The sequence below is a fragment of the Aquirufa sp. A-Brett2-W8 genome, from assembly GCF_054558755.1.
The window spans coordinates 117,844-175,514 of the sequence record NZ_JBPXKS010000005.1 but is presented as its reverse complement, the minus strand read 5'-3'; the positions used below and the strand labels follow the sequence as shown (position 1 = coordinate 175,514).

The window sequence follows — 57,671 nt, the reverse complement described above, 5'->3', positions numbered from 1 at the left end:
GTATCGTTTACGAGCACCGTTTGATCGATGACATGGTTGCTTCTGCGTTAAAGTGGAATGGTAACTTTGTTTGGGCTTGTAAAAACTATGACGGAGACGTTCAATCAGATACGGTTGCACAAGGTTTTGGCTCTCTAGGACTAATGACCTCTGTTTTAATTACACCAGACGGAAAAGTAATGGAAGCGGAAGCAGCTCACGGAACAGTGACTCGTCACTACCGCGATCACCAAGCTGGAAAGCCTACGTCCACTAACCCAATTGCCTCTATTTTTGCTTGGACTCGTGGTTTAGAGTTCCGTGGCAAATTAGATAATAATACGGCGTTGATTAATTTCTGCCAGACTTTGGAAAAAGTTTGTGTGGCTACGGTTGAGTCAGGTAAGATGACCAAAGACTTAGCAGTTTGTATCCACGGAAACAAAGTCACTCACGGAGAGCACTACTTATACACAGAAGAGTTCTTAGAGGCGCTGGATACGAATTTGAAGGCAGCGTTAGCGTAGTTTTCGCGCAGCGAAAACAGACGCTAGTCGCGACTACGTCGCTTAGTCGACTTCGTCTTAGTCAAAGAGTCCGGAGGGGGAATAAATTCCTCTTCGGATTTTTTTTGTGCTTATTTTTTTGACTAAATCGCACAGCGATGACCAAACGACGCAGTCGTGACTAAATCGCACAGCGATGACTAAACGACGCAGTCGTGACTAAATCGCACAGCGATGACCAAACGACGCAGTCGTGACTAAATCGCACAGCGATGACTAAACGACGCAGTCGTGACTAAATCGCACAGCGATGACCAAACGACGCAGTCGCGACTAAATCGCACAGCGATGACCAAACGACGCAGTCGCGACTAAATCGCACAGCGATGACCAAACGACGCAGTCGCGACTAAATCGCACAGCGATGACTAAGCCGAAGGCGACTAGATTTTTTTATTTTATGCCGGAGCATAAAATAAAAAAATCGCGCCGATTGCTCAGCGCGATTCCTTACTATTATTTTGCTTCAAAAATTATTCTGAAACCACAGAGAAAGCAATCTTGTGCTTAACTTCTTTGTGTAAGTCAAGCGTAGCAGCGTAATCGCCGGTAGTCTTCACTTCTGAATCGAATGAAATCTTCTTACGATCGATATCGAAACCTTTTTCTTTCAACATTTCTGAAACTTGAAGGCTAGTCACACGACCAAAGATTTTTCCACTATCCCCTGTCTTCGCAGGAATAGTCAATGTCATTTCACCGATAGCCGTAGCTAAATCGAAAGCATCTTGGCGAACTTTCTCCACTTTGTGAGCAGCTTGCTTAATGTTTTCCGCTACAACCTTGCGGTTAGATGGAGTCGCCATGATTGCGAATCCTTGTGGAATTAAGTAATTACGACCGTAACCAGCTTTCACTGCAACGATATCGTTCTTATAACCTAATCCAGCAATATCTGTTTTTAATATAATTTCCATCTTATGTATACAATCAAATGTTTATTGGATAAGGATCTATTTTAAACCGTCAGCCACGTAAGGCATTAACGCTAAGTGACGAGCTCTTTTAATAGCTTGAGCCACACGACGTTGGAATTTCAAAGAAGTTCCAGTGATACGACGAGGTAAAATTTTACCTTGCTCATTCACTAACTTCAATAAATAGTCTGGGTTTTTGAAATCAATGTATTGAATACCAGATTTCTTGAAACGGCAATACTTCTTACGGTTTCCGTTCTTATCTACAGGTTCGTTAACTAGTGTCATATTATTCTTCAATTTTTTCTGGTTTTCTACCTACTAATCCTTTTCTCTTTTTTTCATTGTACGCTAAAGCGTGCTTATCTACCGCTAGGGTTAAGAAACGAATCACGCGCTCATCACGCTTGAATTCTAATTCTAATTTAGCGACTAAAGTAGGAGCTGCTGCGAATTCGAAAATTTGGTAATATCCGGTGTGCTTGTTCTGAATCGGGTAAGCTAACTTACGTAAGCCCCAAGCGTCTTCATGAACGATTTGCGCGCCGTTTTCTACCAACAGATTCTTGAATTTCTCAACAGTGTCCTTTGTCTGTTGTTCAGACAAAACGGGAGTTAAAATGAACACCGTCTCATAGTTTTTTAATTCCATAAAAAATTTGTTGTTTAAAAACTGGTAAAAATTTGGAATGCAAAGGTAGGAATAATCCTTCACAATCAAAAGGTTAACAACAAAAAAATAGAATTAGCGGACTTCGAAGGTACCTAAGCCGATCAAATACCCTTCGGCATAAAGCTCAATTTCATGCTTTCCGGGCTTGAAACCATTTTGCCTAGAATGAATGAATTCCACCGATTGGTGATTGTTTTCGTAAAATATACGCTGGCGACTCGTAAAAGTTAGTTCGCGGCCTTTGAAGTCAAAAGTTCCTGAACCTAAATTATAATCTGAAATTGTAGTTCCAGTAGGCTCAATAATGCGAAGAAAGACTGTTTTTATCTCCTTATTAGCAAATGTATTCTCCTGCAAATGGAACATCACCCGAATTTTATCCACTTTTTTCGCCTTTTGATTATTCACGGAGGACTCTTTCCCGCGAGATGAAATCGCATAGACATTCACCCCCTCTGCGCGCAAGGCAGCCGCCGCAGTTACTTTTTCAGTCAATTCTTTATTCCTAATTTCAAGGACACGGGATTTTTCACTTAGCTCACGCTCTTTCAGACCAAAAGTCTTACTCGAGTCCTCTAGTGCTTTTTGAATATTTACTAAACCCACTTTTAGAATTTGGGCCTCTCTGCTTAGGGAATCATTACGAAGGATTAAAACGACGTTTTCTTTCTTCAACTTTTTAATCTCCGCATCTTTTTGACCTAATAAATGCAAATAATAGGATAGCTTTTTTTGGAATTCTGCTGGATCGATATCACTTAAATGTTTCTGATCTCCTAAAATTTGTGCTTTTGCAGTTTCTAACTCACTGACCTTCCCTCCTAATTTTTTGATTTGAACCAAACGTAAATTCAATTGTTCCGCAACGGAATCTAATTTAACCTGGGCATTTTCTACAAATTCATCTTGAGATGGTTGCATAAATCGATCGATAAGACCTAATTTATCTACGAGGATCCAACCTGCTAATAACAAAACCAACATAGTCAACCACGTCACGCGACGCTTTAAACTATTTTCGTTTCCCCTCGAATTATCTGATTCCATTTAATCTGCTTTATTTAATCTTTTACTCTTGAATCAAAAATAATAAATTAATTTTAATAATATTTTTAAGTCCAAACAAAATTTAGCCTTTCCGCCCTATGGCCATCTCAGAAGAAATTTCCTTGATTAACAAGCAATTAAACGATAGTGCTGCTCGACTTATTGTGGTTACGAAGACGAGAGGCATCGATGAGTTGCAAGAAACGTATGCGGCGGGGGCCATTGAGTTTGGTGAAAATCGGGTGCAAGAGATGGTGGAAAAGCAGGCTGTGTTACCTAAGGACATTCTTTGGCATCAAATAGGTCACTTACAAACGAATAAAGTAAAATATATCGCCCCTTTTATTCACCTGATTCATTCCGTTGATTCACTGAATTTATTGAAAGAAATCAATAAGCAGGCGGCTAAAAACGACCGAATTATCAACTGTTTGCTTCAAATTTATATCGCGACAGAGGAAAGTAAATTTGGTTTAGATTTTTCTGAGGCCGACGCTTTACTAGCAGATCCTGAATTTGCTGAGTTGAAAAATATCAGAATCGTAGGTTTAATGGGGATGGCGAGTTTTACGGCAGATGAAACGCAGATTAGGCAGGAGTTTCAAAGCTTAGCGGATTTTTTCCAAAAGCTCAAAAACAACAAAACCGGCTTGTCGACCGGTCTTGTGGAATGGATTGAATTATCCATGGGTATGTCTGGTGATTATTTGATCGCTGCGGAACTAGGTTCAACGCTAGTTCGTGTAGGATCGGCCATCTTTGGCCCGCGTCACTAACGCGTTAAGGACATAATCTCAAATTCTAATTTGCCTGCTGGAGCGGTAATCTCCGCTAGATCCCCTACTTTCTTACCTAATAATCCCTTACCGAAAGGAGATGAAACGGAAATTTTTCCCGCCCTCAAATCAGCTTCTTCTTCTGAAACAATAGTATAAGTAACTGTCATTCCACTCTTCGTATTTCTAATTTGAACGATAGAATAAATCGAAACTATGGTCAAATCAATCGTCGACTCATCTAATACGCGAGCTATTGAAACAATTTCCTCCATTTTAGAAATCTTTAATTCCAAAAGTCCTTGCGCATCTTTCGCCGCATCGTACTCTGCATTCTCACTTAAATCGCCTTTATCACGCGCTTCTGCTATTTGTTTGGCCATATCTAAACGACCTGTAATCTTCAAATAGTGTAATTCTGCTCTTAATTTATCTAATGCCTCTGCGGTATAATATTGAAATTTAGCCATAATCTTTTAGGGTTTAACCTCTGTGCTTAAAAACAAAATAGAACGGCCTCCGACCGTTCTACCTAAATTATTTGTAGTTTTGTTTCGGATTCGCAACTAAGGTTTTTGTTTTTCTAACAGCACGAAATTGTTGTTTTGTATAGGACAAAGGTAATAAAAAATCAGACGGATTCCACAAACAATCAAGATCAGGCATGCGGATTATATTTTTTGGAACACCAGAATTTGCTGTAGCTAGTTTACAAGCCTTAGTCGAGGCAAAAATGGATGTCGTCGCAGTAGTTACGGCGCCAGACAAACCCGCCGGCCGAGGACAACAAATTCAATCTTCTCCGGTAAAAGTCTACGCTGAATCTTGCGGCCTAGCCATTTTGCAGCCTCTAAAATTAAAAGACCCCGTATTTTTACAAGAATTAGCCTCCTTTCAAGCAGATTTACAAATTATTGTGGCGTTTCGGATGCTTCCAGAAGCTGTTTGGAATATGCCTCGCTTAGGCACCTTTAATTTACACGCTTCTTTGCTTCCTCAGTACCGAGGCGCGGCTCCTATTCACTGGGCAGTTATTAATGGGGAGACCGAAACAGGCATCACAACCTTCTTTTTGCAACAGGAAATCGATACCGGGGATTTATTATTTCAAGAGAAAGAGTCCATTTCTGAAAAGGATACCACTGGCGAATTATACGAGCGATTAATGAATATGGGAGGTCAATTAGTGGTAAAAACCGCTAAAGCCATCGAATCTGGTGATATCCATCCCACACCACAACAAGAAATAGCGGAACTTAAATCTGCACCTAAACTGCAACGTAGCACGGGCGAAGTTCATTGGACACGCAATGGCAGGGACATTGTCAACCTAGTGCGCGGCATGCACTCTTTTCCTGGAGCACATACGGTTTTCCAGGGCAAAAATTGCAAGCTGATTGCCGTCGAATTTAATCCAGAAATTATTCCTGATTTAGGGGTGGGGGTTTGGGATACGGACCAAAAAACTTACCTAAGAGTCGGTTGCTCCGATGGGTATATTAACATACTTGAATGGCAGATGGAGGGGAAAAAACGATTGAAAATCGATGAATTTTTGCGCGGATATAACTATACCTTTTAGTTTAATTTCCACCGTCCCGTAGTATAAAAATACCCAAAAGAGCCTTTCTGAATAAAGATATACTTCTCTTTCAAATTCGCTAAAACAGTTACCGTATAAGGCTTCAACTGAAGGTCTGCAGCAGAACTAGGAAACGGAATTGCTTGGGAGCAGGCGCAAGGTTTATTCTCGCGCAGCTTATTCATTTCAATTAATAAATCCCGCGAATCTTCGACTAATTCTTCTTTGCCCATGTCCAATTTTGAGAAGTAATTCCGCTCATAAGCGTTTTTAAATGGCTCATATTCTAAAGCTAATGCAGGATATTTCTGCAATAGTTTAGCACTATTATAAAAAGCTTGTATATGCCCTGGATCTGGGAAACCTACGAAATCTCCGCCCCAAAACAGGCCTATTTCCTTTGCTTTGGCCCCATACTGATCATAAATAGCCCCCCTACGCAAATGTCTCCCCTTTCGTGCAATTGCCCCATCTGCCGCTAAACCAAAATTGTGAAAGGAAATAAAGGCCTTCGAAAAGCCTCTTCTCTGCAAGGCCAATTGCTGTTTCTTATTACGGGTCGTGGAGGTATAGCGCAAACGATAAGGATAGTGAATTCGCTTAATCAAGCTGTCCCTTTTAAGTTCAAAAGAATCAATCTCTGATTGCAATAATTCGGTCCAAGGCTGATGTAATTGCTCTATTTCATGCGTTTCCCTGGTCCCATCCGGATTAATCCGAATAAATACATACGAGGCTACCGAGTCGGCAGAGTAAGTGGAATCTTGTTGCTTATAAAGCCACTTAAATTCCTCCCAATCCAATGAATTTAAAGACATAGGCTCACAAACGCGATGCTCAGCATCTTGCTCATATAAGCCAAAAAGGAACCAAAAAAGAGGCAAAAGCCCTATTATAATCATTTTTTCAAGGGGATGATGAGCACTTCTCCGCGAAGGGTGATGTCATCTTTCTTGTGATTCGCATCCATAATGGCTTGCTTCGACACGCCGTATTTTTCGGCCACTTTACGCATGATGTCCCCGGGACCTACGGTATGAATCGCCTGAATCTGTACATTTAACTTAGTCGATCCACTTTTTATTCCGTCTGGATTAACCCCTGGATTCAACGCTTTTAATTGATCTATTTTCAAGCCGAATTTTCTTGCTACTGCGGAAAAAGTCTCTCCTTTTTCTACTGTTACAGCATGAGATTTGCCTGAAGGTGTTGCGACTTCCGGCACAACTTCTGCCTCCGCTTCTTTCTTTTGTTCGGCTAATTCTTCCTCCTCAGATTTACCTATCAATGAATCCTTCGGCACAATTAGCGAATCCGCCGCATCTACAGTCGAATCAATGACCACTTGTACTGATTCCGCTAAAACGTCTTCCTCCGGCTCTACAAACTTCTCTGCCCTGATTAATTCATCTTTATCAGGACTAACAAAGTGCTCAAAACCGATGGCGATTAAGCCCACCAAGGTTAATAAAAGAATGCCCAACGTAATCAGGGGCAATTTGCTATTTTCTTCGTTTTCGCTCATTATTTTGGAAATTTACCTTTTGTTTCTTGACTCATTTCGGCCACCTTATCTTCTAATTCTGCTTTAAAAGCCGTGTATTTATCTGCCAAAGAAGCGTCTGAAATGGCTAACATTTGGATGGCTAATAATCCTGCATTTTTGGATGCATTTAAGGCCACAGTGGCTACCGGGACACCATTCGGCATTTGCAGGATAGATAAAACGGAATCCCAACCATCTATGGAATTAGATGATTTAACGGGAACACCGATGACAGGCAATATCGTGGCTGAAGCAATCATACCCGGTAAATGTGCCGCACCACCTGCTCCTGCGATAATCACTTGGATTCCGCGGGACTTAGCTTGCTGGGCATAGTTCATCATTTTCACCGGCGTGCGGTGTGCAGAAACGATGTCCACTTCATAAGCGACACCAAAATCCTTGCAAACTTGAATGGCATCTTGCATGACTCCTAAATCAGAACTGCTGCCCATTATAATTCCTACCATAGCTATCAATTTATGCGATTACGCGTATGCTTTTTCTAACCAATTCAGCTTTTTGTTCGATCTCTTCACGAGATTCCCCTACTAAAGTAATATGCCCCATCTTACGAAAAGGCTTCGTAATTTTCTTTCCATATAAAAACGGATGAACGCCAGAGATGCCTAAAATAGTATCTAGACCCTCATATTTTGCTGGTCCAGTAAAACCATCGGTTCCTAATAAGTTCAACATTCCGGAGAAGCTATGTGCTTTCGTATCCCCTAAAGGTAATCCTACAATCGCTCTAAGGTGCTGCTCGTATTGTGAGGTGTCGTTAGCTCGGATGGTTTGATGTCCTGAGTTGTGAGGTCGAGGAGCCACTTCATTGATGAGAATTTTACCGTCTTTGGTCAAAAACATCTCTACCGCTAAAACGCCAACTAATCCCATTTTATCAATTAAACTCACCGCGATATCCTCCGCTTCTTTTTCAATTTCTTTCGATATTGCCGCTGGTGAAATAAGGAATTCGACCAGGTTTTGGACTGGATGAAAAACCATCTCCACTGCTGGGAATGCTTTTATGTCTCCTTGTGGGTTACGTGCCACAATCACCGCTAATTCCTTTTCAAAATCAATGGCCTTCTCTAATAAACCGGGAGCGTCAAAGCCTTTAGAAACATCCGCTGCCGTTCCTATGTATTGAACGCCTTTTCCATCGTATCCTCCTTTGCCTAGCTTGTTAAAGGCAGGAAGGAAATCTTCGTTGGCGGCGATTTCCACCGAAGATTCAATTAATCTGAAATCAGCCGTAGGGAAGCCATGGGTTTGGAAAAAAGTCTTTTGGATCCGCTTGTCTTGAATCATCCGAAGCAAATGAGGCTGCGGATACACCTTGATTCCCTCGGCCTCTAATTGCTCTAAAGCTTCGATATTCACATGTTCAATCTCAATACTAATTAAATCGAATTGCTTCCCAAATGCATAAACTGTGTCAAAATCCTGGAAAGAGCCCTGTGTAAACTGGCTTGTCAAGGTATGGCAGGATGCTTCTGGATCTGGATCAAGGCAGGCAATCTGCAAATCTAAGTCGATAGCAGCCTGCAAAAGCATACGACCTAGCTGGCCGCCGCCTAACAATCCGATTTTAGGAAGTGATTTAGACATAAATTCGTATTCAATGGGTAAAATTACGGCTTTTGTTTTACCTTTGGAAATTATTTAGACATCGAGAAAAAATATTCTTGCTGAATACGTATCAAGACTCATGACAAAAAGAAATACCACGATTATCGCATTCATCCTACTTGCTATCGCGAGTCGTTTACTAATTTTAGCCGGTCCAGGCTGGGCAAACTTCTCTCCAATGGCTTCTATGGCCCTTTTTGTGGGAGCCTATCTGCAAAATCGCAAACAAGCGATGGCGTGGACGCTACTAGCGGTTTGGGGATCAAATTTGATTTTAAACAATACCTTATATGATGCTTTTTTTCCAGGATTCTCTCTAGGAATTGATGCAGTTCACATGGGATTATTTGCAATTATCTCTTTACTGGGCCGAAATACCACAGCAAGCGCCTCTCGTTTCATCGGAACGAATATCGCAGCAGCTATGGGCTTTTTCTTAGTTTCTAATTTCGCCGTTTGGGCAGGATCTGAAATTGCCTACACGAAGGATATAGCTGGATTATTGAATTGCTACGCAGCAGGTATTCCATTCTTAAAGAATACCATCGTTAGTCAATTCTTATTCTCTGGATTGTTCTTCGGAGCTTTTGAAGTATTGAAAAAACAAGTGCCGGCATTGCGCTAATCACTTAGGCAAATAAAAAAGGGTCGACTTGCAACTGCGAGCCGACCCTTTTTATTTATACGAATCTCTTAGTTCTTATAGACTTTCCCGTCTTTCATGACAAAGTTTACCTTCGTCATTAATTTCACATCAGCCACTGGGTCCCCTGGCACAGCAACGATGTCTGCCGCCTTTCCGACCTCGATGGATCCGATCAGATCACTTTGGCCTAATAAATCTGCTGCAGTAACTGTTGCCGAATGAATCGCTTCTAAAACAGGCATTCCCGCTTCATTCATCAGCACAAACTCTAACGCATTCTTTCCATGGCCAAATACACCAGCATCCGTACCAAACGCAATCTTCACCCCAGCTTTGTAGGCTTTAGCAAAGGTTCCTTGAATAACCGGTCCAATGGCAGCTGCTTTCTTAGCGATCATTTCCGGGTAGTAGTTAGGAATCTTAGATGAATCTGCTGTGGAACGTCCGGCAATAACCGTAGGCACATAATAGGTCCCCATCTTCTTCATTAATTCCATCACCTCTTCGTCCATGAACGTTCCGTGTTCGATCGAGGTAACACCACCTAAAATTGCGCGCTTCATACCTTCTTTTCCGTGGGCGTGAGCGGCTACTTTGAAACCGTAATCTTTAGCTGTTTGAACAATCGCACGTATTTCTTCGTCCGTAAATTGGGCCCCTGAACCGTCTTTAGCATAACTTAAAACGCCACCAGTGGCCGTAATTTTAATTAAATCAGAGCCTTCTTTGTAGCGCTGACGCACCGCTTTAGCCGCGTCCGCAACACCATTCACCACTCCATCCTCGGGACCTAAATCTTTCTTAAATGCTTCATTAATACCGTTCGTATCATCCGCGTGACCACCCGTTGTACCGATCGTAACTCCCGCCGTATAAATACGTGGGCCTTCTACCAAACCTTTATTAATCGCATTGCGAAGGCTAATCACCACGTGGGTGCCTCCTAAATCGCGCACGGTAGTGAAACCGGCCATCAGATTACGTTTCGCATAGACCAAAGCTTGGTAGGCCACATCCCCTGGATTCTTCGTGAAACGATCTAAATAGGCTCCTGGATTCGTTTCTGATTCAAGATGCACGTGCGAATCGATCAAGCCCGGCATCACCGTTCTATCTTTTAAATTGATAACCACATCGCCTTTTGCTGGACTTAAAAAGCCGTCCGAAACTGCGATAATTTTCTTTCCTTCCACTACAATAGTCCGGTTTTTCAAAACCGTCTGCGTTTTTACATCGATCAAAGATCCACAATGCAGAATCGTTTTTTGGGCAAAAGTAGCAAAGGCCAACAGGCTAAAACCAAGTGTTACTAATTTTTTCATAGGTTTGATTTTAAAATGAGAGATATATGTTTCCAAAAACTAGGGTAGCTTTTATTCACTACCATAGGATCTAATAAAGTAATTTCTTTTTGCATAGCGACCGGTGCGAATGCCATCGCCATTCGGTGATCGTCGTAGGTTTCGATAGGTTCGATGGTAGAAACAGCCGCAAAATCTCCCTTTACTTCGTACAAGTGATTCGCTTCTTTTTCTGTTAAAGTAGCTCCTAATTTCTTCAATTCATTTTGCAGGGCTACTACTCGATCCGTTTCCTTCACCTTCAAGGATTCTAAACCTGTTAGAGTTAAGGAAATGTTTTTTACCGCGGCAATCACACAAATGGTTTGAGCTAAATCCGGGCAATCGGTAAAGTCCCAGGCGAGGGATGTCTGCGCTGGGATTTTGGTCAATAAATAACCGCGACCCGTGTAGGTGCTTTTCACTCCCAAAGGTTCCATCATCGCCTTGATCGCCGAATCCCCTTGCAAGGAATCTTCCTTCAAGCCTAGTAATTCCAAGGAACTATCCTCAAAGGGTGACAAAGCCACCATTGAATACCAATAACTGGCTCCAGACCAATCTGATTCGACAGCGAAAGGCTGTAAGGTATAAGTTTGGGATGGAATATCGATGGTTCCATTCGCCCAATCCGCTTGAGCCTGAATACCAAAATGCTTCATCTGAGCCAAGGTCATTTCGATATAAGGTTTCGATCCTAAAGCCCCGGTAATTTGCAATTTCAGACCCTCTGGTAACAAAGGTGCCACCATCAAAATCGCCGAAATAAACTGCGAGCTCACATCCCCGCGGATGGAAATTTCGCGCTTTCCCTGAAAGGAAAATTCGTTCAATTGCATCGGAGGATAACCGTCCTGGTTCAAATAGCTAATATCAGCACCTAATGAACGCAATGCATCCACTAGAATTCCGATGGGGCGTTCGCACATGCGCGGTGTCCCAGTCATCTTTTTAGAAGCTCCTGTTACCGCGTAATAGGCCGTCAAAAATCGCATCGTTGTTCCTGCATCCAATACATCCGCTTCTGACCCATTTTCCGATAGGAGCCGAATCATCGTTTGCGTGTCACGCGCCTCCGCCAAATTGGATAAATTCTCAATCGCTCCCTTCGCTAAGGCATTCATGACTAAGGCGCGGTTACTCTCCGACTTAGAGGCAGGCAAAGGAATAATTTCAGAAAAGGACGACGAACGTGGAACTAAAGTAATTTGACTCAAAACAGCTTTGCGATTAACGCAATTTTAAAGTGACTAATGATAAGACCGCTAAGATGATTCCCACGATCAAGAAACGAAAGACGATCTTGGATTCGTGGTAGTTCTTCTTTTGGAAATGGTGGTGCAAAGGCGACATCAAAAAGACACGCCGGCCCTCCCCATATTTGCGTTTGGTATATTTAAAATAAGCCACCTGAATAATGACGGACATGTTTTCTATTAGGAAGATCCCACATAAGACTGGAATCAACATTTCTTTTCGTATCACAATGGCTAAGGTCGCAATTACTCCGCCTAACATTAAACTTCCCGTATCACCCATGAAAACTTGAGCCGGGTAGGCATTATACCAAAGAAATCCGATACATGCCCCCACGAAGGCCGCACAAAAAACGGCGAGCTCCCCTGAGTTAGGAATAAACATAACATTCAAATATTGCGATATCACCTTGTTACCAGATACGTAGGCTAAAATCGCCAAAGCTATACCAATGATGACAGATGTTCCAGCAGCCAATCCATCAATTCCGTCCGTAATATTCGCCCCATTAGATACAGCAGTAATGATGAAAATAACCACCAAAACATAGACGATCCAGACGTATTCATCCGGAATAAAACTAGGCAATAACATGTTATAATCGAACTGATTATCCTTCATAAAAGGAACCGTCGTTAAAAGCGACTTGTGGTCGATAAAAGAGCCATCCGCAGCATACTCTCGCACCTTAATATGCTCGTTAAAATACATCGTTAAACCCACAATGATACCTAATCCTATTTGGCCTATAATCTTAAATTTACCCGATAAACCGTCCTTATTCTTCTTGAAAACCTTGATATAATCATCCACAAAACCCACTGCGCCTAACCAAATAGCAGATGTCACTAATAAGATGATATATACATTAGTAATCTTCGAAAAAAGTAAGGTAGGAATAAGCAAAGACAACAAAATAATGAAGCCTCCCATCGTAGGGGTGCCTTTTTTGGCCATTTGGCCTTCTAAACCTAAGTCGCGAATTTCCTCTCCGATTTGCAAGCGCTGCAAACGATAGATAACCGTTTTTCCCCAAATGGCAGCAATACCTAAAGACGTAATAATCGCAGCAAATGCCCGAAAGGTGATGTATTGAAATACACCCGCGCCAGGAATATTCAAGGTCTTATCTAAGTATTCAAAGAGGTAATAAAGCATGCAAAAGGGATTTAATTTATAAAATTGCAAAAAAACAAGGGGAATTCAAACTTAGTTGAATGCCTCTGCTAAGACTAACTTATCATCAAAGTGGTATTTTACACCTTGAATTTCTTGGTAGTTTTCATGGCCTTTACCCGCCACCAAAATAATATCTCCTGTGCTTGCTAACTCTCTTACTGCATAAAAAATACCTTCTTTTCGATCAGATAAGCGATGTACCTTGGACTTTAGATTTTCTGGAATGCCTGCCTCCATTTGATCCAAAATCGTCTCCGGATCTTCCTTACGTGGATTGTCTGAAGTCAGAACAACAGCATCGCTGTATTTTGCCGCTAATTCTGCCATAATTGGCCGTTTCCCAGCATCTCTATTTCCTCCACATCCCACCACTGTGATGACACGTTGCGATATATCTTTAATCGTTTGAATCGTCTTCAATACATTTTCTAACGCATCCGGGGTATGTGCATAATCCACAATCCCCATTTTCCGATTAGACCCTGCCATTTGTTCAAATCGTCCAGGAGCTGTTTTCAAAGCTGAAATCTGAATTAATACTTCATGTGATTCCTCCCCTAACAAAAGTGCCGCCGCATAAATTCCTAGTAAATTATAGGCATTAAACGTTCCAATTAACTGCGCGTGCACTTGCTGGTGATCTATTTCTAATTGAAGTCCTCCCACGCCATTGCTAATTATTTTTGCTTTAAAATCCGCCGCGTTTAATAAACCATAGCCGTATTTTTTAGCGGCCGTATTCTGCAACATCACCATTCCGCGCTTGTCGTCTACATTAGTTAAGGCAAAAGAAGATGCGGGAAGGGCATCGAAGAAACCTTTTTTGGCCTTAATGTATTCGTCGAAAGTCTCGTGGAAATCTAAATGATCGCGGGTAATATTCGAAAAAATAGCCCCCTTGAATTGAATGGCATGAATGCGTTTTTGAACTACCGCATGAGAACTCACTTCCATAAAGGCATGGCTGCATCCTGCGGCCACCATATCCGCCAATAAAGCATTCAAACTCAAGGCATCTGGCGTCGTGTGAGTAGACGGAATAACTTTATCCTCTATCTTGTTCACTACCGTGGATATCAAACCGCAGCGATGCCCGAGTCGTTTGAACAATTCAAAAAGAAGCGTAACTGTAGTCGTCTTTCCATTCGTCCCTGTTATTCCTACTAGTTGTAATTTCTTAGAGGGATGTTCGTAAAATTCTGCTGCTGCCTCCGCTAATGCCGCATTCGAATCGGGAACTTGAATACATAACACATCTGATGGAACCTCTGTGGGGGTCTTTTCAACTACCCATAATCGGCAGCCCTGTTCGTAAACCTGAGGTAAAAAAGAATGTCCGTCTACTTGGGTGCCTGGAATGGCAAAAAATACAGAACCGGCCACCGCTTTTCGCGAATCAAAACACAAATTTTCGATTTCAGCACCTGGAAATAGGGAAATTTGCGTCATTTTAATGCAGTTGAATAAAGACTAAACTATTTTTCGCCGCGGCAGAACCAGCCACAAGCGATTGATTTGTTACCGTCCCAAAACCATTCGCGCGCACTTTCAAGCCTTTGTTTTCCAATGCGAACAAAGCGTCACGCAAATTCATCCCCACTACATTAGGTACCGTTTTAGGTGTCATGGTGATGGCCTGATTCCTTATCGTTTTTTTCTCCAAATTAAAATTCAACCATTGTCCATTCTCTTCTACTTTAGGGAGCCCTAAGTGAGAGAATAAGATGTTTTGGTCTGCCGGATGAAGGGTATTGGATAGCTTATTTTTGTTCAATGAATCCGGCAAATAACCACGAAGCGTTTGCTGCAATTTCATATCACGTAAATAGATTCGGTCTGATATTTCCTTGAACACTGGAGCCGTAACTTGTCTCGCATAAGTACCTTCAGCACTACCCTTAGGCTCATCGACTGCAATAATCATCGTATATTTTGGATTCTTCACTGGGAAATAACCGGCAAAAGTGGTGTAATAATTTCCCTTTTTATACCCCTTAACACCCGTAATTGTTCGTTGCGCCGTACCCGTTTTCCCAGCGATACCATAAACAGACCCTTTAATATTATTAGCAGTCCCCTTCGTGACTACTCCCTCTAACATAATTTTTAATTTTTGTAAGGTCTCGGGCGAACATAAAGGTTTAGAATCCCGTACTTGAGATAAGGTATAATCCTGCACCACTTCGTCTCCACGGGTGGCTTTGCTCACAATCAATGGCTGAATCCAGTATCCATTATTCGCAATCGCATTATAAAATGCCAAAATTTGCAATGGAGTGTACTGCGTAGAATACCCTACCGAAGACCAAAGCAATTGCAATCCATCCCATTTTGCAGGTACGGGGAAAACAGGCTTAGGGCTTGGTTTTAATTGAAAATCCAAGGACTCAATCAAGTGGTATATCTTCAAGTAATTGTAAAACTTTTCGTTATTAGAAGTCCCGAAAGCCTCCTGAACCAATGTCATCGTCCCTACGTTAGAAGAACTTGTAATCACTTGTTCTAAAGAGATGGTTCCCAACGGATGAGAATCAGACATCACCCCATTATAAAGTCGAAATTTACCATCCCCCGTATTTACCATTTTAGTCAAAGGATATCCTTTTTCCTCTAAAACGGCCATGATAGACGGTAATTTAAAAACGGAACCTGGATCACGCGCTTCTAACAAAGCATAATTATAGGTTTCGGAATATCCAGTAGATGAGAGGGGATTCTCCGCTAAATTAGATAAGGCCTTTATCTTACCTGTGGATGTCTCCATTACGATCGCCACCGCATATCTTCCTTTGAATGTTCTCATCCCATTTAAGAGGGCTGACTCCACAATTTCCTGGATATTAATATCTAAAGTTGAGTGCAAATCCACTCCCGCCACAGGCAAAATAGGATCATCCCCCGGTTCTGGTCTCCAGGTATTTTGATCCATTTTTTCATACATCCCTTCTCCAAATACGCCCCGTAATTCTGTATCAAAACTACTCTCAATACCCACGCGACCCTTATCACGAAGATCTTTTAAATAGCCCACTGTTCGATAAGCCATTTGACCAAAAGGCGCATAGCGTACATTGATCTTATCGAAAACAACCCCTGATTTATTCGAATTTTTAGCCTCTTTAAACAAAGGAAAACTCAATATTTTCTTCTTTTCTTGAAAGTCTAATAAACGGTTATTCAATAATAGGTAGGTTCTACCGCTGTTTTTGGCTGCTGAAATTTTTTCTTTGTATTCATCCGCTGTGCGGTCCTTAAAAAAATTAGATAAGGCCGCAGCTAAACCATCAATATGTTGCTTGTAAAATTCATCTGCTTTCGCATTGCCTGTTAAAACCGAGGGATCCATACCCAAACGGTATTTAGGTAAGGTAGTGGATAATACACTGCCATCATCCGAATAGATATTACCACGCGTCGCCTCAATCTTGCGTTTCTTCACGTAGGTAGCCATCGCCTCCGAGCGATATTTAGGCCCTTTTAGTACCACAACCTTGTACAAGCTAAAGAGCAAATACGCGAATACCGCTAAAATGACGATAAAGAACGTATAAAAACGTCTAGCAATTAAACCCCGAATGTTAGGTCTTTTCTCTTTAGCCATTATTGGTCTTTTTTAACTTGTATGATAATTTTAGTGGGAGGCAGCGTACTAACACCTATTTGGTAACGCTTAAGTGTTTCTTCTAAATTGGTTTGTTTACTCACCTTCATATACTCTGCCTTTTGGGTGGTATAATCAGCACGATCTTCTTCTAAAGCACTCTTTTCTTTCTGAATTTGGTGCAATTTACCATCCGCTAACATCGAGTAATAGATATTGATAAGGGTCAATAAGGCTACAAAAGCGATTCGCTTTACCCACATGACGGGCAATTCCCCGCCTGTGAAATAGTCGATATTGAAAATGGAATCAAATATCCCCTCCTTTTTAGGGGTAGAAATTCGTTTAGGTCCTCCTTCCGTAGGTTCGATCGGTGTTGCCATATTATAATTTAGACGCTATTCTTAGTTTCGCACTTCTCGAGCGCGGATTTAACTTTAATTCTTCTTCTGAGGCTGTTACCGGCTTTCTTGTTACAGACTCTAAAGGCCGATGAACTACCCCAAATAAATCTTTATCTTCTTTTCCTTGCACATTTCCTGCTTTGATGAAATTCTTCACTAAGCGATCCTCTAAGGAATGAAAAGACATAATCACCAGTCTGCCCTCTTGCTTTAAAACCGTAGGCGCTTGAGCTAAAAATTCCTCAATCACCGCTAGCTCTTGATTCACCTCAATGCGAATCGCCTGAAAGACCTGGGCGAAGTACTTAAACTCCCGGTGTTTAGGAGCTAATTTATTCAAAATTTCTTTAAATTCTTGCGTTGTCACTAAGGGTTTTGTCGTACGGGCCTGAATGATAGCCTGGGCCAAAGTTTTAGCATTCTTCACCTCCCCATACATCCCTAAAATTCGCTGCAATTCCGAGGCAGAATATCCATTCAATAATTCCGCCGCAGTCATCGAAGCCGAGGGGCCCATGCGCATATCCAATGGACCATCGAAGCGAATCGAAAAACCACGCTCTGGCGCATCTAATTGAAAGGAGGATACCCCAAAATCCGCCAAAATTCCATCTACTTCTTTCACTCGATGCAAACGCAAATACTTCTCTAAATAGCGGAAATTAGCCGTTATTAAGGTCAAACGTTCGTCGTCGATCTTCTCAGCCTGCTCCCAGGCATCCGGATCTTGATCAAAAGAAAACAATTTTCCTTCCGGCCCTAATTTAGCTAAAATCGCCTTCGAATGTCCTCCACCACCAAAGGTCACATCCACGTAGGTTCCCGCTGGATTAATGCGTAAACCATCGATGCATTCGTGCAACATGACAGAGGTATGGTAGGTGTTTTCAGACATAATTTTGGTTGAAAACAAAAATACAAATTATACATCGCCTATGCCATGAAATTAGGAATTTGTCACGCTTTTTTTTGTGACAAGTTTCGAACGTGTATCTTTGCTCAAACGCCAACTGGATTACCCTATGAAAAAGACCTTATTTGCATTCTTATTTGCTCCTTTTTTGAGCCTTGCTCAAGTGCCTGTCACAGGACTTTGGCGGGCTGAAATTTCGACGCACGGAGGTGCTTTACCGATTCATTTCGAAGTAAATCAAGCGGTAAAAGCAGGGGAATTAGATATTAAAATTATCAACGGTGCTGAAAAATTCTCGTTAGGCAATTCCTTTTTTAGAGCAGATTCACTCATATTACCCTTAGATCTATATGATTCAGAATTAGTATTTTCTGTGACAAAAACGACAGAAATGAGCGGTTATTTCGTCAAAAAAAGAAATGGAAAAACGGCTTATCGCCTAGCAGTTACAGCACTTGCAGGACCAGCAGATCGTTTTCTAAACTTAAAACCGGCTACTATAAATGTAAACGGAAAATGGATGGCCGATTTTTTTAGCGATGCCACTAATCACAGCCCAGGCGTGGGAGTGTTCGAACAAAAAGGATCTGCAGTGACTGGTACATTCCTACGCACCTCGGGAGACTACCGATTTTTACAAGGAAATGTAAGTGGTGACAGCTTATTACTTAGTTATTTTGACGGTAGCGGTGTCAATATGTTAAAAGCGAAAATAAAAGGGTCTCAATTAACTGGGAAATATACCTCTGGATTAAGTGGCGTAAGAACAGTGGAAGCAAAGTTTGATCCTGCTGCTGCATTACCTGATTTGAAGAAATTAAGCTTTTTGAAGCCAGGTTTTGATCGCATCGATTTCAAATTACCCACTACTTCAGGGGAACAAATTAGCCTACAAGACCAGCGCTTTAAAAACAAGGTTGTTGTTATTGAATTAATGGGGTCTTGGTGTCCTAATTGTTTGGATGAATCAAGGTATTTAGCTCCCTTTTACAAGAAATACAAAGATAAAGGGGTGGAGGTTTTAGGCTTAGCCTTTGAGTATTCACTAGATATGAAAATTTCTGGACCTAAGATGGATAATTTCCAAAAGAAAATTGGCATCACCTATCCCCTACTTTTTGCCGGAACTCCAGATGATACTACCATTGCTCAAGTACTTCCTATGTTAAACCAAATGAATGGCTACCCCACCACTTTTATCATCGATAAGAAGGGAATCGTTCGAGAAATTCATACGGGTTTCTCTGGACCAGGAACGGGGAAATATTATGCGGATTGGATCTCCGATTTTGAACAAACTATCCAAAGCCTTTTAGCAGAAAAATAATGAGAATCATCGCCCTCCTTTGTTTGATTTCCTTTGCTGTTCAGGCCGAGAAACCTTCTTTTAAGAAATGGAAAACTCCGCTCGCTTTGGGTATTGCCAGTGGATTAACCTACAATCCTTTTGCCAAACAAATACAGACAAATATTGTTGCTCAGGGGCATGTTACTCCTTTAGACGATTATATTCAATATGGGCCTGCTGCTATTTATGTTGGCTTGAATATGGCTGAATTCAAGAATAAGGAAGAGGCCTTCGATCAGGCGGGAGTCTTTCTTTTAGGTACCGGAATTTATGTGGCCACTACGCAGGGTTTAAAAGCCTTGGTAATAGAAGCAAGACCAGATGGCGAGGAAAATACCTTTCCTTCAGGACATACGGCAACTGCATTTTTTGGAGCTACCGTTTTAGCTCATGAATTCCGGGATACACACCCTGAGTTCGTCATCGCAGGTTATACACTAGCTACTGCTACTGGAGCATTGCGCATCGCTAACAATAAACATTGGGTAACGGATGTTTTAATGGGATCAGCGATTGGTATCGCCTCGGCAGAACTTGCCTATATTCTTTATCCGAAAGTGCGTCATCAATGGCAAAAATTAAATCGTTTTACCTTGACTCCTCAAGTCGCTCCAGCGTATTATGGCGCGAGCGTAGTGATCGGATTTTAATGCAATAAAAGATATAGGCCAGCTCCGGCGAAATAACCTAAGAGGGCAAGAAAGCCTATTTTCTTCAAATACCAGCCAAACTCGATCTTCTCCATTCCCATCACAGCGACTCCGGCTGCGGATCCTATAATAAGGATACTTCCTCCTGTACCGGCACAAAAGGCCAGGTATTCCCACATTTCGTGATCCATCGGAAAGTCCACTAAAGAATACATGCCAATCGTGGCAGCGACTAAAGGCACATTATCCACCACAGCTGAGGCTAAGCCGATGATCGTGATAATCAGATTCTGATTACCCAAATAATGGGCTAATTGATCTGAAAGCGCATGCAAATAACCAAAGGATTCTAGACCACCTATGGCTAATAAGATTCCTAAGAAAAAGAGGATGCTAGATGTATCGATTTTGGTCAACGCATAACCTACACTTAAGTGCTTCTTCGCCTCCTCGTCTTTTTCTGAATGCAGGATTTCAGATAGTATCCAAACAAGCCCCAAGGCTAGCAAAATGCCCATGTAGGGTGGCAAATGAGTCAAAGTCTTGAATAGGGGAACGCCTAATAGAGAGCCTGAACCCGCAAAAAGCATGATTTTACCATCGCGCTCATCTGTCGCACTTAAGGCTTCAAGCGCAGCTGGCTTTCCTATTGATTCCTTTTTCAACACAAAGGAAGCAACTGCTAAAGGAACAACGAGTGACAGTAAAGAAGGTAAAAACAAACCTTGAATAATGCCCGAGGCTGATATTTGGCCACCTATCCACAACATAGTCGTTGTTACATCTCCGATGGGCGACCAGGCGCCACCCGCATTCGCAGCGATCACGACTATTCCGACGAAGTATTTGCGGGTTTCTTTATTGCTTATCAACTTACGCAATAGGGTAACCATCACAATCGCAGTGGTCAAATTATCTAATACGGCAGACATAAAAAAGGTAATCAAACCTACTATCCATAGCAGTTTAATCACCTTTTCTGTTTTGATTAATCGAGAAACGAAATAGAATCCTTGGTGGGCATCTACTAATTCGACTAGCGTCATTGCACCTAGTAAGAAGAATAAAATCTCTGAGGTAGAGGCTAGGTGATGTCCTAATTCGGAGGCATCTCCTTTCGAAATCGCATAGAGTGTCCAAATAAGTACTCCTGTAACCAAGGCTGTAGCCGTCTTATTTATCTTCAATGTATGCTCGAAAGCAATGGCTAAATAGCCCAAAATGAAGATAATTATGGACGCGATTCCCATCTTATTTTAATTTAGCCACGGCCGCCTTAATGCGGTCGCAAGCTTCTACTAATTGCTCGTCAGCTGCAGCGGTTGAAATACGCATACAATCTGGTGCACCGAATCCTGATCCAGCAACAGTCGCCACAAAGGCATCTGCTAGTAACCAAGAACAGAAATCATCCGAATCGTTAATTACTGTTTTACCATCTGTTTTACCGAAATAGTAAGAAATATCAGGGAATGCATAGAAGGCACCTTCTGGCATATTCACTTTAAATCCTGGAATCTCACGTAATTTCTCCACCACTAATTTACGACGACGATCGTAAGCCGCTTTCATCTCATACGCATGATCCAATGTTCCGTTGAAAGCTGCTACTGCCGCTTTTTGAGCAATGGAGTTCGTGCCTGAAGTCACTTGACCTTGTAATTTCTCCACACCGTCAGCGATCCATTTCGCTGCTGCGATGAATCCGATTCTCCAACCTGTCATGGCATGGCCTTTCGCCACACCGTTCACCGTGATCACACGCTCCTTGATTTCTGGAATAGAACCGATCGAGAAGTGACCACCTTGGGTGAAGTTGATATATTCGTAAATTTCATCCGCTAGGACGAATATATTTTCGTGACGTGCGACTACATTTGCGATATCACGTAACTCTGATTCTGTGTAAACTGATCCTGTTGGATTGTTCGGCGATGCGAACATGACCATTTTCGTTTTAGGCGTAATCGCTGCTTCGAATTGCTCCGGAGTTACTTTGAAATTATTATCAAAAGCACCTTGAACAACTACGGTTTTGCCTTCCGCTAATTTGACCATCTCAGAGTAAGAAACCCAATAGGGCGCAAAAACGATTACCTCGTCACCTGGATTTATCAAGGCTGCGATCGCATTCGCTAAGGAATGCTTTGCCCCCGTGCTAACGACGATGTTTTCGGAACCCCATTCCAAGTTATTATCACGCTTTAATTTATTTGCAATTGCCATGCGCAAGTCTGGGTAACCTGCCACTGGTGAATACCCGTGAAAACCATCGTCAACTGCTTTTTTAGCTGCTTCACAGATGTGAGCAGGTGTTTTAAAATCGGGCTCTCCTACGGAAAGACTGATTACTTTGTGACCTTGAGCTGCTAGTTCGCGCGCTTTTTTCGTCATCCCTAAAGTGGATGATTCATCTAATGCTTGAATTCTTTGGGCTAATTGTGCTTGTGACATGTTATTTAGAAACGAATATTTGGGTATAAATTTAGTATGTAAATCGGATACAAAATTACTTTTTTGCTTACGAAAAAGCTAATAAAATTTGCAGAAATTAGGCTGTAATGCCTTGTGCCAAAACCGCATAAGCACCTTTCTTGTGCTTCATCAATTCGACGTGCGTTCCGCGTTCGATGATTTCACCTTTTTGGACAACTAAAATCTCATCCGCATGCTGGATAGTAGACAAGCGGTGAGCAATCACTAAAACGGTCCGATTCTCCATTAAATGACTTAAGGCATCCTGAACGAGTTTCTCCGATTCATTATCGAGCGCACTGGTGGCTTCGTCAAGAATCAAAATGGGAGGGTTTTTTAGAACGGCACGGGCGATGGATATGCGTTGTCTTTGGCCACCTGATAATTTAGAACCTCGATCACCGATGAACGTTTCGTAGCCATCAGGTCCTGCTACAATGAAATCATGCGCGTTCGCAATCTTCGCTGCAGCTTGCACTTCCGCTAGTGTAGCGTCTGTCCCAAAGGCAATGTTATTGAATATCGTATCATTAAATAAGACCGATTCCTGGGTAACAATGCCCATTAATCCTCTTAAATCATCTAGAGGTATATTTTTCAAATTCACCCCATCTAGCGTTATTTTGCCTTTCGATGGATCATAAAAACGAGGTAAAAGATCCGCTAAGGTAGATTTACCTCCGCCAGACGCGCCTACGAGGGCGATGGTTTTACCTTTGGGAATATCGAAACTTACTTCTTTTAAGACCGAACGTCCTTTCACATATTCAAAACCAACGGCTTCGAAGGAAATTTTATCTGTGAAGTCTTTCACCTCTACGATTGGATCTTCGGCAATGATCTCAGATTCTGTATCCAGGATTTCTATAATTCGATCTGCAGACGCCACCCCACGTTGAATACCACTGAAGGCATCGGCAATGGCTTTGGCAGGACGCATGACCTGAGAAAAAGTGGCAATAAAGGCAATGAAAGTAGACGCAGTCAATTCTCCCTCTCCGCTAATTACCAAACTACCACCGTACAATAAGATCCCCGTCACGACTAAAACGCCTAAGCTTTCTGAAGTAGGCGAAGTCAATTCTTGGCGAAAAACCATCTTCAAAAGTGAATTCCGGTAGCGATTATTTCCTTCCTGAAAACGGGCATCCATCATCTTCTCAGCCCGAAAAGCCTTCACTACGCGCATTGCGCCAAATGTTTCATCCAATAAACTAATAATTCCGCTCAAATGCTGTTGCACTTCACCCGCTGCACGTCTTAAACGACGCGTTATCGTTGCGATCACTGAACCCGAAAGAGGTAAAATAATTAATGAAAACAAGGTCAGTTTCACGGACATACTAGCCAGAAAAACAAAGAATAAAACCAAGGTGAATATCTCTTTAAATACCGCTGTGAAAGCGCGGCCAATACTATTTTCTACTTCCTGAACGTCCGTTGTCAAACGCGACATTAGGTTGCCTTTTTTCTGTTCGGTAAAATAACTCAAGTCTAAACGTATGGCCCGCTCAAAAACCGCTTGACGCAAAGAAGCAATCGTGTCGGCTTCGACGGTTTTAAGGACTCTTTGGGAAAAGTAACGAAAGAAATTAGACAAAATCACGGAAACCATGATGGCTCCACAGGCATATTTCAGCGCTCCGATTCGCCCAAAATCCGCCAACGCCCCATAGAAATAGTGATTAAATAAAAAGGAGAAATAGGACGGCGTTAATGAAAAATCGGGTAGAACGCGATAAATCTGAATATTTTCCAATGCAGACTGATTGAACAAGACGTTCAACAAAGGAATCAGCAAGGTGAAATTTAAGATGCCAAACAAACTCGCTAGCAAGGAAAACCCGAAGTATGGAAACACATACTGGCGGATCGAAACGGCGTAGTTTAATAAGCGAAAATATGTTTTCAATGGGGCTTTTTATCAAAATTTTGGTCAAATTACGACAATTTTCAGAAACTAATCCGAATGTCGCCCTTAATTTCCATTGTGATGGCCACTTATAACGGGGAGAAATTCCTCCGAGAACAAGTGGACAGTTTGCTAGCTCAAAGCTATCCCTCTTTGGAATTTGTGTTTGTGGACGACGCTTCATCTGATTCTTCTCTCGCAATTTTACAGGAATACGCCTTTAGTGATTCTCGCATTCATGTAGTCGCAAACCCCGTTAATCAAGGCCTATTAGCCACCTTCGAAAACGGAATTAGAGCCGCTAAAGGCGATATGATTGCTTTATCGGACCAAGACGATGTTTGGTTGCCTGAAAAAATCAGTTTGTTGGCTGAAGCGATCGGTTCGCATTCGCTGATTTATGCAGATTCTGCTTTGACGAATGCTTCTGGCGCCCGAACTGGTAAATTCTCAGACAGAAATCATTTATGCGATTATCCGAGTGCGTTACACTATGTTTTTGGGACTAAAGCCATGGGGCACGCGATGTTATTTAAGCGAGAAATCTCCGACATCGCCTTGCCGTTTCCAGATTACGTGGGACATGATTATATCCTCGGGTTTGCAGCCGCATCGCTACATGGCGTAGTTTATTTCCCACAAGCCTTAGTGAATTACCGTCAGCACAGTTCTAACACGATGGGGGCAGATTTAAGCAAAGGGAAGAAGAATTATAACACACGGGAGGAGCGAAATGCGCGCATTGTGAAGCGACTTTCATTACTCGCGGAGCGCTGTCCAGCAGGTGTGGATCGGGGGATTTTGCGGGGATTAGCTCAGGATTTTGCATTAACTAGCATGGCGGCGCGCGCACGAAGATTTCTAACGGTTGCACAACATCATCGAGCTATGCTCGCCTATAAAGGAAAATCAGCGCTGGGCAGTTTCCTTTATAGCTTCAAACTACTGATTTCTATTTTCTAAAAGGGAGACTTAAGCGGTAGTACAGATTTTTCAAATGCACCGTAACCGGAATCGGGCGCTGCGAAAGCGGCCCATCGAATTTATCCCCACGTCGTAAATAAAATTTCGACAAAGTAGACGACGTCATTCCCCACTGCCGAATAAACTGATAATAGCCCTTGTTTTGCTTTACGCGTTTTACGGAAATCGAGCCAAAATGGTAGACCCGACTCCGCGAAATTCCCTTAAATAAGCGAACACCAGCCTGCCAGCATTTCATCGAAAAATCGGGGTCAGAATACATCCCCGGCGTAAATTCATTCGAATAACCTCCCACTTTATCCCATAAAGAACGGTGCACCACATTAGGTGGCCAAGTCGCTCCTTGCCAGTCTGCAAAAGGCAAAGAAGCATAGGTTTCTAGTAATCTAGCTTCCTTGAAAGTATCGATCGATCGACCGTAATCGGCTTGAATGGAACAAGAGCTTTGTGCTTTCGGCTCGATGGCCGTAGCTGATAAAAAGAATTCCGCATGCCCGATGCTTTCAATTTCTTCTTTCAGAAAACCATCCCAATTAGGCAAGACATACATATCGTCGTTCAGATACAGGAAATAATCCGCCCGAGCCAGCTGAACCATCGCGTTCATCGCATAGCAAACACCCACATTGATAGGGCTAAAAGAAAAAGCAATGTCCTTTTGTGATTCGACCCATTCTTTAGAACCATCATTCGCCTCATTTAGATGCAAAATAATTTCATAAGACGTCGTTGAATGCTTTCGGATGGCCGCCACACATAATTGTAGGTAGGCCAAATTATTCCAGCTCGGAATGAGGATGGAAAAATAGGGCTTTGTTGGCGCCTTCGAAGCTGGGAAAAATTGAATCGACTCTTCCATTACAGCAGGCGGTAGTTTTTGTATTCTCCCACGCGGTAACCCGTCAGGTCTTCGATTTTCTGCAAAATCTTTCGGCGCAAGGTCATTTTCTTTTCTAATTCGACCGGATCAAAATAGAAAGGCCAGTTAGACCTAGCCACGCGATCCGCCATCACGGCCGGATGTGTGCCTTCAAATCGAAACAAACGCTCCGCATTACCGTAATCAAATTGGTAATCAGCCGGCACGTTTTCGGCTAACCAAGCGTCATCGTGGTAGAATTGCGTAAAGTTGCGCACCTTATTATTTAGGCCTTCGGGCGGTTTTACCCAGCCATAATGGTTAATATGAGCCGGAATTAATTTCACTTTCATCTTATTCCCGTCTTTTCTAAAGCCCTGCGCATCTTTATACGAATGAACTCCGGGGTGCATTTTGACTACCCGAATTTCTCTTCTATACCAACGTCTAGATATTGCCACGTGCTGATGGGAACCGTAAAAATGACGGTAATGAAAGAGTAAACCTTCCACATTGAGATCGGCTAAATTCGTCTCCATCGCGGATTTGACGATAGGTAAATCAGCCTCATGAACACATTCGTCACCTTGAATATAGAATGCCCAGTCTATGTCTTTAGAAATAGCCTGTAGCGCTTTATCTGTCTCTAATGCGAAGGTGGAACCTCCCTCTCTTTTGGAATCATCCCAAACCGTCTCCACAATCTTGATTTTATCGGAGGGAATACCTTGAATTAAGGCCAAAGTCTCATCTTCCGACACACCTACCGCCACCACAAACTCATCGCAAATCGGCAAAATGGACGTGATAGCTTCCACGATTGCATAATCGTTCTTCACCGCATTTCGAATAAAAGTAAATCCGGCTATTTTCATCAATATTTTACTTGAATTCCGTGGTATTTCGATTGCTCCACGTAATCTTTCCGCAAAGGATACCCTTCCCAGTCCTCTGGAAGCAATATTCTGCGCAAATCTGGATGACCAGAAAATTGTACTCCTAGTAAATCAAAGGCCTCGCGCTCATGCCAATCCGCCGTTCTCCAGATAGATGAAATAGAGGAAATAGTGGGCGACGAGCGATCTAAGATTACGCGTAAATGCAAAGTGAGGTGATTTGGGATAGAATATAGGGTATAAATCACCTCCATTTTACCTGCCTCGGGTCCTTGATCGATGGCCGTAAGACAGGAAAGTGAATCGAAATACGTCGCTGGATTTTTCCAAAGAAATTCGCAAACCGGCAAAATTTGCTCTGCAGGCAGGGTCAAACGACTCAATTCCTCTTCCCATTCGGCTTCGAATTTGAATTGCGTTTGCAGTAAATCTTTGATCGATGCTAAATCCATCCTATTTATTTAAGGCAGCTAAAATGCGCGATGGCGCAACTAAACTCTCTTGATTGATCTTTTCTTGTAATTTAATAATACCTCCTAACAAGGCTTCTGGGCGCGGCGGACATCCAGGAACGTATACGTCGACTGGAATAATGCGATCCACCCCTTTCACCACGTGATAACCGTGTTCCCAATAAGGGCCACCGCAATTAGCACAAGAGCCCATGGAAATTACATAACGAGGTTCTGGCATTTGTTCATACAGACGGCGGATGCGATCGGCCATTTTGAAGGTGACCGTTCCAGCCACGATCATCACATCGGATTGACGCGGGGAAGGCCTTGGAAACACCCCAAAACGATCTAAATCATAGCCTGACGCAAATGCCTGCATCATTTCAATCGCACAACAAGCTAAACCAAAACTCATGGGCCAAAGCGAACTCGCCCTCGCCCAATTAAATAAATCTTCGACATTGCTCAGCACAAAGCCATCGGATTCAAATTCTTGGTCTAAAAAACTCTTCATGTTTGGGGTAATTTTCGTAATCGTTCTGTAAATATACTTAAATTCACAAAATTTTTCGTGTATGTCGCTCGTACCTTTTTTCGATACTGATTTAGCCAAACTCCGTGGGATGACCCCTGCGAAGCTGACGCTCTTGCGGACCGAGCTAGGCATGTTTACCTACGGCAATTTAATTCAGTATTTTCCTTTCCGCTACGAAGACCGTACGGTTGTTCATCCCATTGCGACTATAACGGATGAAATGGATCACGCCCAGTTCATAGGTCGGATCCGTTTCAAGGAAAAAATAGGCGCAGGACACCGCCAGCGCATCGTGGCTCAAATTTGTGATGAAACAGGTTGCATTGAAATTGTTTGGTTTCAAGGAGTCAAATGGCTCGAAAAATCGCTAAATATCGGAGTCGACTACCTCTTTTATGGTAAACCGACTAGCTTCAATGGACAGCTTCAGATGACGCATCCGGAAATGGAAGTCTACAAAGGCGAGCAAGCTTCCGGCAAGTATTTTCAGCCGGTTTATCCTTTAACCGAGAAACTGCGCAAAAAATATATCGATAGTAAGGCCATTGCGACCTTGCAGAAAAATCTGTTAGAGATCGCGTTTCCTTATATCCGCGAAACTTTGCCAGAGGAAGTCAACGCACAATTTAAATTAATCTCGAAGCAGGAGGCGCTTTATCATATTCATTTACCCCAAAGCGAAAATTGGCTTCACCAAGCCAGACGACGACTAAAATTTGAGGAACTTTTCTACAATCAATTGCGCTTAATTAAGCAGAATTTGATCCGCAAGGTGGCTTTCCCAGGGCAAGTCTTTTCCTCTGCGGTCTTATTAACTAAGTTCTACCAGGAACATTTGCCTTTTGAGTTAACGAATGCGCAGAAACAGGTAATTCGGGAGATTTTTACCGATATGCGATCAGGCCAGCAGATGAATCGTTTATTGCAAGGGGATGTGGGATCTGGAAAGACGATTGTAGCTTTTATATCCATGCTTTTGGCGATTGATAATGGGACGCAAGCTTGTCTGATGGCGCCCACCGAGATTCTAGCAGATCAACATTACCAAGGTTTAAAGAAGTTTGCCGATCTTTTAGGTTTAACTATTGCGAAATTGACGGGTTCGGTGAAAAAGAAAGATCGGGTCGGTTTACACGAAGATTTACAATCAGGAAAATTGCAGATTTTAGTGGGAACGCACGCCTTATTTGAGGATTCTGTTCAGTTTAAGAACCTAGGGATGTGCATCATTGATGAGCAACACCGGTTTGGAGTGGCGCAGCGGGCGAAGCTTTGGGATAAAAATAAAACGTTCCATCCACATATTTTAGTCATGACCGCGACGCCGATTCCTCGGACTTTAGCGATGACACTTTATGGAGATTTAGATATTTCGATAATTAACGAATTACCAGTGGGGCGTAAGCCAATTCAGACCACGCATCGCTATGATAGCCACCGTTTACAGGTCTTTGGATTCATCCAAAACGAGTTAAGCAAAGGCCGCCAAATCTACATCGTCTATCCGCTCATCGAGGAATCCGAAAAAATGGACTTCAAAGACCTAATGGATGGTTATGAAAGTATTTCGAGAGCTTTCCCTGAGGTACCTTTGGGAATTTTGCATGGTAAAATGAAGCCGGCTGATAAAGATATCGAGATGGCGCGTTTCGTGAAAAACGAAACCAAAATCATGGTGGCCACGACAGTTATTGAAGTGGGTGTGAACGTACCTAATGCGTCCATTATGATCATCGAAAGTGCGGAAAGATTCGGCTTATCACAATTGCATCAATTAAGGGGACGCGTGGGCCGAGGGGCTGAACAGAGTTATTGCCTTTTGATGACGGGCTATAAAATTTCAGCCGATACTAAGAAACGGATCGATACGATGGTGAAAACGAATAATGGCTTCGAAATTGCCGAAGTTGATTTGCAATTACGTGGCCCTGGGGACATTTCGGGCACTCGCCAAAGTGGCGCCATCGATCTAATGATCGCTGATCTCGCAAAAGACGGAGAAATACTGAAAGTGGCTAGAGAAACTGCTCAAAAAATCTTAGAGGAGGACCCTAATCTCGAGAAACCAGGCTATCAAATGATCCGGGAACAAGTACGCTCTCAACGGAAAGACACCACGAACTGGGCTAGAATTTCTTAATTTAAATTGGGATCATCCGGATAAGTGGAGAGAATTCTGAAATCACCCCCTTTGGCATACATAATCTTCCGCCACAAAGATTCGTGCGCTTCGTCAAAAACCAAACTATCATTTCCAGGATGCAAAATCCAGGCATTCGTTTTCACCTCGCGCTCTAATTGCCCTGCTCCCCAACCCGAATAGCCAATAAAGAATTTAATTTCATCGAAACCGATCTCCCCTGCCACGACTTTATCGATGGCAACTTCAAAGCTCCCCGACCAATAAATTCCCGGCCCAATCAAGACTCCATCCGGAATTAAATCAGGCCTGCGATGCACAAACTGCATAATGGCAGGATCCACCGGCCCACCCGAATACAAAGGAACATCTTCTAATACCTTCTCATCCACAAAAGAATCGAATACAATTTCTTGTTTATTATTCAACACTAAACCAAACGAATGGGCATTCGTATGCTCACATACTAAAATCACCGAACGATGAAAAGACGGATCCTCTAAGAAGGGCTCAGCTAATAAAAGCATACCGGGTTGCAAATCCTCCACAGAATAATTCGGGTGCATAGCGCAGAAATTAGTAATTTTAAGAGATGATCACTCAGCTCTTCCTCTCTTTAGGCGGCAATCTAGGAAATACCCGGGAAATATTCGAGGGGGCTTACCCGCTAATTGAAAAAAATATTGGAAAAATATCGGTTTATTCGTCGATTTATGAAACCGAAGCCTGGGGTCCCATCCCACAAGGAGACTTTTTAAACCAAGTTCTGCTCGTGAGCACTGCACTAAATCCGCAAGCTTGCTTAACAAAAATGTTAGCGATTGAAAAGGAATTTGGTAGAGAACGTAAGGAACGCTGGGGTCCTCGAACACTCGATTTAGATCTACTTTATTATGGGGATTTGATCATTGCCGAGGCAGACTTAGCCGTTCCTCATCCGCGCATTGCAGAGCGCAAATTTATTTTAACTCCTTTAGCAGAGATAGCTCCTTTGTATGTAGATCCGGTATCTGGCCTGACGGCGAACGCTATGTTACTGGCTTGCGAAGATAACAGCCAGGTTAATCGTTCTGTTTAGGAAATTTCCAGCTTTTCGATGTGATGCGTTCATAGAACTTTTCGTACAAGGGTAAGATCTTGATAATATCAAAATCCTGTGCACGCTTTCGCGCATTTGCCTTCATTTTTTCGTGCAATATAGGGTCACTTAGCATCTTAATGGCATTCGCCGCCATATCTTCCACATCCCCTATCTCACTTACAAAACCTGTTTCTCCATGAATATTTACCTCTGAAATACCTCCCGCATTAGATGAAATCACGGGTACTTCGCAGGCCATCGCTTCTAATGCAGCTAGGCCAAAACTTTCTTTTTCCGAGGTCAATAAAAATAAATCTGCCAGCGACAAAGCCTCCTCAATTCCATCCATCTTTCCAAGGAATCGCACATCATTTTGAACCTCTAACTCTCGACAAAGGGCTTCAATACCTGAACGTTCTGGACCATCCCCTATCAAGACTAATTTGGCTGGAATCTTCTTGCGTACGAGCGCAAAAACTTTCACGATATCTTGAATTCGCTTTACTTTTCTAAAATTCGAGGTGTGCATCAAAAGCTTCTCGCCATTCGGACAAAGTGACTTCTTAAAGTGGTCGTGCGGACGTTTTTGGAATCGATGCAAATCAATGAAATTCGGAATCACTTCGATGTGACTCAAAATCTCAAATTCATTATACGTATCGTTCTTCAAACTCTCCGAAACCGCCGTCACGCCATCCGACTCATTAATCGAAAAAGTAACTACGGGTTCGAAAGAGGGATCACGGCCTACAAGAGTTATATCTGTTCCGTGCAAGGTCGTAATGACTGGCACGTGAATGCCCTTGTATTTTAATATTTGCTTCGCTAAATAAGCTGCCGAGGCATGTGGAATCGCATAATGCACATGTATTAAATCCAACTTTTCGTTGATGGTCACATCCACCATTTTACTGGCTAAAGCAGACTCATAGGGCAGGTATTCAAATAGAGGATACGACGCCACGGAAACCTCGTGGTAGTAAATATTCTCAGAAAATATGTCCAAACGCGGAGGTTGTGTATACGTGATAAAGTGCACTTCATGACCAGCTAGCGCTAATGCTTTGCCCAGTTCTGTCGCCACCACTCCACTTCCGCCATACGTCGGATAACAAACGATCCCTATTTTCATACCTTAAATTTAGCTGAAAGAATGTAAATTTGTGTTAAACAACTGATAACCTTTGAAAAATCTCGTCTTATTTGCGTCTGGTTCGGGTTCTAATGCCGAAAAAATCATCGAACATTTCAGAGGTTCCGATCAGGTCCAAATCACCCACATTTACTGCAATAACCCCTCAGCAGGCATTATTCAGCGGGCAGAGCGACTAGGAATTCCTTGCCGCATTTTTGACAGAGATTCTTACAAGAACGGAACGGTGTTGAAAGAAGTTCAATCACTGCGCACCGATTGGATTATTTTAGCGGGTTTTCTGTGGTTGATTCCGTCGGAGTTTGTTCACGCATTTCCACAACGAATCGTCAATATTCACCCTGCTTTATTGCCGAAATTTGGTGGAAAAGGAATGTACGGACATTTCGTGCACGAGGCGGTGGTAGCTGCAGGGGAAAAAGAATCTGGGATTACGATTCACTACGTAAATGAGCACTACGATGAAGGCGGAACTATTTTCCAAAGTTCGTTCCCAGTATTGCCAAGTGATACTCCAGAAGATGTGGCTAGAAAAGGTCAGGAATTAGAACACCGTGATTTTCCGAAGGTGATCGAATCGCTGGTTAATCCTTAATTTCCTCGTAGGGTACGTAATCTCCGTCGTCCGCTGGCTTAGATTTCTTAGCAGATGGTGGAACAAAGTCCACATCTATGCTTCCTTCTTTGCGTGCCTTAGCGGCAGCATGCTTCGAGCGAATATCTTGTTCGGACATCTTCTTATGCACCTGGGTGATGACGTATCCTTTCATCAAAAAGCGTAGCAAAGGGATAACTACATAATACAGTACTAATCCTAAGGCTAGTAATTTCAGCATCTTATCTACTTAAATATAAGTTTCTTTCACCGTATACTTTGCGGAAGAAATCATCTTTCAAATCATCTATGAAATAGATTGCTTCACCTGTTGACTTCATTTCTGGCCCTAATTCCATATTTACATTCGGGAATTTAGAGAAGGAGAATACCGGGATTTTGATCGCGAATCCTTTCTTTACTGGTTTGAAATTGAAATCTTTTACTTTTTTATCCCCTAGCATCACCTTCGTCGCGTAATTCACGTAAGGCTCTTGGTAAGCCTTGCAAATGAAGGGAACCGTACGAGAGGCACGAGGGTTTGCTTCGATGATGTATACCACTTCGTCCTTCACGGCGAATTGGATGTTTAATAGACCTTTGGTCTTCAAAGCCACCGCAATTTTACGGGTATGATCTTCGATTTGTTTGATCACGTGATCCGATAAATCGAATGGAGGTAATACCGAGTGCGAATCCCCCGAGTGGATACCCGCAGGCTCGATGTGCTCCATCAATCCGATAATGTACACGTCTTCTCCGTCACAGATCGCATCTGCCTCCGCCTCAATTGCATTCTCTAAGAAGTGATCTAATAAAATTTTATTGCCTGGAATATCGCGTAAGATATCCACAACATGTTGCTCTAATTCTTGTTCGTTGATCACGATTTTCATCGATTGACCTCCTAAAACGTAGGATGGACGAACAAGCAATGGATAACCTAATTCACGACCTAAAGCCGCGGCATTGTCCGCATCTTCACATACCCCAAACTTAGGGTAAGGAATTTTTAGGTCTTTTAACAAACTCGAGAACGCACCGCGGTCTTCTGCTAAATCCAAGGCTTCGAACGAAGTACCTAAGATTTTGATGCCGTATTTCGATAATTTTTCGGCTAATTTCAGGGCTGTTTGGCCGCCTAATTGAACGATAACACCTTCTGGTTTTTCGTGCTGAATGATTTCATACACATGCTCCCAGAATACCGGCTCGAAGTATAATTTATCTGCGATGTCAAAGTCCGTCGAAACTGTTTCTGGATTCGAGTTAATCATAATCGTCTCGTAGCCTGCTTCCTTCGCCGCTAAAACACCGTGAACACAAGAATAGTCAAACTCGATCCCTTGGCCGATACGGTTTGGCCCAGAACCTAAAACTACAACTTTCTTCTTCGGTGAAACAATAGATTCATTATCTAAAACCGCAGAGGCTCCTTCTTGACCAAACGTCGAGTAATAATAAGGGGTCTTCGCTTCGAATTCCGCTGCACAGGTATCTACGCATTTGTAAATACGTTTGATGCCTACCGCGTTACGCTTATCGTATACCTCTGATTCGAGGCAACGTAAGGTGTGAGCGATTTGGCGATCTGCAAAACCTTTATGCTTCGCCTCTTCTAATAATACCGTCGGGATATTGTGAATAGAGAACTTCTCCATCTCTTTTTCCACGCGCACTAAATCTTCGATTTGGTTTAAGAACCACTTATCGATTTTCGTTAATTGCTGAATTGTTTTGAACGAAATACCCAGTTTAAAGGCATCGTAGATATGGAATAAACGGTTCCAAGATGGATTCGCTAAGGAGTATAAAATGGCGTCTTGATCACGCAATTCCTTGCCATCAGCTCCCATCCCGTTCCGCTTAATCTCTAATGATTGACACGCTTTTTGAAGCGCTTCTTGGAAATTACGCCCGATACCCATGGTTTCTCCCACCGATTTCATTTGCAATCCTAACGTACGATCCGCTCCTTTGAACTTATCAAAATTCCAACGTGGCACTTTTACAATTACGTAGTCTAAAGCCGGCTCGAAATAAGCGGACGTCGTTCCCGTAATCGCATTGGTTAATTCATCTAAATTATAACCGATCGCCATTTTCGCAGCAATCTTTGCAATCGGATATCCAGTTGCTTTAGAGGCCAAAGCCGAAGAGCGTGAAACCCTTGGATTAACCTCAATCGCGATAATTTCATCTGTTTCTGGGTTCAAGGAGAACTGAACGTTACACCCTCCTGAAAACTGACCAATGGCATTCATCATCTTGATCGCACTATCGCGCATGCGTTGGTAAATCGTATCTGGAAGTGTCATCGCCGGAGCTACGGTAATCGAGTCCCCGGTGTGAATCCCCATCGGATCGAAGTTTTCAATCGAACAGATGATAATCACATTCCCTAAATTATCGCGTAAAAGCTCTAATTCATATTCTTTCCAACCCATGATGGATTGCTCAACAAGCACCTCGTGCGTAGGGGATGCATGCAAACCTTTGTTTAGCGCTGCATCAAAGTCTTTAGCTTCATGCACAAAACCTCCACCGGTTCCACCTAAGGTAAACGACGGGCGAATAACTAAAGGAAAACCTGTTTCTTGTGCAATTTCTTTTCCTTCCAGAAAAGAACGAGCTGTACGTCCTTTACAAACGCCTATCCCGATTTCAATCATCTTTAAGCGGAATTTCTCGCGATCTTCCGTCGTCTCAATAGCTGCAATGTCTACACCTATAATCTTCACTCCATATTTTTCCCAAATCCCCGCCGCATCACAATCAATCGCTAAGTTCAAGGCTGTTTGACCTCCCATAGTAGGTAAAACTGCATCAACTTGATGATTTTCTAGAATGTGAATGATGGAAGCTTTCTCTAAAGGCTTCAAATATACGTGATCCGCATTCATCGGATCCGTCATAATCGTCGCTGGATTTGAGTTAATTAAGATTACCTCAATGCCCTCTTCCTGTAAGGAACGGGCGGCTTGGGAACCAGCATAATCAAATTCACAAGCTTGACCGATCACAATGGGACCAGAACCAATAATTAGTACGGATTTAATCGAGGAATCTTTAGGCACAGGTGTTTAAATTAATTTTGAAAGGATAGGTGTTTTTGGAGGGTTTTGATTGACCTCCAAAATTGTGCAAAGTTAGGGTTTTAGGGTCGATTTGCAAAATAAAATATTGACTTTTGTCTAGGTGAGGCAGAACCCGAAAAAACCCTTATTTTTGACAAGAAATTATAGAAATCGTGATAAAAATACTAGTAGCTTTTGATGAAAATAGGGTCATTGGAAAAAACAATGAACTGATATGGCACTTGCCGGCAGATCTGAAAAGATTTAAGGCCTTAACCACGGGTCATGTCATCATCATGGGGCGCAAGACCTACGATTCCATCGGAAAACCGCTACCGAACCGAACCACGATTGTTATTTCTCGCAATCCCGCTTTGCAAATCGAAGGCGTTATCTGCACTAGCTCTATGGAAGAGGCTATTTTAAAAGCCAAGTCCCTTAGCCGAGAAGAAATTTTTATTGTAGGAGGCGCTGAAATTTATAAACTCAGCTTAGAAGTAGCCGATCAAATCTTGGTCACACAAATCCATGATATTTTCGAAGGCGATGCCTTTTTCCCAGAAATCGTGGCAGACCAATGGGAGATAACAGAAAAGGAGCGAGGCGTAACAGATGAAAAAAATCCCTACCAATACAGTTTTTTGACCTACAGCAGAAAATAATGATTCACAAAATCGATCTGAGTGCTGAAGCGATCTCCATCGACCCCTATTACCAATTCTTGCAGGATCCGGTGGCAGGGGGGATCTGCCTATTTATCGGTACCATTCGCAACAAAAATCAGGGCAAGGGCGTAAAGGCCTTAACCATGGATGCCTATCCTCCTATGGCCTTGAAGCAAATCGAATTATTGTGTGATCAGGCGGCTGCTCAATGGCCCATCGAACGAATTGCCTTAGTTCATCGAACGGGACCTTTGGAAATCGGGGATATTGCCGTATTAATCGGAGTTACGTGCATTCACCGAGCTGAAGCTTTTAAGGCTTGTGAATGGTTGATTGATACACTAAAGAAGGGCGTACCTATTTGGAAAAATGAATTTTACGAAGACGGATCCTCCTGGCTAGTCCCCCATCCCTGAAAGCATCAGGCTGCAGCCACGCATTTCGGAATTATCGAATCGGCCTAAGACTTTAAATCGAATCCCATCTTCTTCCATTGAGCCTAAATCCCGAGTTTCGATAAAGGAACAGGAATCGATGTTTCCCAAATCCGCGATTTTAATTCCCCCCGTTTTATGCGGCTGCGTTACTAAGGTGAATGGGTCGCTCACTTCGCGTAAACAAACCCGCATGGTATATGCTGGTGTAAATATGCCCTGAGAATTTGCATAAGCTTGAGAAAACAATTCCGTCATTCCGTATTCCGATGCAATCGAATCAAGCCTCATCTTTTCTTGTAAATAAGCATGCACTTTATCGCGAATCCATTCTTCGCGGCGCCCTTTCATTCCACCGGTTTCCATCACGATCAATCGATCTTTGTGCTCACTCAAAAACGATAAATCAATGCCTGAATCCACTAAATCCAATAAGCCAAAGGTCACTCCCATCAGCCAGACCTTTTTGTCCGTCGATAATGCTTCACGTAATTCAGCGGCCAACTCTTCGTATTGATTCAAATAAAAGCCTGACAACTCAGAACCTGATTCCTGGATGAAATGATCCATCATGAAGACAAGCGAGGAAGTAGAGCGCTCTAAGTAGGAGGGCAATAAGGCAAAAATATGGTAATCGCTCAATGGCCCATATTCCCGTTCAAAGGCAATTTTCGAAATTTCTTGGTAGAATTTGGGGTCGCAAACGGCGTGTTTGGAGGGGATTTGACCAGTCGTTCCCGAGCTTTCAAAAGAGAATAAAACAGGCGGAGATCCCGTTAATACCTCGTGATTTTTAAACAATTCGATAGGTAAAAAGGGGATTTCTGTCCACTGATTTACCTTTTCAGGGTCAACTCCTGATAAGTTAACGTAAGAACGGTAAAGTGGATTATGGTTCACTTGAAAACGAAAAATATCTAAAGCCATTACCTCAAAGTCGGATTCCTGCATGTGCAGAACGCGTCTTTTTAATTTTTCTCGCCACGACTCGATCGTTTGATCCATTTGATTTTACCTGATGTAGCACAAAATTAACGCAAATCATTAACTTTACTGTTGAAATTTTCAAAGGATTCGATGCGGAAATTAGCCGGCATGTTCATGATTGTCTTATTTAGTCTAGGTGCTTGTGTACAAGAACCTAGCTTCAGCTCCACGCCTGTCATTCAATTTAAGGCGATTCAGAAGATAACTAAAACGAGTAATGATGGTTTTGGCGGAACTACGAAAATTGATTCTGTCATCATGAGTATTAATTTTCAAGATGCAGAAGGGGACTTAGGACTAACTGAAGCCCAATTAAAATCCGACATCAAATACAAGGATTTTCGCAATTTCGAAGTTGCGGTATTATTACGAAAAAATGGTGTGTTTATTCCTATCACCTTTACTCCAGCTTTAGGGGGATTAATGAATTTTAATTTCAAGCCTAATCAGAAATCTGGCCCCATTGAAGGCAGTATCGATTATTCCACCCAATTCGTATATGCTTTTTATAAAGGATATAGCCCTCAGTTTACCCCTAAAAACGACACGTTAAAATTCAAGATTTTTATCCGCGACAATGCTTTCAATCAAAGCAATACGATCGAAACAGATCCCATTATCATCTTTAAAGACTAGAGACCCTTTATCTTTCGATAAATTTCAGGCTGCAGTCGATAAGTAAACATCCGCTGATCCTGTTCATCTAATTGAATATCCAAAATTTCTTCATCCACAAAAATCAAACCCAGCATTTTGGTGAAATTATCAATTAATTTCGCTCTAAACTGCCTTTGCGATTCAGGAGAACTTTTATGTTTACCAAAGAAGGCAATAATCTGATGGCCATTCACAAATCCCTGCTCGTAATTCAAAATCAAGAAGTCCAAGAACAAACGCTCATTTGCCCCTAACATAAAGCGGATAGATTTTTTCAGCTTTTTTTGCTTTAATCGTCGGTAAATTTCCACGCTCAAACCAATAAATAAGCCTCCGCCTAAAATCATCATCAACACAGAAAATTTCTCCAACCAAGAACCTTCGTCTAATGTTCCAATATATTCAGCCTCACTTAATAAGGTTTTGATGGAAACCACCGTGATCCCCGGCTCATTTATCGATGACTTCACCACATTATTCGACCAAATTAAGGAATCCCCGCTTGCATGTAAATAGGCCTCTTTATCATCACCCCTTTGCGCATTTAAATAGATTCGATGCGGGTTTTTCCATTGATAAACTTTGAAATCAACCTCTAAGTCAATAAAAAACATGGTATCATAAGCAAAATTTTTATTCGGCTTATCTGTAATAATAAAGTACCGACCATTAAATAAAAATGGCTTCGTTTCCTTGGAATCCAAGAAATTCAATACCGTTGGTAATTTTATTTCCCCTAAGCGACTGAATTTTTGATTAAAGAAATCATATTCATAAATACCGTAATCGCGATTAAATGCCATCTTCTTTTCGGTATCATTCATTTCCACGGTACTTAAGAGATAGAATCTGTCCTTTTTAGTGGAATAGCCTGCAAATCCATCGAATATAGCTGCAGGAACATCGCCATCGGCTGCGATACTCAACCACTCTTTGGCTAAAAAATCATATTTTGTTATCAAATTAGTAGACCTCCAAAAGCCATAACCACCAAAGGAATAAATATCATCCCCCCGCATAAATACGGTGCTTAAACAATTTGAACCTCGGTGAAAGGTCTGATCTAGTCGCTTCAATGTCCAAGTAGACTTATCTAGTTCATACACCTGACCCGTACAATGTATGGTTACATAGTACTTTGATGATTGGTTAATTTGAAATTCATGAATACCTTCAGAACTAGGTAAAATATCTTTAAAATCTACACCAATCGAATTGATTGTATCTAATTTAGCCCATCCAGTGGAGGGCTTATACCTGTCTATTTCGTGTGTAACTAAGTGTAAACGTAAAAAATTAACAGATTTATCCTCCTGCCATTTGATGTACTGAGCCTCCCCTTTAAAGGCAAAAATGAGAAACAGAAAGAGGAGTAGGCTTGCTTTTTTTAGCATGTTATTGTGGTTGCTTCCCCAAAAATAACTAATTTTGTAAATTAACAAGTTTATTTAGTATTCAACGCATGACATTACACCGAGAAGGACGAACCTTATTAATCACATCATTACTTATTGTCCTGGTCATCAATGGCCTGGTAGCCAATTTCTTTCCGGAAAATGTTTTCTTGAGAGAAACGATCGTGGTGATTACGTCTCTTTTCTATTTTATCATCCTGCAATTTTTTCGTGTTCCCCAGCGCCATACCGAACTGAACCCTACACATATCATCGCTCCGGCAGATGGAAAAGTGGTTGTCATTGAAGAAACGGTAGAAACAGAATATTTTAAAGGCCCGCGTCGTCAGGTTTCGATCTTCATGTCCCCTTTAAATGTGCACATAAACTTCAACCCCATCTCTGGGATTGTTTCTTATTTCAAATACCATCCAGGAAAATTCTTAGTGGCTTGGCATCCAAAGTCGAGTACAGAAAACGAGCGAACTACCTATGTGGTGAAGCACGATAACGGTACGGAAGTTCTTTTCCGCCAGATCGCGGGAGCATTAGCGAAACGTATTTGTTGGTATGCTAAAGAAGGGGATTCGGTTGTTCAAGGCACGGAGTTTGGCTTTATTAAATTTGGTAGCCGTATCGATATCTATTTGCCTTTAGACGCAGAAATTTGTGTGAATATCGATGATAAACCCGTAGGCGGCGAAACGGTTATTGCTAAATTAGCTTAAAACCAAGAAGTCCAAGACTCCTCAATCAATCCGATAATTTTTTCAAGACCTTGCTGATCTACTTCAGAAAAGTCCGCTAATTGATCTGAATCCAGATCAAACACCAGCACGACTTCCCCATTCACAATAGCGGGTAAAACAATCTCTGATTTCGAGGCAGACGCACAAGCAATATGACCGGGGAAGGCCTCCACATCTGGAACTAAAACCGTTTCTTTCGTCGTATAGGCGTGCCCGCAGACTCCCTTGTGAAATGGAATTCGGGTACAGGCAACTGGACCTTGAAAAGGCCCTAAGACTAATTGATTTTCCTTGGTGAGATAGAAACCTACCCAGAAAAAACCGAATACCTCGTGAACTGCCGCTGCAATATTTGCTAGGTTCGCGTATTTATCTGTTTCTCCAGCTAAGAGTGAATGAATTTGAGGGAATAAGGCGGCGTATTTCTCTTCACGAGTGCCATCGATTTTGACTAGATCTTCTGCCATATTATACAAAATAACGTTGTAGCCAGGTGTTATCCGCTCTTTGTAACCAGCCCGAGCGGTAAGTGCCTAGCGATTCTGTTTGAAGGGGGATTACCTGTTGCGAAGGAGTCAAAACGGGATTGTTTTTCAAAGCGGTCATAGGTAAAAGTGTTACCTCATTACCTTCCACGACTGCCGTACTGCGATCGAAGAAATCAATACCTAAACTTACGCCCATCTCCTTGAACCAGCGCGTAGAGGCATCAATCGAGCAGCCAGACGCGGCGTTAATCGTTTCATCTACAGCGATGACAATCACTTGCTGAAAACGTATCTCAAAAGAGGCATTTAGACCCGCACCATGCGCTGCCCATTGAGTTAAAGACGGAACTAGATAGTCTTGAATTGCCTGAATTTCAGAAGCAGAGAAAGATCGATTCGCTTGATAGACCCATACGCGGGAATGATCGGGCATTTGCTCAAAAGGTAAATACATAAGATTACATGGATTGATGCACTAATTCAGCTAAATCTACTACTTGGATATGTTTTTCTTTTCCTACTTTATTCAAGCCATCTTGGACCATGACCATGCAGAAAGGGCAAGCTAAGGCGACTTTGCTGACGCCTGAATCCACCATTTCTTGCACTCTTTTCACTTGTACGTCATCGCCACCGGCTTCGGGTTCTTTGAAAACCTGTGCTCCACCGGCTCCACAGCAGAGTCCTTTTGTTCTACAACTTTTCAGCTCGATTAGTTCCTTTTTTAATCCGGAAATAATTTCGCGAGGGGCCTCGTAGACGCCATTTCCTCTGCCTAAATAGCAGGAATCGTGGTAGGCTACTTGTTCTACTGAAGCATCTTCAGCTGTTTTTATTTTTCCTGAGCTGATTAATTCTGCCAAAAGCTGGCTGTGGTGAATCACCTCATAATTTCCGCCTAAACTAGGGTATTCGTTTTTCAAGGTATTGAAACAATGCGGGCAGGCCGTAACAATCTTCTTTACCGCGTATAAATTTAGTACCTCGATGTTAGCCATTGCCTGCATTTGGAACAAAAACTCATTCCCTGCTCTCCTAGCTGGATCACCTGTGCAAGATTCTTCCGTCCCTAAGACCGCGAAACTGATACCTACTTTTTGTAGGATTTCAGAGAAAGCCCGCGTCACTTTTTTATGGCGATCATCGAAAGAGCCTGCGCAACCTACCCAAAAAAGAAATTCCGGCTGCTCCCCCGCTGCGGCGAATTCAGCCATCGTTTTAATCTTCTCCATTATTCTTTTGCTGCTCCCGCATTTGCGTAACCGTTAGTCTGCTACCATCGTCACTCCAACCTGGAGGCCCGAAAACATAACCGAATACGGATGTAATACTTTTCGCATGCCAAACATCTTTCGCCATCTGCACCCATTCATAGAACGCAATCTTAGCTGGATTATAACTTTCAATTTGCTTCGTTAAACCATAGGTAGGTCGTTGATTTTCAGCGACAAATGATCCAAACATCCGATCCCATATAATCAGCACTCCGGCATAATTCGTATCTAAATAATTCAAATCTATACCGTGATGCACCCGGTGATGTGACGGCGTATTTAAGATATATTCAAACCAGCGTGGCATCTTATTAATCAACTCCGTATGAATCCAGTATTGATAAAGTAAACTGGTCTGCTGGAAGAAAATCACAATGAATGGATGGACTCCCACTAGAGGTAACCAGAGCCAAAAAACAAAACCGCCCGACAAATTTCCCGTCCAAGTTTGACGTAGAGCTGCAGCTAAATTATACTTAGGAGACGAATGGTGAACCACGTGAGAGGCCCAGTAAAAACGAATCACATGTGAAATACGATGAACGCAATAATACGTTAAATCCTCCGCAAAAAAGGCGAAAACCCAAACCGGCCAGCTTTGGCCTAAATCAAACAATTTCCAATTCGTATAAACATAAAATGACGCGCCTATGGTAATCGCCTTCGTCACAAAACCAACCCCTAAATTTCCTAATCCTAAACCAATCGAGGTCATCGAATCCTTTGCCTCTACTAAATCACGTTGCATTTTATAAACGATATAGGATTCCAATAAGACCGTAAAAAGGAAAAAAGGTACCGCGTATAAAATTAAAGTAGGTTCCATATTAGTTTAGTTTAACCACATTTCGTAAAAATAACTCAGATGACGCGATCGGTTTATCTGTCAATTTGCCTAATAAATTAGACGTTATCACGTGATTTCCAGAATTAGGAAAAGCCTCCGACTTTTTCAAACCAACTGGCGTGCCTAATTGTTCAAACATCTCTTTCATCGCATCCACGGAAACCACCACATCTTGGTGCGCCTCATCTTTGTAATAATACCCCATAAAAACAGGAATTTTTACTTTTTCAAAGACTTCTTTTGTCATGGCGTGCGTTAACAAATTTTGAACCGCGACCACACCTTCTAGGCGATAATGCAAGCTCCAATTCTCCGCATGACCTGGAGCCATGACCGCAATATCGCGGTAATCGCTTCCTGTTATCAAATGTGCTAATTGTAATCCCCAAGGATTATCTAGCAAGGTGGCATTCGGATCTTTAATGGCAATGCAGGGCCCGTAAAGCATCAAGGCCTTGATTTCTGGGTGATTCGCAGCTAAAACCAGCGACATCGCTCCGCCGAAAGACGTCCCCAAAACAACCACCTCGTCGCCTAATTTCTTCGCGATAGCATAGTAGTTTTCAACGCTTTGGTAATACTCATCCGCCGTCACCGTCGCGTAGGTGGAATCGGAATCTGGCACCCCGTGTCCCGCCACGCGAGCTAATAATAGATTCGCCCCGAAATGCTGAGCCACCTCACGATGCAAAGGATCACCTTCCATCGGCGATGCAGAGAAACCGTGCACATACATAAAGACGATTTTGGTCTTTTTAGGTTGAGCTGAATCTGCCCAAATGATGCGCGCCTCATTCCCTGGCTTCAAAACCGTCTTCGATTCTTTAGCAGCAATGTAAGCGTCAATCGCACGGGAAGAATCCGGAATGTCCGTCCAGCTGGCGCTAGGCGTTAGCATGGGTGTCTCTGGTTTAGGGCCTAAAAAATAGGCCGCTATTAATACCGCCAGGAGGATTACTACTTTTTTCATAGCTTATTCTTTTGCCCAATTCAAACGATCGGCAGGGTTAAATTTCCAAGGACTTTGGTTCGTCTCCACATTCGCAAACATCGCATTCCAAGCACCTGGTGCATCCGAAAGCTCCATAATCTGGAAGCGACGCATTTCTAAGATGATACTTAACGGGGAAAGCTCCATCGGGCAGGCCTCTACACAAGCTTGACAAGAAGTACAAGCTCGCAATTCCTCACCTGAAATTCGATCAAATAAGGATTTTCCATCATCGACAAAAGCCCCCTTATTCGCCTTCAAAATTCCACCCACCTCTTCTAAGCGATCCCTCGTATCCATCATAATTTTGCGTGGAGAGAGCGCTCGACCTGTTTGATTCGCTGGACATTGCTCCGTGCAACGGCCACATTCCGTACAGGAATAGGCATCTAAGGCATTCTTCCAGGTTAAATCCATCACATCCTTAGCACCAAACTTTGCGGTTGTTACCGCTTGTTCTTCTACCGGCTGGCCTAACATCAATTTCACTTCATGCGTTACCGAGGGCATCGCGGACATCATCGCAGACGACTCTAAACTGGAAAAATACGCGGAAGGAAAAGCAAAAAAGATGTGTAAATGCTTCGAGTAGGTCACATATAAAGCAAAGGACAAAATACCAATGATGTGAAACCACCAGGCGCCCCGTTCTAAAATCTGGAGAGCCTCCGTAGAAAGCGTCGATAAAAGCCCAGTAAATTGACCCGAGATCACGAACGATCCCACCGGCTGGTAATGCTCCACGCCTCTAGTTTGCAAAACCGCATCCGCACCATTCATCGTCCACAAAGCCATCATTAAAATGACCTCGATGAGTAAAATCTGATAGGCATCTTTAACGGGAAAACCAGCTAACTCCTTATGATTGGAAGCCTGAAGTCGCGCAGTATGAAACACGCCACGACGAAGGAAAAAGAATAAACAAGCCGCAAAAACACCACCAGCTAAGAGCTCGAAAAAATTCATCAAACCGGAATAGAAAGATCCTAAAAACGGCGCAAAAAGACGGTGTGTTCCTAAAATACCATCCAATACGATCTCCAAAACTTCGATATTAATTAGAACAAATCCAATGTAAATCAGGACGTGAAAAAAGCCAACGACGGGCTTAGAGAACATTTTCTTTTGACCGAAAGCTAATAAAGCCATTCGTTTAAATCGTTCAGAAGGTTGGTCCGATAATTCCACCGGACGAGCTAACCGAATCGTTTGAATAATAAGAGAAAAACGCTGAAAAATCAGGTAAGACATTCCCCCTAAAAGGGCGATAAATAGTATCTGAGGCAAATAAGTCATCGTTGATGTAGAAAGTACATAAATGTAAAAAAAATCTACGATAATTCCTTTTTCAAAAAGCGTCCCGTGTGACTATCTTTCTCTTTAGCAATCTGCTCCGGAGTTCCGCTAGCTAGCAATTGCCCTCCGGCATTTCCGCCTTCAGGACCCATGTCGATCAAGTAATCAGCTACTTTAATCACGTCCATATTGTGTTCGATGATTAAGATCGTATTTCCTTTATCGACTAATTTCTGCAACACATCTAATAATAGGCGCACATCCTGAAAGTGCAAACCTGTCGTAGGTTCATCTAAGACGTATAATGTCTTTCCCGTATCTTTTTTAGACAATTCCTCGGCCAGTTTCACCCGTTGCGCTTCGCCACCTGACAAGGTCGTCGCGTGTTGACCTAAGGTAATATAACCTAAACCTACTTCGGATAAAGTTTGCACGCGACGGAAGATCCGGGGTTGGTTTTCGAAGAATTCCAAAGCTTGCTCCACTGTCATATCTAATATATCCGAGATTGACTTCCCTTTGAATCGAACCTCTAACGTCTCGCGATTAAAGCGCTTTCCTTTACACGTTTCGCATTCCACTAAAACATCAGGTAAGAACTCCATCTCAATCTTCTTGCGACCCGCTCCTTCGCAGCTTTCACAGCGACCACCCTTCACGTTAAAGCTAAAACGCCCGGCTTTGTATCCGCGAATCTTGGATTCCGGTAATTCACAATAGAGCGTACGAATATCACTATACATATTGGTATAGGTAGCCGGATTAGAACGAGGGGTGCGGCCGATGGGACTTTGGTCCACCTCAATCACTTTATCGATATTTTCCAACCCAACAATCGACTTATAGGGCATCGCATCTCGCTTCGTCCGATCGAAATGCTGCTTTAATTTCAATACAAGGGTATCGTGAATCAAGGTTGATTTACCAGAACCGGAAACTCCCGTCACCACGGTCAAAGTCCCTAAAGGAAATTTCACCGAAACATTTTTTAAATTATTACCCGTTGCGCCCTTTAATTCAATGGTCAATCCATTGCCTTTTCGGCGAACAGATGGAATCGCAATCTCGAGCGCCCCATTTAAATAAGCCGAGGTAGGCGTCTTTAATTTCAAAAAATCGGCCGGTGTTCCTGCCCCCACGACATTTCCTCCGTGACGACCCGCGCCAGGTCCTATATCCAAAAGATAATCCGACGCCAGCATCATGTCTTTATCATGTTCCACAACTAAAACCGAATTGCCTAAATCACGTAAATCCTTTAATGCCTGGATTAATTTTTCATTATCCCGTTGGTGCAAACCGATACTCGGTTCGTCCATAATATATAAAACGCCGACCAGCTGAGTCCCTATCTGCGTCGCTAAACGAATCCGTTGCGCTTCGCCACCCGACAGACTTTTCATCGGTCGATCGAGGGTTAAATAGGTTAAGCCGATTTGAGTTAAAAAGCCTACGCGTTTTCTGATCTCTTTCAATACTTCCACCCCGATCTGTTGTTGGCGATTGCTCATCCGCGCTTCCACGGTAGAGAACCAGATCTCCAGCTCGGTGATATCCATTTGGGCTAATTGACCAATGTGTTTATCTGCAATGCGGAAATGCAAGGATTCTTTCTTTAAACGATAGCCATCGCAATCCGGACATTTTTTAATAATCATAAAATCCTTCAACCAGTCTTGGGTCTTTTCCGAACCTGATTCCTGCTGGCGTTTTAGGAAATTAACGATACCATCGTATTTTGTATTCCACTCCGTTCCTTCATATTTCTTAGAGGGTACAGCAACCGGATCATCGGAACCATAGAGCATTAACTCCACTGCCTCCGCTGGGAACTTAGCGATGGGAGTAGAAAGACCTACTTTGAAGGGCTTTAAGAGCACCTCTAGCTGCTTGAATATCCACAGCTCCCGGTATTCTCCGATCGGCGCAATCGCACCGCGGATAATGCTTAATGAACGATCCGGAATCACCGAATCTTCTGTAATTTCTTCCACCACACCCAAACCATTGCAGCAAGGGCAAGCGCCATAAGGGCTGTTAAACGAGAAGGTATTCGGGGCCGGTTCATCGTAAGATAAGCCCGTCGCCGGATCCATTAAGGTTTGGGAGAAGTAATGTAATTTATGTGCGGCATCGAGGACATAGACTTGTCCCTTGCCTTGGTTCATGGCTGTTTGCAAGCTTTGGGATAAACGCAAACGTTCGTCTTCCCCTACCACTAAACGGTCCACTACGATTTCAATATCGTGGACTTTAAATCGATCCACCTGCATCTTCGGTTCGATGTCCATAATCTCCCCATCCACACGCACTTTCGTATAACCCCATTTCGCGATTTGCACGAATAATTCGCGGTAATGCCCTTTCCGGCCTTTGACTACGGGCGCGAGTAAAACAACTTTCCCTTTATTGAATTGCGTTAATAAGGTCTCGATGATTTGATCGACAGATTGCTTCACCATTTTCTCCCCAGACAAGTAAGAAAAGGCCTCCCCAGCACGCGCGTACAATAGACGCAAGAAATCATAGATTTCGGTAGTCGTTCCTACGGTAGAGCGGGGGTTTTTAGAGGTGGTCTTTTGTTCGATGGAGATCACCGGCGAAAGACCTTCGATCTTGTCTACATCCGGACGCTCCATGTTTCCTAGGAAGGAGCGGGCGTAGGCGGAGAAGGATTCCATGTAGCGCCTTTGGCCCTCTGCATAAATCGTATCAAAGGCTAAAGATGATTTCCCTGAACCAGAAATACCCGTCACCACCACGAGCTGATTGCGCGGAATGGAAACGTCAATATTCTTTAAATTATGCTCACGCGCACCCAACACTTGAATGTGGGTAAATCCGGTAGAATCTGACGCTTTTGAAGCCATAGTTTGGGAATCGTTCGATCTGCAAAGGTACAAAAAAAGAGGCTGCCCTTAAAGGGGCAGCCTCAAACTAATTTAAATATTTCTTATTTGTTCAACCATTCGTCAAACGTAATGCTTACATAGTAAATGCTACCCACTAATGGGTTAGCCCAACCAGTTGTATAAGCAACACCGCCTAAGTTCGTACCACCTACTTTGATGATCGACTTAATCTGCGATACTTTCTTACTCACTTGCATATCAAACGTTGTGAATGCAGGGATAACTGACAATTGTTGTTGGTTGACTACTTGGTTTACAATAGATGATTGCCAAACAAATTGATCTTGGTATCTCCAAGTCGCATTGAAGCCCCATCCTGAATTTCCGATGTTACGATTTCCTAAAGAAACGTTTGTACGGTAGTTCGGAGTGTTGAAACCTAATTGATAATCAGCTAATCCACCATTATCTTTCACTGAATTATAAGAAACGTTAGTTCCTAATGCCCAACGATGTCCTAAGTCATAGTCAATGCCTAAACCCCAACCATTAGTCGCCACTTCGTTATCCACGTTAGATGGGAAAGAGAAGTAGTTTAATGTTCCTGCCAAAGTCGTGCTAGGTTGCGCTACCACCTGACCAGCAGAGAAATTAGTGAAGTTGGATTGGTAAGCATAGAAGTCAACAAACATTTGAGGAGTAATCATTCCTTTATAACCTAATTCAAATGTTTGAACCTGCTCTGGCTTCCAAGCCTTAGACTTATAAACAACCCATTTAGATGGATCCGTTTGATTAGCTAAGATCGAATTTAAGGTATATGAGTTACCCGATAATTTGTAACGATCTTGAACTACGGCTAAACCCCCTAATAAACGAGCAGATGGAGTTAACAAGTTAATGTATTGATCCTGCGTGGTAGGGATACGGAAACCTGTTTGTAAGGACGCACGGAAGTTCGACGTTCCTTGAGTTAATACCCCAGAAATACGTGGGCTAAATTGTCCTTCAAAGTTCTCATTCTTATCATAACGAACCGATCCTGTTATCTTCAAGTGATCTGCAAATAACTTCTTAGAAGCTTGTGCATATGCACCATATTCATTGATCGAAAATTCTTTGCCATCATCCGTTAATGCGAATAATGAACCTTCAGAGTTTAGCGCATATTGACGGTAGTTTGCACCTACGATCAATTCAATTTTGTTATTTAATTTCTCTGACAAGTTATACATACCCTCTAAGTGATAAAGAGCAGACTTGTCTGTAAACTTAGCACCTGCCGGTAAAGGTTTCCCCTTAATTGCTTCTAGAGCTGCTTTAAATCCAGCTGATCCGGGCACTAAACGACCTACATCAGATGCCGCGCGAGCAGCTCCATGGTAGGTAGGGAATGCTGCTTGTGTACTACCAATAGCTAAGCCTACGGCTGATGCTGGCGCTACACCTTGTAAAAGGTTAGTTTGTAATACTGTTCCAAAGTTTGTCAATGCCAAACCTGCGAAAGTGGAGAAGTATTGAGGGTACCAAACAGTCGATGGCTTAGCTGCCTCATTTACTAATTGACCTAAAGTTCCTGTTGCATACGCATCACCTGAATTTTCTTGAGTTGTATAGGCACGAACGAAGAAGTTAGATCCTTTTAATTCCGCTTTATATTGTCCCATAGAGAAATTCTTGATCGAATAACGATCAGCACCTGTATACATCGTTGTACCTTGACCATAAGAACCTTGCAAGATTAACTCGACATTATCGTTAAAACGATAGTGTAAGGCTGCATTGAATTTGATGTTGCGATTATTGTAAGATGCTAAATCACGCTCCGCATATCCCTCACGAGAGATGTTCACGTTAGGAACAATGTAACCTAAGATAGCCGATGGAGTTAACAAGCCACCTGTAGCCGCTGAAATTTGATTAATACCTGCTGTCAATGGATTCGTAGGAACCCCTAATAAAGGCCTCAATGAAGTCAACATATTCACGTTCGTCTCATCACCAAAAACACTAATTCCATTATAAGCTAAGTTTGTTCCACGAGAACCTGGCCCTAAAACAGTTCCATTCAATAATGATTGATCACGTGTATCAGTTGATTGCCAGTCCTCAGCCGTTAATTGATTAAAGTTTACTTTGAAAGCCACTTTGTTATTAAATACTTTCGCAAAACGAATCGAGATATCTCCATAAGGAGTCAATGCCTCAGAAGGATTTCTATCATACTTTGCTTCACGATTACTTGCATACATGGCTCCCGTTTTCACTTGAGCTGATAAACCTTGGTATAAGAAAGGTGATTTAGAATCCATTAAGATAATCCCGTTCATCGCGTTAGGGCCATATAGTGCCGATGCCGCTCCTGGTAATAAATCAACCGACTGTAAATCCAATTCTGAGATACCTACGATGTTACCTACTGAGAAGTTCAAACCTGGTGCTTGGTTATCCATACCGTCGATCAATTGAACCACACGTACGTTACCGTTGCTATTAAATCCACGCATACCGATAGACGAGAATGACACGGATTGAGAACTTACCTCCACTCCTTTAATATTACGTAGTGCATCGTAGAAAGACGCTGCCGGTGTTTCACGAATCGCGCGAATATCCATACGTTCTACTGAAACAGGGGATTGCATCACACTTTCCTCCACACGAGAAGCAGAAACGACTACATCTTGAGCTAAAGTGGCTTGCTCTTTTAAAGCAACCTGAAAATCTGTTTTGTTCCCTTTTACTGCAATTTCTTGACGCTCATAACCCACCATCGTTACGACGATAGTTAAAGCACCTGCTTTGTTTGTTGATAAGGAGAAATTTCCTCTCGCATCTGTAATAGTTCCAGTTACGGCTCCTTTAACACCGATACTAACACCGATTAACGGCTCCTTAGAATCTGCATCCATTACCTTTCCGCCTATTTTAGTCTGAGCGAAGGCCGAAGCACTTAAGAACAGAATCAGCGCAAGGCTAGGTAAAATCTGTTGTACAATTTTTTTCATGATGGGTGTTTTTTAATGACACATTTTGTTTTGAGTACTCGAATTAAAACAAAAATAAAGAACATTTTACTTTCTATCACTATTCGCTTATCAAAAAATTGCTAATTTTTCAGAAAATAATTTCATCAAGCTCGACCGCTCAATCAATAAATTTTAAAAAGGCTAATTAAACTAGTAGCTTTGTGCATAATCTGAACTGATGAGATCACTCGTATTTGTTTCCCTATTATTCTTAAGTGCGTGCGCCGGCGAGCAGAAAATGTATGTCCTGAACACTAGATGGAAAGATGCTCCACAACCTATGGCGATGGATTATTCAGATCCAGCCTCTTGGTCAGCTCTACCTGAAAAGAAAGATGCGGCAGATCTTGTTCCACATAAATCAACGTTAAAAGACGGACAAGCGGAGGCTAAAGCGGACGTTTTCTTTATACATCCTACCATTTTTACCTACAAACCGGAGAACGAATATGTATGGAATGCTTCGATGACGGATGCAACCTTAAATGCCGTGGTAGATAGCTCCACTATTTTAAATCAAGCCACCGTCTTTAATGCGGCAGGTCGAATTTATGCTCCACGCTACCGCCAAGCTCATTACCATGCCTTCATCACAGAGTTTAAAGAGGACAAAGCAGGGGCATTAAACCTAGCCTATTCCGATGTAAAAAGAGCCTTCGATTATTATTTAGCAAATGAGAACAAAGGAAGACCTATTATTATTGCAAGTCACAGCCAAGGAACGGTGCATGCGACGAGACTTTTAAAAGAATATTTTGATGGAAAAGGATTAGGCAAACAATTGGTGGCAGCTTATATCATCGGTATTGCAACGCCTAAGAATACATTTACCAACATACCGGTTTGCTCATCTGCAAATCAGACAGGTTGTTTTGTTGCTTATACGACATTTTTGCAAGGTTATTTACCACCTTGGCATCCAGGAACTGCGACAGAATTAGCATCGGTGAATCCTTTGACCTGGTCAACGGACGAGAATTTTGCCTCTAAAACGCAAAATGTAGGAGGTATATCCTATGGATTTAAGTTCGTAAAAGAATTTGCAGATGCCCAAAATCACTTAGGTCTTTTGTGGACAAATGTACCCTATGTACCCGGTCGCAGTTTTGTCAAATTGAAAAACTGGCATAAGGCCGATATTAATTTATATTACCAAAACATTAGAGAAAACGCTGTTTTACGTGTAAATACGTTCCTTAGCCAAAAATAATACTATGCCAAATTGCCTTGTCATTATGGCGGGAGGAATCGGAACTCGGTTTTGGCCCATCTCCAGAAGTACGTATCCCAAACAATTCCATGACGTTTTAGGCGTGGGGAAAACGATGTTGCAACAAACGGCAGAACGTTTCGAGGGAATTGTAGCGAAAGAAAATATCTATGTCGTGACCAGCGAAGAATTCGCCGGAATCGTTCAAGAACAGCTGCCTTATTTAAGCCCTGATCAGATCCTCAAAGAGCCCCAACGCAAAAATACCGCTCCTTGTATCGCTTATGCAGCCTATAAAATCAGCAAAAAGCACCCAAAAGCTAAACTAATCGTAGCTCCAGCAGATCATGTGATTTTAAAAGAGGAGGCATTTAAAGCCCGCATTAATGAAGCTATTGAAACGGCTAAAAGCGAACCCGTATTAGTGACTTTAGGAATCGTTCCCACTCGTCCTGACACGGGTTATGGTTATATTCAATTCCAAGAATCAAATGAAACTGCTAAAACGGTGAAAACCTTTACCGAGAAGCCGAACATTGAACTAGCAGATGCTTTTTTGGAAAGCGGGGACTATGTTTGGAACGCTGGAATTTTCGTTTTTGCTATACCTACTTTCAAGCATGAATTAACGAAACACTTGTCTCGCTTAGCGGAACAATTTGAAGAAGGCCGGGCATTTTATTATACAGAACAGGAGCCTGCCTTTATTCGTAAAGTGTATGCCGTTTGCAAAAGTATCTCGATGGATAATGGGATAATGGAAAAAGCGCGCGAGGTAAAGGTGATCTTAGCTGACATCTGCTGGTCTGATTTAGGTACTTGGAAATCCTTGCATGAAATTAACGAGAAAGACGGTAATCAGAATGCAGTGGATGCGAATGTTATGCTGTATGAAACGGCCGATTGCATCATTAAAGCCCCTAAAGATAAATTAGTTGTGATCCACGGTTTATCGAATTATATCGTGGCTGAACATGGAAACGTATTAATGATTTGTCCCAAAGACCAGGAACAACAAGTGAAACAATTCGTCGAAGATGCGACTAAATTAGACCCCAAATTTAGCTAGGATTCAATCACCTGAATTAAGGTATTGAAATCATTTATCAGGTGAATTCTAGACGGAAGTGGTTCTGGCGAATTCAAAACGTTATATCCGGTTAACATGATTTTTGTTTTAGGCATAAAGCGATCTAACTTTCTAGCATATTCCGGCAACTCGGGTAAAGCTGGTTCCGTGGTAAATACGCTGAACACATAATCCGGTTGGTGTATTTCATAAGCCAAACACAATTCCTCAAAAGGCAAAGATTGACCCAAATAAACTGCGGAATGTTGTCTCGCTCTGATTAAATAACTTGCAAAAAGTAATCCAATTTCATGCAACTCCCCTTCTGGAAGGTATAGCAAAAACTTTTTCGCGTTCGGCTTCGATTTTGCCATTTGTGAATCGATGGCAGCGATGATTTTTTGACGAATTAAATGCGTAATAAAGTGCTCTTGAGCAGGTCCAACTGAACCGGAAAGCCACAAAGTGCCTAGGCGGGTTAAGAAAGGATAAATCACCTTCAACATATAATTCTCAAAACCGTAGGCCTCCGTAATGATCTTCGTCAATTCTTGAAAACGGAACTCATCTAGGTCCATCATGGCGACGGTTAAAGCCTGAACGTGCTCCGGATAATCAAAATCGCCACCAGAAAGTTGTAAAATCTTTTCCGCAACTTCGGATTCCGTTAATCCTGCAATTTTGGAGATTTTAATCCCTCCCTTATTTTGGAGCGTAGCAATATTTAAAATACGCTTTAAATCATTATCACAATAGGTCCTGATTCCCGTCTCCGTACGCACAGGATGAAGCAAATGATATCGCTGCTCCCATATACGAATTGTATGGGCCTTAATACCACTGAAATTCTCTAAATCCTTTATTGAGTAAACGTTCATTCCCATGTTAACACAGTAGCTTTTAAAAATGTTTAAAAATTGAACTGAAGAAGTAGCCAATGTCCTAAGAAAAATAGGAATTGTAAAGCTGCTATTAATCTAAAAAGGCTCGATTTAGCAGGAAATGGGGTATTTTGGTAGGCCAAATGAAATAAAAATGAAGCTATCCACCAAGCCACAAAATTTTGAGCAGGCACCTGAATTCCAGCCCAAGTCCAGAAATCAAAATGAACCGCCACTGGCTCAATCAAGAAATCTAAGGCCGTCATCAATCCAGCTCCAATCGCCGCTTTACTTACTTTCCCTACAATATTCCATTCTTCCACTAAGGCATTCGTAGCCAGTAAAAGCACTAACCAATTCAATCCAATCGTAATAGGAACTTTAAGTAGCTGAAATCCTAAGGTTTTCCCGTAAGTGTATTCCCCAAAAATTAGACCCGTTCTTACTCCTTGCACTTCTAGAAACCACGCCGCCACGGCTACCATCCCTAAAAAAACATAGGCTTGCAACGAAGGTTTAGGGAAATATACCACACAGATAAAGGCCGTAAACCAAAGTGTTAGAGGTACTAAAGAGGTAAAAAGTGCCGCAGTTGCTGGCAAATGCATCCCGATTAAGCCGGCAGCATATAAGACAATCAAAAAACGTTTTAGAAATACAGGGTTCATACGATTGTTTTCTAAACAAATGTAAAGAAAATTAACAAAAAATGCCCCAGTATTTCTACTGAGGCATTTAGGGCGGATGATGGGATTCGAACCCACTACCCCTGGTACCACAAACCAGTGCTCTAACCGAGTGAGCTACAACCGCCATTTGGGACTGCAAAAATACGCAAAGCTTCCAATATTGCAAAAGAAAGCCGAAAAAAACGGGAGAATTTTCATCCTCCCGTTTTCCTAATTTATTTTTGAGCTGCTTGGTAACGCGCTTCCGCCTTATTCCAATCAACCACACTCCAAAATGCGTCGATATAATCTGGGCGCTTGTTTTGGAATTTCAAATAATACGCGTGCTCCCAAACATCTAATCCGATCACTGGGAATCCTTTCACGTCCGCTACATCCATCAATGGATTATCCTGGTTAGCCGTGCTAGAAACCGCAACTGAACCGTCTTTTTGAGCTACTAACCAAGCCCATCCTGAACCGAAACGTGTTAAACCCGCTTTTTTGAATTCTTCTTTGAAGGCATCAAAAGAACCGAATTTAGCATCAATCGCTTTCGCTAACGTTCCTACTGGAGCACCGCCGGCAGTTGGCGACAAGATATTCCAAAACAAATCGTGGTTAAAATGTCCACCACCGTTATTACGAACTGCTGGCGATAATTTTGAAATCGAAGCGAATAAATCCTCTAAAGATTTTCCTTCTAATTCCGTTCCAGCCACAGCTGCGTTCAAATTCGTCACATACGCATTGTGGTGACGGTCATGGTGGATTTCCATGGTTAATGCATCGAAATGCGGCTCTAGCGCATTGTTTGCATAAGGTAATGGGGCTAATGTAAAGGCCATGTGTTTGTTTATTTATTGTGAATGGTAAATGAATGGTAAATGGTGAATGGTGAATGGTAAATGGTGGATGATGCCAAAATTTACCAGTCATCATTTTATCAGTTTACTGATTAAAATTGGGTTTAAATTGGAACTCGAAGTTAGTTATAAAACTGAAATAATGGTGAGTTATTCTAACAATTTCGTATCCTATTAACAACTAAAATAAATTTAATTATGCTTTGGAAAATTCAACAACGCCTACATTACCTAGACAGTTTGCTTGCCTTACAAGCTACAGGAACGCCTAAAGAGCTAGCTAAAAAGCTTCAAATAACGGAAAGGGCATGGTACAATTTACGAGACGAACTTGTACACGACTTACATATTCCCATCATTTATGATACAAAGCAGAGGAGCTATGTATATCTAGAAAAAGGGTGTCTGAAAATGGGTTTCCATAGATCCGTGCAAACCAGCAAATAATCACTGAATTTCTAGTTCAGTGGATCCATTTACATTTGGAACAACTTACCATTTTGTAAGTCAAAACTAAAACTAACCACATGAAAAAGTTAACAGAAAAAGAATGCGCTCATCTCATAGGGGGATGGGATTTTACGCTAAAGATTTTTGGCTGGGAAATCTTGGAACACGTAGGGAATCGAAAAGGGGATAAGTGGCATTGGTGGTTTGAATAAATCCAAATAAGTTTCACCACCCCCTTCCTTTGTCGCATAAGGAAGGGGGCATTTATCCAACCAATATGAAAAAAAACCATCTTATTATATTTAGCTTTCTTTTCTTATGCCTATCGCATGAAAATTCCGCTCAAGCAAAAACTATTCAAACAGATAGTTTGCCAGAAGTTATTGTTAAAGGGAAAAGACTCGGGTATTCGAAATTAGTGAAAGAATGCTACACTAATTTTATCCGGATAACATCCCACGATTTCTCTCAAGAATTTACTGGTTTCTCTGTTTTAACTAGAAATGAGAAATCACAATTTGAATTAAGGGGACAAATTTTAGTGAATTTTAAAGATTACCAAAATCTGAATTATATTTTACTAGCCCAGCAAAATAAATTTCTACAAAATAAGCAGGAATCTAAAGAGGAGAATCTCACACTA

Annotated in this window: 58 protein-coding genes and 1 tRNA gene (2 of these 59 only partly in view); 18 read left to right on the top strand and 41 right to left on the bottom strand. The window is 42.2% G+C overall.

Going from position 1 to position 57,671, the window contains the following annotated elements:
• On the top strand, positions 1–506 hold the final stretch of the coding sequence (locus ACST13_RS05930; RefSeq protein ID WP_459522297.1) for an isocitrate dehydrogenase (NADP(+)). 724 nt of this gene lie to the left of the window's left edge; the window shows 506 of its 1,230 coding nt (coding positions 725–1,230); its start codon lies beyond the left edge, outside the window; the stop codon is at positions 504–506.
• Between the two features lie 512 nt (positions 507–1,018).
• Here ACST13_RS05930 and rplI read toward each other — a convergent pair.
• The 4 genes from rplI to ACST13_RS05910 all read right to left on the bottom strand — a co-directional run bounded on the left by rplI (position 1,019) and on the right by ACST13_RS05910 (position 3,182).
• The gene (gene rplI, locus ACST13_RS05925) at positions 1,019–1,462 is read right to left on the bottom strand and encodes a 50S ribosomal protein L9 (protein WP_459522296.1); all 444 of its coding nucleotides are present in this window, start codon (positions 1,460–1,462) and stop codon (positions 1,019–1,021) included.
• Positions 1,463–1,498: 36 nt separating this feature from the next.
• Positions 1,499–1,750 carry a 30S ribosomal protein S18 gene (rpsR, locus tag ACST13_RS05920; RefSeq protein ID WP_130894912.1) on the bottom strand — a complete coding sequence of 84 codons (252 nt, stop codon included), beginning with the start codon at positions 1,748–1,750 and terminating at the stop codon, positions 1,499–1,501.
• Position 1,751: 1 nt separating this feature from the next.
• Positions 1,752–2,114, bottom strand: a complete 363-nt coding sequence (gene rpsF, locus ACST13_RS05915) for a 30S ribosomal protein S6 (protein ID WP_459461581.1) — start codon at positions 2,112–2,114, stop codon at positions 1,752–1,754.
• A gap of 93 nt (positions 2,115–2,207) precedes the next feature.
• Positions 2,208–3,182: a hypothetical protein gene (locus ACST13_RS05910; protein ID WP_459522295.1), complete on the bottom strand. Its 975-nt coding sequence runs from the start codon at positions 3,180–3,182 to the stop codon at positions 2,208–2,210.
• 98 nt (positions 3,183–3,280) lie between these two features.
• On the opposite strand from ACST13_RS05910, the gene ACST13_RS05905 reads away from it, so the two are divergent.
• Complete coding sequence (locus tag ACST13_RS05905) at positions 3,281–3,958, top strand: YggS family pyridoxal phosphate-dependent enzyme (RefSeq protein ID WP_459522294.1); 678 nt, start codon at positions 3,281–3,283, stop codon at positions 3,956–3,958.
• Here the strand turns inward: ACST13_RS05905 and greA are convergent.
• Positions 3,955–4,428, bottom strand: coding sequence for a transcription elongation factor GreA (greA, locus tag ACST13_RS05900; RefSeq protein ID WP_459522293.1), 474 nt, complete (start codon positions 4,426–4,428; stop codon positions 3,955–3,957). The genes ACST13_RS05905 and greA overlap by 4 nt on opposite strands.
• 194 nt (positions 4,429–4,622) lie before the next feature.
• On the opposite strand from greA, the gene fmt reads away from it, so the two are divergent.
• Positions 4,623–5,540 carry a methionyl-tRNA formyltransferase gene (gene fmt / locus ACST13_RS05895; RefSeq protein WP_459522292.1) on the top strand — a complete coding sequence of 306 codons (918 nt, stop codon included), beginning with the start codon at positions 4,623–4,625 and terminating at the stop codon, positions 5,538–5,540.
• Here fmt and ACST13_RS05890 read toward each other — a convergent pair.
• The 4 genes from ACST13_RS05890 to ACST13_RS05875 are packed head-to-tail and all read right to left on the bottom strand — an operon-like array spanning position 5,537 to position 8,700.
• A complete protein-coding gene (locus ACST13_RS05890) occupies positions 5,537–6,442 on the bottom strand; it encodes a M15 family metallopeptidase (RefSeq protein ID WP_459522291.1) in 906 nt (301 codons plus the stop codon). The two genes, fmt and ACST13_RS05890, sit on opposite strands and share 4 nt — an antisense overlap.
• On the bottom strand, positions 6,439–7,065 hold the full coding sequence (locus tag ACST13_RS05885; protein ID WP_459522290.1) for a LysM peptidoglycan-binding domain-containing protein: 627 nt from the start codon (positions 7,063–7,065) through the stop codon (positions 6,439–6,441). Before ACST13_RS05885 ends, ACST13_RS05890 begins: the two co-directional genes overlap by 4 nt.
• On the bottom strand, positions 7,065–7,556 hold the full coding sequence (gene purE / locus ACST13_RS05880; RefSeq protein ID WP_459522289.1) for a 5-(carboxyamino)imidazole ribonucleotide mutase: 492 nt from the start codon (positions 7,554–7,556) through the stop codon (positions 7,065–7,067). The genes ACST13_RS05885 and purE overlap by 1 nt, the downstream gene beginning before the upstream one ends.
• A gap of 10 nt (positions 7,557–7,566) precedes the next feature.
• A complete protein-coding gene (locus tag ACST13_RS05875; protein ID WP_459522288.1) occupies positions 7,567–8,700 on the bottom strand; it encodes a 5-(carboxyamino)imidazole ribonucleotide synthase in 1,134 nt (377 codons plus the stop codon).
• A gap of 100 nt (positions 8,701–8,800) precedes the next feature.
• Between ACST13_RS05875 and ACST13_RS05870 the strand changes: the two genes are divergently transcribed.
• Positions 8,801–9,346, top strand: a complete 546-nt coding sequence (locus ACST13_RS05870; protein WP_459522287.1) for a DUF6580 family putative transport protein — start codon at positions 8,801–8,803, stop codon at positions 9,344–9,346.
• A 68-nt stretch (positions 9,347–9,414) separates the two neighbouring features.
• Here the strand turns inward: ACST13_RS05870 and ACST13_RS05865 are convergent, their stop codons facing one another.
• Genes ACST13_RS05865 through rsmH form a run of 7 tightly spaced genes read right to left on the bottom strand, consistent with a single transcriptional unit; the run spans position 9,415 to position 18,043 of the window.
• Complete coding sequence (locus ACST13_RS05865; protein ID WP_459522286.1) at positions 9,415–10,689, bottom strand: metal-dependent hydrolase family protein; 1,275 nt, start codon at positions 10,687–10,689, stop codon at positions 9,415–9,417.
• Entirely contained in the window at positions 10,686–11,924 is a 1,239-nt protein-coding gene (locus ACST13_RS05860; protein WP_459522285.1) for a 3-phosphoshikimate 1-carboxyvinyltransferase, read from the bottom strand. Before ACST13_RS05860 ends, ACST13_RS05865 begins: the two co-directional genes overlap by 4 nt.
• Positions 11,925–11,937: 13 nt before the next feature.
• The gene (gene mraY / locus ACST13_RS05855; protein ID WP_459522284.1) at positions 11,938–13,122 is read right to left on the bottom strand and encodes a phospho-N-acetylmuramoyl-pentapeptide-transferase; all 1,185 of its coding nucleotides are present in this window, start codon (positions 13,120–13,122) and stop codon (positions 11,938–11,940) included.
• A gap of 51 nt (positions 13,123–13,173) precedes the next feature.
• On the bottom strand, positions 13,174–14,592 hold the full coding sequence (locus ACST13_RS05850; RefSeq protein ID WP_459522283.1) for a UDP-N-acetylmuramoyl-L-alanyl-D-glutamate--2,6-diaminopimelate ligase: 1,419 nt from the start codon (positions 14,590–14,592) through the stop codon (positions 13,174–13,176).
• Position 14,593: 1 nt separating this feature from the next.
• Positions 14,594–16,744: a penicillin-binding protein gene (locus ACST13_RS05845; RefSeq protein WP_459522282.1), complete on the bottom strand. Its 2,151-nt coding sequence runs from the start codon at positions 16,742–16,744 to the stop codon at positions 14,594–14,596.
• On the bottom strand, positions 16,744–17,127 hold the full coding sequence (locus ACST13_RS05840) for an FtsL-like putative cell division protein (protein ID WP_459522281.1): 384 nt from the start codon (positions 17,125–17,127) through the stop codon (positions 16,744–16,746). The genes ACST13_RS05845 and ACST13_RS05840 overlap by 1 nt, the downstream gene beginning before the upstream one ends.
• A 1-nt stretch (position 17,128) precedes the next feature.
• Positions 17,129–18,043 (bottom strand): 16S rRNA (cytosine(1402)-N(4))-methyltransferase RsmH, encoded by a 915-nt coding sequence (rsmH, locus tag ACST13_RS05835; protein ID WP_459522280.1) that lies wholly within the window; start codon positions 18,041–18,043, stop codon positions 17,129–17,131.
• 127 nt (positions 18,044–18,170) lie between these two features.
• Between rsmH and ACST13_RS05830 the strand changes: the two genes are divergently transcribed.
• Both ACST13_RS05830 and ACST13_RS05825 read left to right on the top strand, forming a co-directional pair.
• Positions 18,171–19,388: a peroxiredoxin family protein gene (locus ACST13_RS05830; protein ID WP_459522279.1), complete on the top strand. Its 1,218-nt coding sequence runs from the start codon at positions 18,171–18,173 to the stop codon at positions 19,386–19,388.
• Positions 19,388–20,059, top strand: coding sequence for a phosphatase PAP2 family protein (locus ACST13_RS05825; RefSeq protein WP_459522278.1), 672 nt, complete (start codon positions 19,388–19,390; stop codon positions 20,057–20,059). The genes ACST13_RS05830 and ACST13_RS05825 overlap by 1 nt, the downstream gene beginning before the upstream one ends.
• On the opposite strand, the gene nhaD is transcribed toward ACST13_RS05825, so the two are convergent.
• The 3 genes from nhaD to ACST13_RS05810 all read right to left on the bottom strand — a co-directional run bounded on the left by nhaD (position 20,056) and on the right by ACST13_RS05810 (position 24,446).
• Complete coding sequence (nhaD, locus tag ACST13_RS05820) at positions 20,056–21,309, bottom strand: sodium:proton antiporter NhaD (RefSeq protein ID WP_459522277.1); 1,254 nt, start codon at positions 21,307–21,309, stop codon at positions 20,056–20,058. The two genes, ACST13_RS05825 and nhaD, sit on opposite strands and share 4 nt — an antisense overlap.
• Before the next feature lies 1 nt (position 21,310).
• Positions 21,311–22,513 (bottom strand): pyridoxal phosphate-dependent aminotransferase, encoded by a 1,203-nt coding sequence (locus ACST13_RS05815; RefSeq protein ID WP_459522276.1) that lies wholly within the window; start codon positions 22,511–22,513, stop codon positions 21,311–21,313.
• 97 nt (positions 22,514–22,610) lie between these two features.
• Positions 22,611–24,446, bottom strand: a complete 1,836-nt coding sequence (locus tag ACST13_RS05810) for an ABC transporter ATP-binding protein (protein ID WP_459522275.1) — start codon at positions 24,444–24,446, stop codon at positions 22,611–22,613.
• 57 nt (positions 24,447–24,503) lie between these two features.
• On the opposite strand from ACST13_RS05810, the gene ACST13_RS05805 reads away from it, so the two are divergent.
• Positions 24,504–25,409 (top strand): glycosyltransferase, encoded by a 906-nt coding sequence (locus ACST13_RS05805; RefSeq protein ID WP_459522274.1) that lies wholly within the window; start codon positions 24,504–24,506, stop codon positions 25,407–25,409.
• Here ACST13_RS05805 and ACST13_RS05800 read toward each other — a convergent pair.
• Genes ACST13_RS05800 through ACST13_RS05785 form a run of 4 tightly spaced genes read right to left on the bottom strand, consistent with a single transcriptional unit; the run spans position 25,399 to position 28,154 of the window.
• Positions 25,399–26,289, bottom strand: a complete 891-nt coding sequence (locus ACST13_RS05800) for a glycosyltransferase family 2 protein (RefSeq protein ID WP_459522273.1) — start codon at positions 26,287–26,289, stop codon at positions 25,399–25,401. The genes ACST13_RS05805 and ACST13_RS05800 overlap by 11 nt on opposite strands.
• Positions 26,289–27,164, bottom strand: coding sequence for a glycosyltransferase family protein (locus tag ACST13_RS05795; RefSeq protein ID WP_459522272.1), 876 nt, complete (start codon positions 27,162–27,164; stop codon positions 26,289–26,291). The genes ACST13_RS05800 and ACST13_RS05795 overlap by 1 nt, the downstream gene beginning before the upstream one ends.
• Entirely contained in the window at positions 27,164–27,637 is a 474-nt protein-coding gene (locus ACST13_RS05790) for an NADH-quinone oxidoreductase subunit C (RefSeq protein WP_459522271.1), read from the bottom strand. Before ACST13_RS05790 ends, ACST13_RS05795 begins: the two co-directional genes overlap by 1 nt.
• 1 nt (position 27,638) lies before the next feature.
• Positions 27,639–28,154 carry an NADH-quinone oxidoreductase subunit B gene (locus ACST13_RS05785; RefSeq protein ID WP_459522270.1) on the bottom strand — a complete coding sequence of 172 codons (516 nt, stop codon included), beginning with the start codon at positions 28,152–28,154 and terminating at the stop codon, positions 27,639–27,641.
• A gap of 61 nt (positions 28,155–28,215) precedes the next feature.
• On the opposite strand from ACST13_RS05785, the gene recG reads away from it, so the two are divergent.
• Complete coding sequence (gene recG / locus ACST13_RS05780; protein WP_459522269.1) at positions 28,216–30,315, top strand: ATP-dependent DNA helicase RecG; 2,100 nt, start codon at positions 28,216–28,218, stop codon at positions 30,313–30,315.
• On the opposite strand, the gene ACST13_RS05775 is transcribed toward recG, so the two are convergent.
• Entirely contained in the window at positions 30,312–30,881 is a 570-nt protein-coding gene (locus ACST13_RS05775; RefSeq protein WP_459522268.1) for a YqgE/AlgH family protein, read from the bottom strand. The two genes, recG and ACST13_RS05775, sit on opposite strands and share 4 nt — an antisense overlap.
• A 26-nt stretch (positions 30,882–30,907) precedes the next feature.
• Here ACST13_RS05775 and folK point away from each other — a divergent pair, with 26 nt between their 5' ends.
• Entirely contained in the window at positions 30,908–31,393 is a 486-nt protein-coding gene (folK, locus tag ACST13_RS05770; RefSeq protein ID WP_459522267.1) for a 2-amino-4-hydroxy-6-hydroxymethyldihydropteridine diphosphokinase, read from the top strand.
• On the opposite strand, the gene bshA is transcribed toward folK, so the two are convergent.
• Positions 31,377–32,528, bottom strand: coding sequence for an N-acetyl-alpha-D-glucosaminyl L-malate synthase BshA (gene bshA, locus ACST13_RS05765; protein ID WP_459522266.1), 1,152 nt, complete (start codon positions 32,526–32,528; stop codon positions 31,377–31,379). The two genes, folK and bshA, sit on opposite strands and share 17 nt — an antisense overlap.
• A 52-nt stretch (positions 32,529–32,580) precedes the next feature.
• Here bshA and purN point away from each other — a divergent pair, with 52 nt between their 5' ends.
• On the top strand, positions 32,581–33,144 hold the full coding sequence (gene purN / locus ACST13_RS05760) for a phosphoribosylglycinamide formyltransferase (protein WP_459522265.1): 564 nt from the start codon (positions 32,581–32,583) through the stop codon (positions 33,142–33,144).
• Here the strand turns inward: purN and ACST13_RS05755 are convergent.
• Entirely contained in the window at positions 33,134–33,385 is a 252-nt protein-coding gene (locus ACST13_RS05755) for a hypothetical protein (RefSeq protein ID WP_459522264.1), read from the bottom strand. The genes purN and ACST13_RS05755 overlap by 11 nt on opposite strands.
• 1 nt (position 33,386) lies before the next feature.
• Positions 33,387–36,221, bottom strand: a complete 2,835-nt coding sequence (gene carB, locus ACST13_RS05750) for a carbamoyl-phosphate synthase large subunit (RefSeq protein ID WP_459522263.1) — start codon at positions 36,219–36,221, stop codon at positions 33,387–33,389.
• Positions 36,222–36,394: 173 nt separating this feature from the next.
• Between carB and ACST13_RS05745 the strand changes: the two genes are divergently transcribed.
• Positions 36,395–36,883 (top strand): dihydrofolate reductase, encoded by a 489-nt coding sequence (locus ACST13_RS05745; protein WP_459522262.1) that lies wholly within the window; start codon positions 36,395–36,397, stop codon positions 36,881–36,883.
• Positions 36,883–37,302, top strand: coding sequence for a molybdenum cofactor biosynthesis protein MoaE (locus ACST13_RS05740; protein ID WP_459522261.1), 420 nt, complete (start codon positions 36,883–36,885; stop codon positions 37,300–37,302). Before ACST13_RS05745 ends, ACST13_RS05740 begins: the two co-directional genes overlap by 1 nt.
• Here ACST13_RS05740 and ACST13_RS05735 read toward each other — a convergent pair.
• Positions 37,285–38,325 carry a long-chain-fatty-acid--protein ligase gene (locus ACST13_RS05735; protein WP_459522260.1) on the bottom strand — a complete coding sequence of 347 codons (1,041 nt, stop codon included), beginning with the start codon at positions 38,323–38,325 and terminating at the stop codon, positions 37,285–37,287. The two genes, ACST13_RS05740 and ACST13_RS05735, sit on opposite strands and share 18 nt — an antisense overlap.
• Before the next feature lie 72 nt (positions 38,326–38,397).
• Between ACST13_RS05735 and ACST13_RS05730 the strand changes: the two genes are divergently transcribed.
• Entirely contained in the window at positions 38,398–38,943 is a 546-nt protein-coding gene (locus tag ACST13_RS05730) for a hypothetical protein (protein WP_459522259.1), read from the top strand.
• Here ACST13_RS05730 and ACST13_RS05725 read toward each other — a convergent pair.
• Positions 38,940–40,358, bottom strand: a complete 1,419-nt coding sequence (locus ACST13_RS05725; RefSeq protein WP_459522258.1) for a hypothetical protein — start codon at positions 40,356–40,358, stop codon at positions 38,940–38,942. The genes ACST13_RS05730 and ACST13_RS05725 overlap by 4 nt on opposite strands.
• A 68-nt stretch (positions 40,359–40,426) precedes the next feature.
• Here ACST13_RS05725 and ACST13_RS05720 point away from each other — a divergent pair, with 68 nt between their 5' ends.
• The gene (locus ACST13_RS05720; protein ID WP_459522257.1) at positions 40,427–41,086 is read left to right on the top strand and encodes a phosphatidylserine decarboxylase family protein; all 660 of its coding nucleotides are present in this window, start codon (positions 40,427–40,429) and stop codon (positions 41,084–41,086) included.
• Here ACST13_RS05720 and ACST13_RS05715 read toward each other — a convergent pair.
• From ACST13_RS05715 to ACST13_RS05680, 8 genes are all read right to left on the bottom strand, one after another.
• The gene (locus ACST13_RS05715) at positions 41,083–41,574 is read right to left on the bottom strand and encodes a GAF domain-containing protein (protein ID WP_459522256.1); all 492 of its coding nucleotides are present in this window, start codon (positions 41,572–41,574) and stop codon (positions 41,083–41,085) included. The genes ACST13_RS05720 and ACST13_RS05715 overlap by 4 nt on opposite strands.
• A gap of 1 nt (position 41,575) precedes the next feature.
• Complete coding sequence (locus tag ACST13_RS05710) at positions 41,576–42,049, bottom strand: hypothetical protein (RefSeq protein WP_459522255.1); 474 nt, start codon at positions 42,047–42,049, stop codon at positions 41,576–41,578.
• 4 nt (positions 42,050–42,053) lie between these two features.
• Complete coding sequence (locus ACST13_RS05705; RefSeq protein ID WP_459522254.1) at positions 42,054–42,827, bottom strand: (Fe-S)-binding protein; 774 nt, start codon at positions 42,825–42,827, stop codon at positions 42,054–42,056.
• Positions 42,814–43,695, bottom strand: coding sequence for a sterol desaturase family protein (locus tag ACST13_RS05700; protein ID WP_459522253.1), 882 nt, complete (start codon positions 43,693–43,695; stop codon positions 42,814–42,816). The genes ACST13_RS05705 and ACST13_RS05700 overlap by 14 nt, the downstream gene beginning before the upstream one ends.
• A gap of 1 nt (position 43,696) precedes the next feature.
• Positions 43,697–44,686: an alpha/beta hydrolase gene (locus ACST13_RS05695; protein ID WP_459522252.1), complete on the bottom strand. Its 990-nt coding sequence runs from the start codon at positions 44,684–44,686 to the stop codon at positions 43,697–43,699.
• A gap of 3 nt (positions 44,687–44,689) precedes the next feature.
• Positions 44,690–46,003: a 4Fe-4S dicluster domain-containing protein gene (locus tag ACST13_RS05690; RefSeq protein WP_459522251.1), complete on the bottom strand. Its 1,314-nt coding sequence runs from the start codon at positions 46,001–46,003 to the stop codon at positions 44,690–44,692.
• A gap of 35 nt (positions 46,004–46,038) precedes the next feature.
• Entirely contained in the window at positions 46,039–48,873 is a 2,835-nt protein-coding gene (uvrA, locus tag ACST13_RS05685; protein ID WP_459522250.1) for an excinuclease ABC subunit UvrA, read from the bottom strand.
• 83 nt (positions 48,874–48,956) lie between these two features.
• A complete protein-coding gene (locus ACST13_RS05680) occupies positions 48,957–51,863 on the bottom strand; it encodes a TonB-dependent receptor (RefSeq protein ID WP_459522249.1) in 2,907 nt (968 codons plus the stop codon).
• A gap of 199 nt (positions 51,864–52,062) precedes the next feature.
• Here ACST13_RS05680 and ACST13_RS05675 point away from each other — a divergent pair, with 199 nt between their 5' ends.
• Entirely contained in the window at positions 52,063–53,094 is a 1,032-nt protein-coding gene (locus ACST13_RS05675; protein WP_459522248.1) for a DUF3089 domain-containing protein, read from the top strand.
• 4 nt (positions 53,095–53,098) lie between these two features.
• Positions 53,099–54,163 (top strand): mannose-1-phosphate guanylyltransferase, encoded by a 1,065-nt coding sequence (locus tag ACST13_RS05670; RefSeq protein WP_459522247.1) that lies wholly within the window; start codon positions 53,099–53,101, stop codon positions 54,161–54,163.
• Here the strand turns inward: ACST13_RS05670 and ACST13_RS05665 are convergent.
• From ACST13_RS05665 to ACST13_RS05650, 4 genes are all read right to left on the bottom strand, one after another.
• Positions 54,160–55,041, bottom strand: coding sequence for a MerR family transcriptional regulator (locus tag ACST13_RS05665; RefSeq protein WP_459522246.1), 882 nt, complete (start codon positions 55,039–55,041; stop codon positions 54,160–54,162). The two genes, ACST13_RS05670 and ACST13_RS05665, sit on opposite strands and share 4 nt — an antisense overlap.
• Before the next feature lie 32 nt (positions 55,042–55,073).
• Entirely contained in the window at positions 55,074–55,712 is a 639-nt protein-coding gene (locus ACST13_RS05660) for a carotenoid biosynthesis protein (RefSeq protein WP_459522245.1), read from the bottom strand.
• A gap of 71 nt (positions 55,713–55,783) precedes the next feature.
• Positions 55,784–55,857: transfer RNA gene (locus tag ACST13_RS05655), tRNA-His, on the bottom strand.
• Positions 55,858–55,948: 91 nt separating this feature from the next.
• Entirely contained in the window at positions 55,949–56,560 is a 612-nt protein-coding gene (locus ACST13_RS05650) for a superoxide dismutase (protein ID WP_459522244.1), read from the bottom strand.
• 545 nt (positions 56,561–57,105) lie between these two features.
• Between ACST13_RS05650 and ACST13_RS05645 the strand changes: the two genes are divergently transcribed.
• Both ACST13_RS05645 and ACST13_RS05640 read left to right on the top strand, forming a co-directional pair.
• Entirely contained in the window at positions 57,106–57,240 is a 135-nt protein-coding gene (locus tag ACST13_RS05645) for a hypothetical protein (protein ID WP_459522243.1), read from the top strand.
• A gap of 65 nt (positions 57,241–57,305) precedes the next feature.
• A protein-coding gene (locus ACST13_RS05640) for a hypothetical protein (protein WP_459522242.1) crosses the window boundary here: on the top strand, positions 57,306–57,671 show its start. 561 nt of this gene lie beyond the right edge of the window; only the first 366 of its 927 coding nucleotides appear in the window; the start codon lies at positions 57,306–57,308; its stop codon lies off the right edge, out of view.

Coding starts and splice junctions, on each gene's coding strand:
- ACST13_RS05705 (WP_459522254.1), bottom strand. CDS start 42,827: ATGGAGAAGATTAAAACGATGGCTGAATTCGCCGCAGCGGGGGAGCAG.
- ACST13_RS05910 (WP_459522295.1), bottom strand. CDS start 3,182: ATGGAATCAGATAATTCGAGGGGAAACGAAAATAGTTTAAAGCGTCGC.
- bshA (WP_459522266.1), bottom strand. CDS start 32,528: ATGAAAATAGGGATCGTTTGTTATCCGACGTATGGCGGAAGTGGAGTG.
- ACST13_RS05850 (WP_459522283.1), bottom strand. CDS start 14,592: ATGACGCAAATTTCCCTATTTCCAGGTGCTGAAATCGAAAATTTGTGT.
- ACST13_RS05875 (WP_459522288.1), bottom strand. CDS start 8,700: ATGTCTAAATCACTTCCTAAAATCGGATTGTTAGGCGGCGGCCAGCTA.
- greA (WP_459522293.1), bottom strand. CDS start 4,428: ATGGCTAAATTTCAATATTATACCGCAGAGGCATTAGATAAATTAAGA.
- rplI (WP_459522296.1), bottom strand. CDS start 1,462: ATGGAAATTATATTAAAAACAGATATTGCTGGATTAGGTTATAAGAAC.
- ACST13_RS05735 (WP_459522260.1), bottom strand. CDS start 38,325: ATGGATCAAACGATCGAGTCGTGGCGAGAAAAATTAAAAAGACGCGTT.
- ACST13_RS05675 (WP_459522248.1), top strand. CDS start 52,063: ATGAGATCACTCGTATTTGTTTCCCTATTATTCTTAAGTGCGTGCGCC.
- rpsF (WP_459461581.1), bottom strand. CDS start 2,114: ATGGAATTAAAAAACTATGAGACGGTGTTCATTTTAACTCCCGTTTTG.
- fmt (WP_459522292.1), top strand. CDS start 4,623: ATGCGGATTATATTTTTTGGAACACCAGAATTTGCTGTAGCTAGTTTA.
- ACST13_RS05695 (WP_459522252.1), bottom strand. CDS start 44,686: ATGAAAAAAGTAGTAATCCTCCTGGCGGTATTAATAGCGGCCTATTTT.
- nhaD (WP_459522277.1), bottom strand. CDS start 21,309: ATGGGAATCGCGTCCATAATTATCTTCATTTTGGGCTATTTAGCCATT.
- ACST13_RS05710 (WP_459522255.1), bottom strand. CDS start 42,049: ATGTATTTACCTTTTGAGCAAATGCCCGATCATTCCCGCGTATGGGTC.
- ACST13_RS05660 (WP_459522245.1), bottom strand. CDS start 55,712: ATGAACCCTGTATTTCTAAAACGTTTTTTGATTGTCTTATATGCTGCC.
- ACST13_RS05690 (WP_459522251.1), bottom strand. CDS start 46,003: ATGACTTATTTGCCTCAGATACTATTTATCGCCCTTTTAGGGGGAATG.
- rpsR (WP_130894912.1), bottom strand. CDS start 1,750: ATGACACTAGTTAACGAACCTGTAGATAAGAACGGAAACCGTAAGAAG.
- ACST13_RS05650 (WP_459522244.1), bottom strand. CDS start 56,560: ATGGCCTTTACATTAGCCCCATTACCTTATGCAAACAATGCGCTAGAG.
- ACST13_RS05890 (WP_459522291.1), bottom strand. CDS start 6,442: ATGATTATAATAGGGCTTTTGCCTCTTTTTTGGTTCCTTTTTGGCTTA.
- ACST13_RS05700 (WP_459522253.1), bottom strand. CDS start 43,695: ATGGAACCTACTTTAATTTTATACGCGGTACCTTTTTTCCTTTTTACG.
- ACST13_RS05870 (WP_459522287.1), top strand. CDS start 8,801: ATGACAAAAAGAAATACCACGATTATCGCATTCATCCTACTTGCTATC.
- ACST13_RS05795 (WP_459522272.1), bottom strand. CDS start 27,164: ATGAAAATAGCCGGATTTACTTTTATTCGAAATGCGGTGAAGAACGAT.
- ACST13_RS05680 (WP_459522249.1), bottom strand. CDS start 51,863: ATGAAAAAAATTGTACAACAGATTTTACCTAGCCTTGCGCTGATTCTG.
- ACST13_RS05905 (WP_459522294.1), top strand. CDS start 3,281: ATGGCCATCTCAGAAGAAATTTCCTTGATTAACAAGCAATTAAACGAT.
- ACST13_RS05725 (WP_459522258.1), bottom strand. CDS start 40,358: ATGCTAAAAAAAGCAAGCCTACTCCTCTTTCTGTTTCTCATTTTTGCC.
- ACST13_RS05840 (WP_459522281.1), bottom strand. CDS start 17,127: ATGGCAACACCGATCGAACCTACGGAAGGAGGACCTAAACGAATTTCT.
- ACST13_RS05865 (WP_459522286.1), bottom strand. CDS start 10,689: ATGAAAAAATTAGTAACACTTGGTTTTAGCCTGTTGGCCTTTGCTACT.
- ACST13_RS05790 (WP_459522271.1), bottom strand. CDS start 27,637: ATGGATTTAGCATCGATCAAAGATTTACTGCAAACGCAATTCAAATTC.
- ACST13_RS05645 (WP_459522243.1), top strand. CDS start 57,106: ATGAAAAAGTTAACAGAAAAAGAATGCGCTCATCTCATAGGGGGATGG.
- ACST13_RS05800 (WP_459522273.1), bottom strand. CDS start 26,289: ATGGAAGAGTCGATTCAATTTTTCCCAGCTTCGAAGGCGCCAACAAAG.
- ACST13_RS05720 (WP_459522257.1), top strand. CDS start 40,427: ATGACATTACACCGAGAAGGACGAACCTTATTAATCACATCATTACTT.
- ACST13_RS05670 (WP_459522247.1), top strand. CDS start 53,099: ATGCCAAATTGCCTTGTCATTATGGCGGGAGGAATCGGAACTCGGTTT.
- folK (WP_459522267.1), top strand. CDS start 30,908: ATGATCACTCAGCTCTTCCTCTCTTTAGGCGGCAATCTAGGAAATACC.
- purE (WP_459522289.1), bottom strand. CDS start 7,556: ATGGTAGGAATTATAATGGGCAGCAGTTCTGATTTAGGAGTCATGCAA.
- ACST13_RS05815 (WP_459522276.1), bottom strand. CDS start 22,513: ATGTCACAAGCACAATTAGCCCAAAGAATTCAAGCATTAGATGAATCA.
- ACST13_RS05785 (WP_459522270.1), bottom strand. CDS start 28,154: ATGAAGAGTTTTTTAGACCAAGAATTTGAATCCGATGGCTTTGTGCTG.
- ACST13_RS05885 (WP_459522290.1), bottom strand. CDS start 7,065: ATGAGCGAAAACGAAGAAAATAGCAAATTGCCCCTGATTACGTTGGGC.
- uvrA (WP_459522250.1), bottom strand. CDS start 48,873: ATGGCTTCAAAAGCGTCAGATTCTACCGGATTTACCCACATTCAAGTG.
- ACST13_RS05845 (WP_459522282.1), bottom strand. CDS start 16,744: ATGGCTAAAGAGAAAAGACCTAACATTCGGGGTTTAATTGCTAGACGT.
- ACST13_RS05755 (WP_459522264.1), bottom strand. CDS start 33,385: ATGCTGAAATTACTAGCCTTAGGATTAGTACTGTATTATGTAGTTATC.
- mraY (WP_459522284.1), bottom strand. CDS start 13,122: ATGCTTTATTACCTCTTTGAATACTTAGATAAGACCTTGAATATTCCT.
- rsmH (WP_459522280.1), bottom strand. CDS start 18,043: ATGTCTGAAAACACCTACCATACCTCTGTCATGTTGCACGAATGCATC.
- ACST13_RS05740 (WP_459522261.1), top strand. CDS start 36,883: ATGATTCACAAAATCGATCTGAGTGCTGAAGCGATCTCCATCGACCCC.
- recG (WP_459522269.1), top strand. CDS start 28,216: ATGTCGCTCGTACCTTTTTTCGATACTGATTTAGCCAAACTCCGTGGG.
- ACST13_RS05730 (WP_459522259.1), top strand. CDS start 38,398: ATGCGGAAATTAGCCGGCATGTTCATGATTGTCTTATTTAGTCTAGGT.
- ACST13_RS05825 (WP_459522278.1), top strand. CDS start 19,388: ATGAGAATCATCGCCCTCCTTTGTTTGATTTCCTTTGCTGTTCAGGCC.
- ACST13_RS05775 (WP_459522268.1), bottom strand. CDS start 30,881: ATGCACCCGAATTATTCTGTGGAGGATTTGCAACCCGGTATGCTTTTA.
- ACST13_RS05830 (WP_459522279.1), top strand. CDS start 18,171: ATGAAAAAGACCTTATTTGCATTCTTATTTGCTCCTTTTTTGAGCCTT.
- ACST13_RS05805 (WP_459522274.1), top strand. CDS start 24,504: ATGTCGCCCTTAATTTCCATTGTGATGGCCACTTATAACGGGGAGAAA.
- ACST13_RS05715 (WP_459522256.1), bottom strand. CDS start 41,574: ATGGCAGAAGATCTAGTCAAAATCGATGGCACTCGTGAAGAGAAATAC.
- ACST13_RS05665 (WP_459522246.1), bottom strand. CDS start 55,041: ATGAACGTTTACTCAATAAAGGATTTAGAGAATTTCAGTGGTATTAAG.